Source organism: Aromatoleum sp., from assembly GCF_036675785.1.
Lineage (GTDB): Bacteria > Pseudomonadota > Gammaproteobacteria > Burkholderiales > Rhodocyclaceae > Aromatoleum.
Window position 1 is genome coordinate 1 of the sequence record NZ_JAKFEF010000005.1, and the last position, 56,047, is coordinate 56,047.

Consider the following 56,047-nt stretch of genomic DNA (forward strand, 5'->3'; position numbering starts at 1 on the left):
CGACGTGATTCTCGCGGGCCGCCGGATCAACGACGGGATGGGCAAGTTCGTGGCCGAACAGACCGTCAAGCAGATGATCCAGGCGGGGCACTCGATCCGCGGCTGCGACGTGATCGTGCTCGGCCTGACGTTCAAGGAAAACTGCCCGGACCTGCGTAACAGCAAGGTCATCGACGTCGTCCGCGAACTCGAGAGTTTCGGCTGCAAGGTGCACGTGCACGACCCGGTCGCGACGCCCGCGGAAGCGATGCACGAATACGGCGTTCGTCTGAAAACCTGGGACGAACTGCCCCAGGCCGCCGCGATGGTCGCCGCGGTCTCGCACCGCGCCTCCCTCGAAATGTCGCTCGCGCAAATCACCGGCAAGCTCCTGCCGGCGGGCATCTTCGCCGACGTGAAGTCCAGCTACGACGCGCCGGCCCTGCGCGAGGCGGGTGTAACAGTCTGGCGGCTGTAGGCGCCTCTGCTACAACACCTGCACGAGCCGTCGACGCACAAGACGACTGGGAGGGACCATGAAACCGCGTTCGCCGGTCAATTCACGTTGTCATCCCGTCCTGCCCTGGCTTGTCGCGGCGAGCTTCGCCGGTACGCCGGCGCTCGCCGCCGATCCGCCGCGGGGCAAGACCCCATCGCCCAGCGCGCAGCCCGGCGGGCAACTCGTCGCGCAGGGCCTCGCCTTCGAGCACGGCGAAGGCGTTCAGCGCGACACGGCACGGGCGGCGGCGCTGTACTGCGAAGCCGCCCGGCTCGGCAACGCCGACGGAATGCATGCGCTGGGCTGGATGTACGCGAACGGGCGCGGCATGCAGCGCAGCGACACGTATGCCGCCGCGCTTTTCGCAATGGCCGCCGCGAAGGGAAATGCGCATGCGCAGCAGATGCTGCGCTTTACCGGCAGCGGCAACGGCAAGCTGCCGGAGTGCATGCGGAGCCCGGGAAGCCAGGTCGCGAGCGCTGGCGGCGGTGACTGGAGCATCGAGTCGCATATCAGGGCGTTGTCCGCCGAGCGCCAGCGGGTCGCGCGGCTCGTCGTAGAAATGGCGCCGACCTATCAGATCAGCCCGCGCTTCGCGCTCGCGATCGCGGTTACCGAGTCGGCCCTCAATCCGATGGCGGTGTCGCCGAAGAACGCGATGGGCGTGATGCAGCTGATTCCCGACACCGCGGCACGGTTCAACGTTCGCAATCCCTTCGATCCGAAGGAAAACATCCGCGGCGGCCTGTCCTACCTGCGCTGGCTGCTCGCGTATTTCGCCGGCGATGTCGCGCTCGCCGCAGCCGCCTACAACGCGGGCGAGGGCAATGTCGATCGCTACCGCGGCGTACCGCCGTTTCCGGAGACGCGCGCCTATGTCACGCGGATCCTTAATTTCGTTCAGCAGCGCGAGCATCCGTTCGACAGCAGCGTCGCCGCGCCGAGCGCGATCTTTCGCCTCGTCCGCGCCGCGACGAAAAAAGAGGGCGACTTGTGATCGCTGTCGTCGGTGCGGCGAGAGCACGCGGCCTCGCCCGCTCGGCAGCGGTCGCGGTCTGCGCAGTGATGCCGCTTTCGGCCCTCGCGGATCTCGTCGACATGCTCCCCCGGATCAAGCCGGCGATCGTCGCTGTCGGTACCTACCAGCCCACCGGCAGCCCCGCCTTCCGCTTTCGCGGCACCGGTTTTGCGGTCGGAGATGGATCGCTGATCGCGACGAACGCCCACGTGCTGCCCGACGCGGTGGCCAATGAGCAGATGGAGTCGCTCGCGATCGCCGTGCCGGGCGAGAAGCGAAGCACGGTGCGGAAGGCAGCGAGGGTTGCGGTGGATAAGAACCATGATCTCGCGGTGCTGCGCATCGAGGGGCCGCCGCTGCCGCCGCTGGCGCTGAACAGCTCCGGGGCCGTTCGGGAGGGACAGAGTGTCGCGCTAACTGGGTTTCCGATCGGCAGCGTCCTCGGCCTCGCACCGGTCACGCACCGCGGCATCGTCGCCGCGATCACGCCGATCGGCATCCCCCAGGCACGCGCGCAGGCGCTCGACCCCGTGCTCGTCCGCCGCCTGGCGAACGACCCGTTCCGCGTCTACCAGCTCGATGCGACAACCTACCCGGGAAACAGCGGCAGCCCGGTTTTCGATCCCGACAGTGGACGTGTGATCGGCGTCGTCAACATGGTTTTCGTGAAGTCGACGAAGGAAAACGTCCTCAGCGATCCTTCCGGGATCAGCTATGCGATTCCGATCGAGTATCTGAAATCCCTGCTCGAGGGGCTGGATTAGGAGGCCGGCTCAGGGGATAGACGGTCGGCAGCGTGGTCCCCCCGACAGGAATCGAACCTGTATCTGGCGCTTAGGAGGCGCCCGTTCTATCCATTGAACTACGGGGAGAGCGCGCAATTCTAGCTGTTCAGGCGTCGGTGACCAAGCGCATCCTTCGACTCGTCGGCGATTTTCGAGCCGTTTTCGGCGTCGCCCCGCCGGTCGGCGCCTGGGCCGTCGGGTTTTTGCGCTGGCTCGCCGCCATTGGCCGGCGGGAGCAGGAAATCGCGCGGGTGCGAGAGGAACCGCTTGAGGATCATCACTGCGAGATGGCGGCCCTGGGCGAATGTGATCCGACGCGCGCGCAGTGCCACGTATAGGGTCAGCGTGAAGCTGACGGCGAGGTTCGTGAGTCCGATCAAGGCAACCCCCGCGGCGGACAGCAGCGCGAGTTGCAAGCTGAGATCGAACTCCATGCCGACGGTGGCGTATCCGACGTAGGCCGACGAAAACGCGATGTGCCGGATATCGAGCGGCAGGCCGAGCAGGACGCCGAGCGCCGTGACCCCGCCGAGCAGGAAGCCGAAGAAGAAATTGGCGGCGAGGGCTCCGAGATCTTTCTCGACGTAGGCGGCGACCCGCTCCATGCGCTGCTGGCCGAACAGCCGGCGCGCCCAGCGCAGCTGACGCAATCGTTGAGGGATGCGGGCATACGCCGACAGGTTGTCGTAGTAGCCCGCGATCAGGCCGGAAAGGAACAGGCAGAATCCGGCGATCGCCGCAAAGAAAACGGCGCCGCTCCATGGATCGACCTGTTCGAGGAGTTCCCGGGCCTTGTCGCCTTCGATGAACGGCGTCCCGACGATCGCGTGGATTCCGAGCGACAGCAGCATCGCGGTGGGAATGGCGACCCCGACGTTGCCGAGGATCGCGGCGAGCTGGCTGCGAATCGTGCGCGCGATGAGTTCGACGAGATTCTCCAGGTTGCGCGTCTTGCCTTGGGATTCGCCGATCGACGCGGCGATCGCGTTCGCCGTCATCGCAGGCTGCTTCGTCGCGACCGTGCCGCCGAGGATGTGGATGAGGACGAATCCGAGGCCGTAATTCAGGCAAAACGCCAGCGCGCCGGTCAGCGGCGCGAATCCCTGTGCGCCGAGTACGATCTTCAGCCCGGTCATCATCGCGATGATCAGCCCGCCGAGCGCGCCCGACCCGAGAATCCCGAAGTATTCGCGCCGGGTCGTGGTGATGTAGTGCTCGCCCGTCTTGCTCGCGCTTTCGGTCATCCGCAGCGACAGCAGCTCGACGTTCTGGCTCCAGTAGTCCGAGAGCTTGTTCTTGCGGCACTCGGCGCGCACGAGCTCCTTGAAAAGCCCGACGATCTGCGGTGCGACGGCATCCATGCGGCGCGCGGCGTGAAGCCGATGCAGCAGTTCGAGCAGGTCGGTGATCCGCGTCAGGTGCTGGCGCAGGCGCTCGAGCTTGAACGTGAGCGTCAGGCTCGTGCCGATCTTCGCCGCGCGCCGCCGGATGCGCAGGACGACCTCGCTGCACTGGTCGAGCATGACCTCGAGGTGTTTCTGCTCTTCGAGCATCGCGTCGTCGTCGGCCCACGCACGGCGATACCGCTCCAAGTAGGCGAGCAGTTCCGCGTTCTGCGCGAGAAACGGCGATTCGTGTTCCTCGAGCGACGGGTCAACGCGGATCAGCTCCGGCTCCAGGCCGATCGCGCAGACGTGGTACGACAGGACCCGCAGCGCTTCGACGATCTCCTCCGCGGGGTTCGGCAATTCGACTCCCGCTCCGCTGGTGTCGGCCTGAACCGCCGTCGAGCCGAGCACCGCCCGCAGAAAATCCTCCCAGTCCTCGTCCGGGATCGCGTTGACCCACTGTTCGTCGTCGACGCGGTGAAAGACAACACTCAGCACGTCCTTCATGTAGCCGATGTCGATGACGTCGGGCAGCAGGCGCTCCGAGATCCGGCGTGCCGTTTCGGAAAAAAAGCCGGTCGAAGGCAGCAATCCGGACGACACGTACAGTGAAACCTGCTTGCACTCGTCAAACAGGCGGCTCAGCGCATCGCACAGTCCTTCGGCGAGATCCCGACGCCGGACGAGCGTGTCCGTCAGCTCGTGAAGACTGGCGATCGCCGCTTCGGCGTCGTGTGCACGAGCGGGGCGCAGGTGGTCCACGAGCGCGACCCACAGGTCCAGCCCGTCTCCATCCGCTTCGCAGAAGCGCTCCAGCAATGCTTCCATTCGGCCTCGCTTTTCCGGTTGAAACAACAAATGCTGCGCCGCATTATCCGTCAACCCGGCCGGCGCCGACGGCGCGCCGGTAAAATCCTTCTCATTTTCCAACGAGCCCTCTCGCTATGCCCCTGCTTACCATCGACACTGCCTGTCTCGCCTACGGGCACGTCGATCTTCTCGATCACGCCGAGTTCCAGCTCGACGCTGGCGAGCGCGTCGTGCTGATCGGTCGCAACGGCTCGGGCAAATCCAGCCTGCTGAAGGTGTTGGCGGGGCAGGCCCTGCTCGACGACGGCACGGTCTGGCGCCAGTCGGGACTGAAGGTCGCCTATGTGCCGCAGGAGGCGGACTTCGCGTTGGAGCGCGATGTCTTCTCGACGATCGCCGACGGACTCGGCGACGCCGCGCAATTGCTCGTCGACTACCACGCGGCGATGCACGACGTCGCCGAGTCCGCGACGCGCGAATCGCTCGCCCGGCTCGCCGCCGTGCAGCACGAAATCGACGCGGCCGACGCGTGGCGCCTGAACCAGCGGGTCGACGAAATCCTCGTGCGACTCGGCTTGCCCGGCGACGCGCTCGTTTCGAGCCTGTCCGGCGGTGGCGTCAAGCGGGTCGCGCTCGCCCGCGCCCTCGTCGGCGAGCCGGACCTCCTGCTCCTCGACGAGCCGACGAATCATCTCGACCTCGACGGCATCCTGTGGCTCGAATCGCTGATCCGCGATTTCCGCGGCGCGGTCGTCGTCGTCACCCACGACCGCGTCTTTCTCGACAACGTTGCGACCCGCATCGTCGAACTCGACCGCGGCCGGCTCGGCAGTTATCCGGGGCGCTTCGGCGAGTACCAGCGCCGCAAGGTCGAGGAGCTCGACGCCGAAGCGAAGGCGCACGCGCGTTTCGACAAGGTGCTCGCGCAGGAAGAAGTGTGGATCCGCAAGGGAGTCGAAGCGCGCCGCACGCGCAACGAGGGCCGGGTGCGCCGGCTCGAAGCGTTGCGCCGCGACCGCGCCGCGCGGCGCGACCGTCTCGGCAACGTGAAGCTGGCGGTCGACAAGGGCGAACAGAGCGGCCAGATGGTCGCGGAGCTCACCGACGTCACGAAACGGTTCAGCGACCGCGTCGTCGTGCGCGATTTCTCGACCCGGATCCTGCGCGCCGACCGCATCGGCTTTATCGGGCCGAACGGCGCCGGGAAGACCACGCTGCTGAAGCTGATCCTTGGCGAAATCGCGCCCGATGCCGGGACGGTGCGGCGCGGTACGCGGCAGACGGTCGCGTATTTCGACCAGCTTCGTGCCCAGCTCGATCCCGAACTGCCGCTCACCGAAGTCATCAGCCCGGGCTCGGATTTCGTCGAGATCGGCGGCGAGCGCAAGCATGTGATCGGTTATCTGGGCGACTTCCTGTTCGCGCCGCAGCGCGCGCGCTCCCCGGTGAAGTCGCTGTCCGGCGGTGAGCGCAACCGCCTGCTCCTCGCGCGGCTGTTCGCGCGTCCGGCGAACGTGATGGTGCTCGACGAGCCGACGAACGACCTCGACATCGAGACGCTCGACCTGCTCGAAGAATTGCTCGCGTCGTACGAAGGCACGCTGTTCCTCGTCAGCCATGACCGCGCGTTCCTCGACAACGTCGTCACGCAGGTGATCGCGGCCGAGGGCGACGGCCGCTGGGGCGAGTATGCCGGCGGCTACGCGGACTGGCAGCGCGTGAAGCAGGCCGAAGCCGAACGCGAGGCCGAGCAGGCGCGCGCGGCAGTGACCGTGAAGAGCGCTGCGGCCCCGCCGGCGAAACCGACATCAACGCGCAGCGGCAAACTGACATTCAACGAGAAGCGCGAGCTCGAAGGTCTGCCCGACCGCATCGCGGCGCTCGAAGCCGAGCAGGCCGCACTGCAGGCGCGAATGGCTGACCCGGCTTTGTATCAGCAGGCCCCGCAGGAGGTCGTCCAGATCAAGACGCGCCTCGACGCCCTCGAATCGGAGATCGACGCCGCCATGGTCCGCTGGGAAGCCCTCGAGAGCCGCGCCGGCTGATCGGCGCGCTGCAACAAGATCGTCCCGCGATCCGGCTGGAAACCGGCGCTGAGCGATCAGGTCGCCGGCGGAAAGAAGCGGTACAGCTCCTCCCCCGGGACGCCGAGCCGGGCGAGCAGCGCCTCGCGCGGCAGATGAACGAGCTTTTCGATCTCCGCGATGTCGTCGGGCAGCGCGTCGTTGCTCCAGCGGTCGGCGACGTGGCGCGCGAAGTCGGCCGCGAGCAGCACGTTGCGCACGCGCGGGTTGGCCGCCGACGACTCGTCCATCAATGCGACCAGGAGGTCCGGCAGCTTCCACGCCCGGACCAATGCGACCTGGATTTCCTGCGCGATGAAACCGAACACCGCGCGCTGTGCCTGAGCGCTGCGCAGCCAGCGATTTGCCCGCTGCAGCGCATGAACCTGCAGCGTCAGTGTCGGCGCGAACGTCCAGCACAGGATGTCGGCCGCCTCGAGCAGCAGCGCGGCGACCGTGATTTCGTCGACGTCGAGGTCGTGACGCAGGATCGCCCAGTCCCGCGCGTAATGCGTAGCCTTGCGCGCGCGCCCGATCCCCTTCAGCACGCCGACGAGCGCGTCGTGGCGGTGGGCGAGCACGTCCTCGACGGTCGGCATCGCTGAAAACGTGTCGAAGAACGGACCGATGCCCATCATCATGATCGCGCGGTCGATCGTCGTGATGTCGTGATTCTGCGCCAGCGTCCGTCTCGCCTGCAGGGTTGTGAGCAGCTTCGCAGTCATCAGCGGATCCGCGAGCACGACCGCCGCGATGCGCTTGCCGCTGACCGAATCCTGCGACGCGCGCAGCGCTTCGAGCTCGCGGACGGTCTGGCGAAGCACCGGCACGTCCTGCGCGGAAAGGAAGCGGACGTAGGCATCGACCGAGTCGAGCGGGGCGTCGAGGAATGCCATCGGAAGGAGTTCGAATGGGAGGCGGTGGTCGTCCGGCGATTATCGGCTGCAGCCCGCGCGAAATGAAGCCCGGATTTCCGTTCGACCGGCGAAACCGCCCGGGGGGCGAAAAGCCCGGCAGCGGGATTTCGCTATAATCGGCCGAAAAAACCGCTGCGCCGGCTCCGTGCGCGGCAAACCGAGAGGAGCTGTTCCCGTGAATTCCCCCTTCAAGGCCTTCCTGATCGATCAGGGTGACAGCAAGAAAGTATCCGGGCGCATGACGGCGCTCGATCCCGGCCGGCTCGATGACGGCGAAGTGCTGATTCGGGTCCATTATTCCAGCATCAACTACAAGGATGCCCTCGCGGCAACCGGCGCCGGCAAGATCATCCGCCGCTTCCCGTGTGTCGGCGGCATCGACATGTCGGGCGAAGTCGTCGATAGCAGCGACGGCCGCTTCCGCCCGGGCGACAAGGTGATCGCGACGAGCTTCGACATCGGCGTCGCCCATCACGGCGGTTACGCCGAATATGCCCGCGTGCCGGCCGGCTGGGTCGTGCCGCTGCCCGCCGGACTCGACCTGTTCGAGGCGATGGCGCTCGGCACGGCGGGCTTCACCGCCGCGCTCGGCGTCGTCCGCATGGAAGACAACGGGCTGACGCCGGCAAACGGCCCGGTCGTCGTCACCGGCGCGACCGGCGGCGTCGGAGGACTTGCGATAGACATGCTCGCGCGTCTCGGCTATCACGTCGTCGCGCTGACCGGCAAGGAAGCCGAGAGCGACTATCTGAAGATGCTCGGCGCGGGCGAGGTGCGCCTGCGCAGCACGATCGACTTCGACAAGGTGCGTCCGCTCGAAGCCGGCGAGTGGGCCGGTGCCGTCGACAACGTCGGCGGGCAGATTCTGCACTGGGTGCTGGCGACGACGAAGCAGGCCGGGACGGTCGCTAGCATCGGCAACGCGGCGAGCTTCAACATCAGCACGACCGTGTTCCCGTTCATCCTGCGCGGCGTGAGCCTGCTCGGCATCGACTCGGGCTACATGGGCTTCCCGACGCGCCAGCGCGTCTGGGACCGACTCGCGGCCGACCTCAAGCCGAAGCACCTCGCGGCCGTTACCCGTACGATCGCGTTCGACGAGCTGCCCGGCGCGTTCGACGCCTTCATCAAGGGCGAAATCAAGGGGCGCACGGTCGTGAAGATCGGCGCCTGAGCCGTTATCGGAGACCTCCAAACATGAGCGAAGACCCGCATCAGCCATTGCCGAAAGTGCTGATCGTCGATGATTCCCGGATGGTGCGGGCGTCGCTCATCAAGCTCATCCGGGGCCGGTTCGAATTCCGGGAGGAGGCCGACGGCGAGGCCGGCTGGCAGGCGCTGCTGGTCGATCCGACGATCCACTTAGTCCTCACCGACATCGGCATGCCGCAGCTCGACGGTTACGGACTGCTCGAGCGGATCCGTGCGTCGAGGCTGTCGCGCATCCACGAACTGCCGGTGATTGTCATTTCGGGCGACGAGGACGATTCGGCGCGGGAGCGCGCGCGGCAGCTCGGCGCGAACGACTTCATCACGAAGGGGATCGGCGCCGCCGAACTGCTCGCCCGGCTCGATTCGCTGACGCGTCTCGCGCAGACGCGCCGGGCGCTGGAGGAGAGTCGCGAGGCGCTCGCGAAGCAAAGCCCGGTGGACCCGGTGTCGGGCCTCGCGACCGAGTCCTACATGAACTGGCGCGGCGAGCAGGAACTCGCACTCGCGCGCCGGAGGCAGGGCGACATCGGCGCGATGATCGTCGAGATCGACCGTTACGAGCAGCTGGTCGATCGGCATGGGGACCATGTCGCGCAACTGGTCACGCGCAAGCTGTCGAAGATCCTCGCGACGAAGGTGCGCAAGGAGGACACGGTCGCGCAACTCGGCAGCGCGCAGTTTGCGATCCTGTCGCCGAGTACCGAGCTGATCGGCTGTTGCGCGTTCGCGCTGCGCCTGCAGAAAGCGATGGAAAAGCTCGTGATGACCTATCGTGACGAGCGCATCCGCATCAGCGTCACGATAGGCGTGTCGAGTTCGACGACCGACTCGGTGAAGACCGTCAGTGACCTGATTGGGCTCGCCGTGCAGCGCGCCCGTAGCGGCAGGGATGCCGGGGGAAATCGCGTCGTCGGCAATGGCGGCGAAGTCCGGCAGGAATTCGTCGACCGCCACCTGAAGCAGACGGTCAGCATCGACCAGGTCCTCGCGCGCCTGCGTCTGGGCGAGACCGCGGAACTGCACGGGCAGCTGCCGGTGGTCGTTGCGACGCTGCTTCCACTGCTCGAGTTGGTAGAATCGCAGCTTCGTTGCGGAATCCCGATCGACACACTGAGAAGATTCGACCCCGACGCGGGGCGCGACAGTGGTTCGGCAGCGAAAGGTTGAACAGCAGAAGCAGCAATCAAAAAAATATAAGCAGCAACTGGTGGCGCCCCGGGTGCCTTCGAGCCTCCGCCGGGCGCCTGCAAGTCGTAAGCAATCAGGGAAATCTTTGGGAGAGGGTGAATATGACGACGTACAAGGAGTTCCACCGTCGCTCGATCGACAAGCGCGACGAGTTCTGGGCCGAGCAGGCGCAGCTCATCGAGTGGAACAAGCCGGCCGAACAGATCTGCGATTTCTCGAACCCGCCGTTCGTGAAGTGGTTCAAGGGCGGCGAGACGAACCTTTGCTACAACGCGGTCGACCGCCACGCCGCGCAGCGGCCGAACGACCGTGCGCTGGTCTACATTTCGACCGAGACCGACGAGGAGAAGGTCTACACGTTCGCCGAACTGCAGCGCGAAGTCGAGCGGATGGCAGCGATCTATCAGGACCTCGGCGTCGGGAAGGGCGATCGCGTGCTGATCTACATGCCGATGATCGCCGAAGCCGCGTTCGCGATGCTTGCCTGCGCCCGCATCGGCGCGATCCACTCGGTGGTGTTCGGCGGCTTCGCCGCGGGCTCGCTCGCGACCCGAATCGATGACGCCAAGCCGGTGCTGATGGTGAGCTCCGACGCCGGCATGCGCAACGGCAAGCCGGTGCCGTACAAGCACCTCGTCGATGAAGCGTGCAAGCTCGCCGAGTGTCCGCCGCAGAAGGTGCTGATCGTCGACCGCGGCCTCGACAAGGGCTTCGCGAAGGTCGAAGGCCGCGACGTCGGTTACGCCGAGTTGCGCGCGAAGCACCTGGACGCACAGGTGCCGGTGACGTGGCTCGAATCGTCCGAGCCGAGCTACATCCTCTACACGTCGGGTACGACGGGCAAACCGAAGGGCGTGCAGCGCGATACCGGCGGCTATGCGGTCGCGCTCGCGGCGTCGATGAAGCATATCTTCACCGGCGACGCCGGCGAAACGATGTTCTCGACGTCCGACATCGGTTGGGTCGTCGGCCACAGCTACATCATCTATGGCCCGCTTCTCGCGGGCATGGCGACCGTGATGTACGAAGGCACGCCGCTGCGCCCCGACGCGGGCATCTGGTGGCAGATCGTCGAAAAGTACAAGGTCAGCGTGATGTTCTCGGCGCCGACCGCGGTGCGCGTGCTGAAGAAGCAGGATCCGGCCTACCTGAAGAAGTACGATTTGTCGTCGCTGAAGCACCTCTTCCTCGCCGGCGAACCCCTCGACGAGACCACTCACAAGTGGATCATGGACGAACTGGGCATCCCGGTCATCGACAACTACTGGCAGACCGAGACTGGCTGGCCGATGCTCTCCGCGGTGCGGGGCGTCGAGCAGACCCCGATCAAGTACGGCTCGCCGAGCTTCCCGGTGTATGGCTACGACTTGCGCATCTTCCGCGAGGACGGCAGCGAATGCGGCCCGAACGAGAAGGGCATCGTTGGCGTCGTGCCGCCGCTGCCGCCGGGCTGCCTGTCGACGGTGTGGGGCCAGGACGACCGCTACGTCAGCACCTACTTCACGCTGTTCCAGGAGCCGGTCGTGTTCTCGTCGTCGGACTGGGGCATCAAGGACGGGGAGGGCTACCACACGATCCTCGGCCGCATGGACGACGTCATCAACGTCGCCGGCCACCGGCTCGGTACGCGCGAAATCGAGGAAGCGATCCAGGCGAACGCGGCGATCGCCGAGGTCGCCGTCGTCGGCGTCGCCGACCCGCTGAAGGGTCAGATGCCGATGGCGTTTGCGGTGGTCAAGGATGCGTCGCGCGTCGAGACCGCCGAAATGCGCGCCGCGCTCGAAAAGGACGTGATGAAGACCGTCGACAACCTGCTCGGCGCGATCGCGCGTCCGGCACGCGTGCATTTCATCTCCGGCCTGCCGAAGACGCGCTCGGGCAAGATGCTGCGCCGCTCGATCCAGGCACTCGCCGAAGGCCGCGACCCGGGCGACCTCACGACGATCGACGATCCGAGCACGCTCGAGCAGATCCGGGCTTCGCTCGCAAGCTGACGGGGAAGGCTCCGGCAGTCAGGAAAACCCGCGCCGCGCCGCGGGTTTTTTACGCGTCGAGCGCGCCGGACCTGCCGGCATTTCGGCATCGAAGAAAAACGAGTCGGACGAATCCGCGGCGATGGGGCCGGTTGTCCTCAGGCGGAAAGCTGCGAACTTCCCGCCGCACCCTTGTAACCGTTTTCGATTTCGTCGTGAATCACGCGCCAGATCGGTTTGACCAGGAAGCGCATGTTCCTGACGATGCTCTCGACGTCCATCATCGACGGAATCCGCATTCCGCGGTGTTCGACGGGGCCGCCGATCTGTTTGATCTCGACGCCGAGCTTCGCGAAATGCGACGCGAGCCGTGGTTCGGTCAGTACGAAGATGGTGTCGATGCCGCTTCGCTTCGCGAGCGCGATCGCGCCGAGGTAGAGGCCGATCGGAATGTACGGGAAGCGCGGATAGACGACGTTGCCGAAGTCCTCGTCGTGAATCGGCGCCGAGTCGTCCGTTTCGCCGCGCCGGCGCCGGAACGGCGAGCGGACGGCAAGTCGTGAGACTTCGGCGATGCGTTCCCGAGGCAGGCGCGCCGGATCGATGATCGAACGGTCGAGCGTTTTCGCGCAGGTCCGCTCGAACGGCAGCGGCGCTTGCGGGCTTTCGGGATTGGTGAGCACGAGCCGCGTGCAGCCGACGAGGCGTTGCGGATCATGACTCGTCCGCAGCAGGCAATGCAGGCTCTGCGCGTCGTATTCGTCGGTCTCGCGGGCATCCGGTCGGACCGGCTCGAACGCGAGCTCCTGGCAATAGACCTCGTGACGAACGCGAAAGACGTCGTCGCGCAACGTGTCGTTGAGTGCAGGGAGAATTTCGAAGTATTTCCGGAATCCATGCCCGAGGTTGAACCGGTCGAAAAGTTGCATGCTCGTGTCTCTCCGATTGCGCTAGGTACCCTGGCGCAAGGCATCGACGATCGAAGTGCCCGAGACACGCCGGGCGGGAAAGACCGCGGCGGCGGCCGTCGCAAGAAAGCCGATCAGCCATGCCGAGACGATTGTGAACGGCAGGAGGCGAATCACGGCTGTGTATCCCATGTTGGCATTCGGCGGCGGCGGCATCGGAATGCCAACGGCGGAAATGGCGAGCGCGAGGAGGGCACCGACGACAACGCCGAGCGTCGCCCCGATTAGCCCGAGCAGTAGGTTCTCGACGATCAGCAGGCGGAACACGTCGCGCTTCCGATTACCCAGCGCCCGCACAGTGCCGAATTCCGCGAGCCGCTCGAACGCCGTCATATTCACAGTGTTCGTTACCGAAAGCAGTACCATGAACAGGATTATCAACTGCAGCACGCCGAACTGGCGCTCGTAAAGGTCGACCGTCTTTTCGTAGAAATCCGCGAGCGTCTGCCAGCCTTGTGCCTCGAGCCTCTCGGGGTCGATCGCCGCGCGGACCTGTGCGAGTGCGCTCCTCGTGTCTTCGGTGCGGTGCAGCGTTGTCACGAGAACGTTTGCCCCAGCCGTGAGCATCAGTTCTTGTGCCGCGGCGAGCGGGATTCGCACGGCGCGCGCGTCGAAGTCCTTCGAAAAACTCTGAAAAACGCCGACGACCTCGAAATCGAGGGTGTTCAACGCGCCTTCGATGGTGTTCAGCACAAGCGTGACCGTATCGCCCGGTTTGAGACCGAGCGAGTGAGCCACCCCTTGCCCCACGGCCATCCCGAACGCGTCCGCATCCGTCAGGTGACGCCCGGCAGTGAGCGAAAGAAAGGTGCCAAGCCGCGTCTCTTTGTCGGGTTGGACGCCTTCGCCGATGATGGCCAGATCGCGTCGCCCGTTGTTGAGCAGGCCCGAGAAATTCAATCTCGCTGCGACGTCCTTCACCGCCGGAATTGCCTGAATCCGGTCTGCGACGACGTGCGGGTCCTCGATAAGGAAGTCCTGCGGCTGGCGCGTTCCGCGTTCGAGGAAACCCTTGCGGAACACCTGGAGATGGCCCGTCTGCGAATGGATGGTCGCCTCGCCGAGTTGCACGAAAATATCTTGCACGAAGCCACCCGAAAGGATCAGCCCGGTCACGCCGAAGACGATCGCGCCCAGCGTCATTGCCGTGCGGACTCGCTGGCGAAAGATGTTGCGCAGAGCAAGCGTGAAGGACATTCCGCTCATCGTTGATGTCGCAGTGCGTCGACGATATTCATGCGCGACGCCTTCCAAGCGGGAAAAACGCTCGCGATCAATGTTGCCATGAAGGCGAGCAGAAAGGCGTCAAGGGCCAGTGCCGGGGTGACGATGATTTCGCCAATGTAGCCTCTCCCCATTCCGGGAGGCGGGGGCATGGGGATTCCGATCGCCGACAGCACTGCCGCGAGCGTGATGCCGAGCACGAGTCCCAGAACCCCGCCGAAGAGGCCGAGCAGTATTCCTTCGCCGAGGAATAGCCCAAGGATTCCGCGCCGCCGAATACCCAGCGCCATCGCGGTGCCGATCTCGCCCGTGCGCTCTATCACCGCCATCGACAACGTGTTCGAGATGCTGAGGATCACGATCAGCGCGATCAGAAACCGAACGGCGCCCACTTGTCGGGAAAACAGCTCGACAGTCTTGTTGTAGAAATCGGCGAGATCCGACCACGGGAAGATCTCGAAATCGGCCGGAGAGAGGCGGGTGCGCAATCTTTCGACGAAATCGTCGGTCGCCTCGGTTCGCTCCAGCAATACTGCCCAACTGGTCGCGCCGTCGACCCGCATCAGGTTCCGTGCGACATCGATCGGCACGCGCAATGCACTGTCATCGAACGCCTTGCTCGCCGTGGCGAAGAGACCGGCCACCGTCAGTTCGACTGCATTCAGTCCGCCGTCGGCGGGCGTCGACAGCAGCACGACGGTGTCGCCGGGCGTGGCCCCCAGCTGCTCGGCCAGGCCCTCGCCGAGCATTACCGATTGCGGTCCGCCGGCCGTCAGATCCTGCCCGGCGGCCACGATGATCCCCTCGGTGATCGGAGCTTCGAGAACCGGGTCGATGCCTTCTCCCAAGAAGGAAACGGTGACATCGCCAAGGCTGATGAGTCCGCTGAAGGCGAGTCGCGGCGCCACTGTCCGTACCCCTTGCACGCCGTCTTTGGTAACGACGCCGGTGTCCCGCGGCAACAGATACTTGTAGGGATCACCCAGGCCCTCGCGGAAATAACCCGGGCGCGTGATCTGAACATGGCCGAGTTGGGAGTAGATCGCACCGTGGCGCATGCTCTGGAATACCCACTCGATGAAGCCCCCGGCCAATAGGTAGGCTATGACACCGCCGCAGACGATCCCTAAGGCGAGCGCGGCACGCCGCCGCTGCCGAAGCAGGTTGCGCGCCGCGAGCCGGACCGTCAGGGCAGACCTGCCGAAAGAAGTTCGAGGCATGAAGTTTCACGCGTAAGTGTCCGCTCTCTATGATAGCTTCAGAGGCGCTCAAATATAGGGAGCTTGCCGATGGCAGGCGAATTCGATTACGACAGTGCGTTCTCCCGGAACATCGGTTGGGTGACCGGCGCCGAGCAGGAGAGCCTGCGAAATAAGCGCGTGGGGATCGCGGGAATGGGCGGTGTCGGCGGCGTGCATCTACTCACGCTGGCACGCCTGGGAATCGGATCGTTCAACATTTCGGATTTCGACACCTTCGACATCGTCAATTTCAACCGTCAGGCGGGCGCCCTCGTATCTTCGCTCGGGCGCCCGAAAGTCGATGTGCTTGCCGAGATGGCGCTCGACATCAATCCCGGACTGAATATCCGCCGCTTTCCGCAAGGTGTCTCGACAGCGAATCTGGACGAATTCCTCGATGACGTCGATCTGTACGTCGATGGCCTCGATTTTTTTTCCTTCGAGACGCGCCGAGCGACGTTCGCCGCGTGTCATCGTCGCGGCGTTCCCGCCGTGACCGCCGCGCCGCTTGGCATGGGTACGGCGATACTCGTTTTCCTCCCCGGCGAGATGAGCTTCGAGGACTATTTCTGCATGGACGGATGCGACCAGGAGGAAATGAGCATCCGGTTCCTCCTCGGCCTGTCACCCGGAATGTTGCAGCGCGGGTATCTCGTCGACCCGTCTCGCGTTAATCTCGCGGACCAACGCGGCCCGTCGACCATCGCCGCATGCCAATTGTGTGCAGGAGTCACGGCGACGGAAGCCCTGAAGATCCTGCTCGGGCGCGGGGAGGTGCTTGCTGCGCCGCGGGGGTACCAGTTCGATGCCTATCGGAACCGTTTCATCAAAACCTGGCGGCCCGGCGGCAATCGCAATCCGTTGCAGCGGATCGGCTTATGGATCGCGCGCCGGCAATTACGTCGCATGAAGGGACAGGAGGCGGTCTGTGCCTGACCGGGAAACCCTGCTGAAAATACTCGATCTCGCGCGCTGGGCGCCGAGCGGCGACAACACTCAGCCGTGGCGTTTCGAGATCACGGGCGCTGACGAACTCGCCGTGCGAGGCTTCGATACGCGGGACCACATCCTGTACGATTTCGAGGGCCATGCCAGCCATCTCGCGCATGGCGCCCTGTTGGAAACGATCAGGGTTGCGGCGACGGGTTTTGGCCTTCAGGCGAGCTGGAATTTGCGGCCTGGATCGCCCGATACTGCGCCGGTGTATGACGTCCGGCTTCGTGAAACGCCCCGCCTTCCGGTCGATCCGTTGTTCCCGTACATCGAGAAGCGCGTCGTTCAGCGGCGCCCCATGCGTGCCACCGCGTTAACTGACGCTCAGCGGCAGGCCCTTGCCTCGGCGCCGGGACCCGATTACGAGGTCGATTTCTTCGAATCCGCTTCCGAGCGCCGCAAGGTCGCCCGACTCCTCTGGGATAACGCTTACATTCGCCTGACCTGTCCGGAAGCCTTCGAAGTCCACCGGGAGATCATCGAATGGGGGGCGCGCTTCAGCAAGGATCGAATCCCTGAACAGGCAGTAGGGGTCGATCCATTGACCGCGAGATTGATGAAATGGGCAATGCGCAGCTGGAGTCGCGTCGATTTCCTCAATCGTTATCTCTTCGGCACGATTCCGCCCCGCGTGCAGTTGGATCTGTTGCCGGCCCTGCGCTGTGCGGCCCATATCCTGCTGCGCCCCCGCGGGGCGCTCGTAAACCTTTCCGACTACGTCAACGCGGGTGTCGCGATGCAGCGCCTGTGGCTCACGGCAACGGCGTCCGGCCTGCATCTGCAGCCCCAGATGACCCCGGTGATCTTCCGTTGGTACGCCCAGGCCGGCAAGGCGATGTCCGCGACGCCGGAAATCGGCCGCCGTGTGCTCGACGTGGCGGCCCGGTTCGAGCGGTTGTCCGGGGCGCCTGGCGGGAGCCCCGTCGCGTTCTTCTGCCGAGTGGGTAATTCAAGCGCCCCTGTCTCGCGGTCGCTACGGCGGGATCTCGGCGATCTGCTCAGGGCACCCTCACACGATTGACGGGGGACTGCACCGTCAGTCAAGCTAGCGGCCGTGCGTGAGATCCGGTTAAGCCAAATTCTCGTTTTCTGCCTGCTCGCCGGTGGCGCAGTGGTGCTCGGGCTCGCCACCGCATGGCTGGTGCTGGGGCGCTTGGCGCTAGGCGATTTCCGGGGCATCGTGCTGAGCGTCGCCGCCGTGGTGTCGATCTATTTGTATGCGATCCTTACTTATAGGATCTTCCTGCGGCTTTTCCCGCTCGAACTGGGCGAGATCGCCGAGGCGTCGCCACAGGAGTTCATTTATCACATCCACTTGCTGTTCTTCCTGCTCCTGTTCTACCCGCTAACCCGCAGTGGCGTGGTGCCGGTGCCGCTCATGCGTCTGGTGTATCTCGGGCTCGGCGCGCGACTGGGCAAGAACACTTATAGCTCCGGGATCATCTTCGATCCGCTCTTTGTCGTCATCGGCGACAACACCATCGTCGGACAATCTGCGGTGCTCGTTCCTCACGCGATAGAGGGACGGCACCTGTCGCACGCGCCGATCCGGATCGGCAGCAACGTGACCATCGGCGTCAATGCGGTGCTTCTCGGCGGGGTCGTCGTCGGGGACGGCGCGATCGTGGCCACCGGGGCCGTGGTCAGCAAGGGGACGCAGATCGGCCCCGGGGAAATTTGGGCGGGAATGCCTGCGCGCCGGTTGAAGGCGGCGGCAGAGGAGCCTGCGCTGCCAGGAAACTAGAACGGTCGCTCGTGCTTCGCCGGCGCCGCCCCAAAGATTGGGGTGCAGTGATCGGACTTCATTTCCTGCTGCAGCGGCGATGTAGATGCGCGCCGTATGTCCGTGGCTCGGGCCGGTCCGAAAAAGAGCACGCTTTTTCGCCGCGACATGTGCGCCTTCGATCAATGTGTGGCATGAACCGAGAAAAAAAAGGGCGCCTTGCGGCGCCCTTCGTTGCGGCTCGGAGAAACTGCTTACGCTTTTTCCTCGCGGCGGCGCGAACGGACAAAGCCGAGGGCGCCGAGGCCGAGGCCGAGAAGGGCAAGCGACGCCGGTTCGGGAACCTCCTGCGACTGGAACGACGTGCTGCCGTCCTGCTGGAACAGGAAATCGCACGCCGACACCCCGGGAGCGCACGCGTAGCCGTTGCCTGCAGTCCCGTTAGGGGCTAGTCCGAACACAGGGGCGATGCCGGCGACCTGACGGGCAGGGTTCGTCTCGGTGAACGGCGTCTTCAGGTTCGCCGTGTGGTTCAGGTCGAAGATCAGGGAGCTGATATTCGACAGGAAGAAGGCGAAGTCCTGCATCTGCACGTCGGCATTAATGGTGTTGCTGCCGGTCGCGCTCACCGTCGTTGTCGTGCCCCACTGGTTCCCGTCAGCGCTCTGGTCCAGCAGGGTCGGGGTGGTGTTCGTAATGGCGAAGATACCGTTGCTCTCGACAACGACGCCGGACATGATCAGCGTCCCGTCGTTATAACCCGTGCCATTCAGGACGTCGGCGTTGACGACATCATCGTAGTAGACGCTGAAGAAATTCACCGAGGCGTTGGGGTCCAGCGCAAAGGTGCCGATGAGGCCGCCGTTAAAGGAGCTGCCGATCTCACCGAAGCCGGCTTCGAACGTGATTTCGAAATCGCTCCCGAGTCCGGTCCCGAGGATCGGGTCGCCATTGCTGTCGAGGAAGTTGCCAAGACTTGCCTGCGCGTAGAGATCAAAGCTGGTCGTGCCGGGAGCCGCAGCGAGCGGAATCGCATTGTCGGCGAGAGCATTGTCGACGGTCCAGTCGAAGCTGCCGACCGAGATCACCCCCCCAGCATCCCCGCCGTTGGTGTCGAACTGGACGACGTCGGCCGCTTGAGCGGCCCCGCCGAAGGCCAGTGCGAGCGCGGCCGCGAGCGTCTGTTTTTGCCATTCCATGTAAAGCTCTCCTTGTCAGATTCACCGGATCGGGTTTCGTCCGGAGCCTGGCGCTCTAAAAGCACTTGCTATGCCAATATTTACAATCATAAGAAAATCAATGGCATATGCGATTGATGCGGGACGGGACGCCCGCTTTGGCGTGGCGGTGTAAAGAAATCCGACATTGAAAGGCCGGTTCTGGCGTCCCGGCTTCGGTCGACCGGGCTCCTGTGTCGAGTGGCGGCGCACCGACCGTTGAACCGGCGCCGGGTGTCGGGAAACGGGAAAACGCGAGGCTCAGCGGCGGCGCTCGCGACTCGCGCGCGTGAGCAGTTGCGTCAGGTGCGTATGGAAGGCTTGGGCCGGGTTGACGTCGTCGAGCGTCTGCGCCAACGCTCGGGCGCGGGTGGCGAACCGCGTGTCGTGCAACAACTGCTCGAGTGCGCGGTGCAGGCGCGTTCCGCTGGCTCGGTCGGCGCGCACCAGGACCCCGGCCCCGAACTGTTCGACGGCACGCATGTTGAGGAACTGATCCATGTTGCGGACGACGCCGAGTACCGGCACGCCATTCGCGAGCGCCTGGTTCGTGGTGGGGCTGCCGCCATTGCACACGACCAGGCTTGCATGTTTGCAGACGAGATCGCCGGGCAGGAAGTCGAACACTCGCGTTCGTCGCATTTCGAGGTTTGGGGGCAGGGGGCGGCCGGCGGAGCTAAGGAGTATCGGGAGGCCGGTGTCCTCGAGGGCTGGGAGGAGGTTCCGCAGAACCCGCGTATCTCCGGAACTTCCCATCGTCACATAGATCGACCCGGATTCAAGCTGCGCGGGTTCCGCGACACGTGCGGGCGACCAGGCGACCGGGCCGACAAAGGCGGCTTGGCTGCTTGTGCGGATGTCCGGGAACAACGCCGGAAAATTCCCGAACAGGCGCAGGTCCGCGTCGGTGTAGCAGCGGCGCAGGTCGTAGCCGAGCGACGGCAGGCCGAAGCGGGCGCGCAGTCGCTTGATCGGGATGCTGTGAAGCCGTAATGCCAGCGGTGAAACGAGCTTGAACAAACCCTGCGCCAGCGGGAGAGGCGTATGACGGGTAAAGCTCATTACTGGCAACGGTGGCCGTAGCGCCGCCTCCGGGCTCCAGTAGGCGTCGCAGATCGTGGCGTACGGTACATGCCGGAGGCGGGCGCTCACCGACAGCGACAGGCGGAAATCGCCCACGATAAGGTCGGGGGTCTCGGCGTCGATCAGGGCAAGGTCATCCTCCACGTAACGCACAAGAGTAGGAAAGCCGTATAGGGGGAGTCCCCGGTCGAGCCGCCGCGAAAAGACCGACGCATCCTGGCAGGCGAGCGGCAAGAGTCGAAACGGAGAGTCTGCGGTCAGCCATGCGAAAGCGGCCGGACGCGCAAAGCAGATTTCGAAGCGGCCTGGATCCAGCGAGTTCGCCAGGACGAATGGCCGCGCGACATGCGCCAAGGTCGCCCCTTCGGCGAAGAACAGGATCTTGAGCTTTGCACCTAGCATATTCGATCGGGATTGGATTAGCTGCGCACAGCGGGGCCTCCGGAAATATGCCGCCCTCTGAGTGCCTGCCGAGACGGAGGGATTCGGGGGCTACACGTCGCAGTCAGGGCAGCCAGGGGGCTCCAAGCGGGGGATGTCGCTTCGTAAGGCGCGGGTCGGAAAATTTTTCGTAGTGAGTTAGGACCTTCGGTACGTAGCTGCCGCCCGCGGCACGGGCCGGTGTCGCCCCGAGCAAGCGGCGGTGCCGCGGGTCGCTCGGCGCGTCGCTGAAATGGAAGATGCCCCGCTCGTCGGGGAAGCCGTACAACTGATCGGCCCGAGACGGGGCGGCCACGCCCGATGCGAGCGCTGCGGAAAGGAGCAGCACGCCGTGAAGGCTGCGGCTCGATACGGGCTGGCATGTGCGTCGGGAGGGACGGAATCGTGCTCGGTCCGGCATCGTGGTCCGCTTGTTCACATCGGCACTCCAGGGCGGGCACGCGCGACGCGTTATCGCGGACGAGTGGGGCTGCCGCGGCGCCGCGTGCACGATTTCCGGCAATGTCTGCATGCTAATGTTAGCGCATGACTTCAACGGCGGAGCTTTCCATGCGGCGGCGAGGTGCGAATGCTCCTCGAACTGCTGGTCGTGATGGTCATCATCGGTTTGCTCGCCGGCTATGTCGGACCCCATTTCTCGCAGATCACCAAATCCGAGGTCAAGGCCGCCCGCGCGCAGATCGACGCGCTCGAAAAGGCGCTGGACCAGTGCCGTATCGATGTCGGGCATACCCGACGACCGAGCAGGGCTCGCCGGCGCTGATGGCGGCCCGTCGGCGGGCTCGTCGTGCTGTTACTGCTCGGCTACGTCGTGCCGCGCTTCTCGCATATCTACGAGGACGTCGGCAGTGATCTGTCGTTCATGTCGCGATTGTTGCTCGACTGGGGGCCGTTCGTCGAGGTGCAGGCGATCGTGCTCGGAGCCGTCGTGCTCGCGACGGGCGATCATCGCGACCCCGCTGTCGATCGCCGCACCGCGATATTTCGACCACCTCGACTGTGCGCGCGAAGCGACGCTGCGGCAGTCGCTCGAAGTCATGTGCGATCCCGACAGGCTGCAGCCGCTCGTCGAGGATCTGCGCAATGGGGCGCTCGCCCGCCACCTGCGGCGTATCCACCGGAGATCCGTTCGCCGGCGAGACGATATGGGGACGTGAAAAGGTGGCCGGGCAGATTACCGGCATTTACAGCCTCGCGCCCGCCACGCCGATTGCGGCTAGCCGTTTACCGCAGCAACGAGCGAACGCAGTTCCTCGCGCGACTCGTCGATGATCGCCGCGACCGCTTTATCAGCGGCGACGCGTGGCACCGCGCGCGTCGCGAACGGATTGACGTTCGCGGCGAGGTGGTTTGCCATGTAGAGGACGTTCGCCAGGGTTACGGGAACGTCCGTGTCGAACGGGATCTCGTGATCGGTCACCGCGTCGAGAATCCGGTCCGGCGTTTCGAGCGCGCCGAGCACCGCGTGGCCGATGCTCGCGTGCCACTCGAACAACAGGCGGCCGACGTCTTCGTCGTCGCGCAGCACTTCCGGATGGCGGGCGATCCGCGACAGCAGGTAGAAGTGGCCGATGTCGTGCACCAGGCCGGCGAACATCGCCTCGTGGGGGTTGATGTTCGTCATCCGGCGCGCGATGACGAACGACAAGGCGGCGACTTCGAGGCTGTGCTCCCACAGCTGCCGTCCGCTGGCGAGGTAGGGGCCCATCTGCTTCTCGAGCATCAACTGCTCGATCGCGACCGAGATCGCAACCGACCGGATCGACGAGAAACCGACCCGCATCACCGCACTGCGGACGTCGCCGACGTCCTTGCCGGACGGGTTCAGCGCGACCGAATTTGCGAGCCGAATGATTTTCGCCGACACGAGCGGTTCGGTGAGGATCAGCCGGCTCAGCGCCTCGACCGTGATGTCCGGATTGTTCATCGCGATCCGGATCTTCATCGCGGCGTCGAGGAAGGTCGGAAAGTTCACGTCGCCCGACGACAGGTCGTCGGCGATCTGCATCAGGAACCGGTGGGCCGGAGAGTTCTGTGTGGTCATCCTCGGGTCCGGGAGCGGATGACTGCGCGCGCGGCTATCGCAGGACCATGTTGTCGCGGTGGATCAGCTCGGGCTCGTCGATATAACCGAGCAGCTTTTCGATCTCGGCGCTCGCCTTGCGTGCGACGCGGCGGCATTCGTTGCCGCTGTAATTGACGAGTCCGCGCCCGATTTCCTCGCCGGCGCCGTTGCGAAGTACGACCGCCGCGCCGCGCTCGAAATCCCCGCGCACGTCGACGACGCCGACCGGCAGCAGGCTGCGGCCGCTGCGCAGCGCCGACACCGCGCCGTCGTCGAGGACCATGTCGCCGGCGAGCTGCAGGTGGTCGGCGAGCCATTGCTTGCGCGCCTGCAGCGGCGAGCTGGTCGCGAAGAGCAGGGTGCCGAGCGGCTCGCCGTTCGCGAGGCGGACGAGCCCTTCGGCCTCGTGGCCGCTCGCGATGCAGGTGTGCGCACCGCTTCGTGCGGCGCGCTGTGCGGCGCGGATCTTCGTGATCATCCCGCCCTTGCTGATGCCGCTGCCGGCGCCGCCGGCCATCGCCTCGTAGGCATGGTCCTCGGCGCGTCCTTCCGACACCAGCGTCGCGACGGGGTCGCGGCGCGGATCCGCGGTGTACAGGCCCTGCTGGTCGGTGAGGATGATCAGCGCGTGCGCTTCGATGAGGTTCGCGACCAGTGCGCCGAGCGTGTCGTTGTCGCCGAACTTAATCTCGTCGGTGACGATCGTGTCGTTCTCGTTGATGATCGGCACGACGCCCAGGTCGAGCAGCGTCGTCAGCGTTGAACGCGCGTTGAGGTAGCGCTTGCGGTCGGAGAGGTCGTCATGGGTCAGCAGGATCTGCGCGGTGTGGAGGTTGTGCCGCGAAAACGCGTCCTCGTAAGCTTCGACGAGGCCCATCTGGCCGACGGCGGCGGCGGCCTGCAGCTTGTGCATCTCGTGCGGGCGCTTCGTCCAGCCCAATCGCTGCATCCCGGCGGCGATCGCGCCCGACGACACCAGGACGACCTGCCGCCCGCTCTCGCGCAGCGCGGCGATCTGGCGCGCCCACTCCGCCATCGCAGCCTTGTCGAGTCCGGTGCCGTTGTTGGTGACGAGCGCGCTGCCGACCTTCACGACGAGGCGGCGCGCGGTGCGGATCTTGTTTCTCATGATGGCTGGACGGGCGTGCTAGCGGGTACGGGGCGAAGGTTTTTCGTCGGCGTCGGGCGCGGCGGCTTCGTTTTCGCGGTCCGGGTCGTCGCTGTCGTCCGCGAGGATCGCTTGAAGCCGTTCCTGGTAGGCCGCTTCCGCGCGCGCTTCAGCTTCGGCCGCCGCGAGCGCCTCCGCGTGGGCGCGCTCTGCGCGTTCGGCGTCCGCCTCGGCGCGGCCGGCGTCAAGGAAATCCTGGATCGCGAAGATCAGCTTACGGCAGCCGTCCCCGGTCAGCGCCGAGATTTCGAAATGCCGCTCTACTGGACCGTAGGCCTCAAGAAAGGCGGCCACGCGCGCCGCGCGCTCGTCTTCCGGGATCAGGTCCAGCTTGTTCAACGCGAGCCAGCGGGGTTTCTCGTACAGCGATTCGTCGTACTTGCGCAGTTCCTCGACGATCGCCTTCGCGTCCCGCACCGGGTCGACGTCGGGGTCGAACGGCGCAAGGTCGACGAGATGCAGCAGCACGCGCGTGCGCTGCAGGTGACGCAGGAACTGGTGGCCGAGGCCGGCGCCTTCGGCCGCGCCTTCGATAAGGCCCGGAATGTCGGCGATGACGAAGCTGCGGTTCTCGTCGGTCCGCACGACGCCGAGGTTCGGCGCGAGCGTTGTGAACGGGTAGTCGGCAACCTTCGGCTTCGCCGCGGAGACCGAGCGGATGAAGGTCGACTTGCCCGCATTGGGCATACCGAGGAGGCCGACGTCGGCGAGCACCTTGAGTTCGAGGCGCAGGCCGCGGCGTTCGCCTTCCTCGCCCATCGTGCGCTTCCTCGGCGCGCGGTTGACGCTCGACTTGAAGTGCAGGTTGCCCAGGCCACCCTTGCCGCCGCGCGCGATCAGCGCCCGCTTGCCGTCTTCGTCGAGGTCGGCGACCGGCTCGCCGGTTTCGAGGTCGCTGATCACCGTCCCGACCGGCATGCGCAGCACGATGTCTTCGCCGCTCTTGCCGTAGCAGTCCTTGTTGCCGCCGTTCTCGCCGCGCTGGGCGCGGTGCGTGCGGGTGAAGCGGTAATCGACGAGCGTGTTGAGGTTGCGGTCGGCGACCGCGAGGATGCTGCCGCCGCGCCCGCCGTCGCCGCCGTCGGGGCCGCCGCGCGGGATGAACTTCTCGCGCCGGAACGATGCCGAGCCGTTGCCGCCGTCGCCGGCGATGACTTCGATGCGCGCTTCGTCAATGAACTTCATGTGTGTTAAGCCTGTGCCAAAAACAAAAAAGCCCTACCGCAAGGATAGGGCTTTTCGAACCGGAACGCCGCCAGGATCAGGCAGCTTCGGGCACGATGACGACGGTGCGGCGGCGCTGCGCGCCCTTGATCGTGAACTGCACGGTGCCGTCCGTCAGCGCGAACAGCGTGTGGTCCTTGCCGATGCCGACGTTTTCGCCCGGGTGATATTCGGTGCCGCGCTGGCGAACGATGATGTTGCCGGCGAGCACGAACTGGCCGCCGTAGCGCTTGACGCCGAGTCGTTTCGATTCCGAGTCGCGGCCGTTACGGGAACTACCGCCAGCTTTTTTGTGTGCCATGACGAATTACCTCCTACTGGCGAATCAGGCCGAGATCGCTTCGATGCGAAGCTCGGTGTAGTTCTGACGATGCCCCTGGTGCTTCTGGTAGTGCTTGCGGCGGCGCATCTTGAAAATCTTGATCTTGTCGTGCCGGCCGTGGGAAACCACGGTGGCCTTGACTACGGCGCCGGAAACCACCGGGGTGCCGATCTTGACCGACTCGCCCTCGCCGACCATGAAAACCTGGTCGATGGTGATTTCGGAGCCCACGTCAGCCGGTATCTGTTCTACCTTGATCTTTTCGCCGGCCGCGACGCGATACTGCTTGCCGCCGGTTTTTATCACCGCGTACATGGTGTTGCTCCAGTTGATGGTTTTGCAAAAGAATCGGGCACTCTAATCGGGTGAGGCTCGTTCGTCAAGGAATTCAATGCCTTCCGCACTGCTTGACTAGAGCAGGCCGCGTTCGGCGAACGACAGGGGCTTCGCGTGCGCGGTGACGATGAAGTGGTCGAGCACGCGGATGTCCACGAGTTCGAGCGCCTGTTTGAGGCTGCGCGTCAGCAACTCGTCGGCCGAACTCGGCTCGGCGGCGCCGGAAGGGTGGTTGTGCGCGAGGATCACCGCGGCGGCGTTGCGGGCGAGCGCGAGCTTCACGACTTCGCGGGGATAGACGCTCGTCTGCGTCAACGTGCCGCGGAAGAGTTCGGCCGCTTCGATCAGGCGGTTGCGCGCGTCGAGCAGCAGCACATAGAACACCTCGTGCGGCAGCGAGCCGATGCGAAGGCGCAGCCAGTCGCGCACCGTCCCCGGCGACTCGAACACGTCGGCGTCGTTCATCTGCTCGGACAGCGCGCGCCGCGCCAGTTCCATGACCGCCTGCAGTTGGGCATACTTCGCGACGCCCATGCCCGGGATCGCGGCGAATTCGTTCGCGGACGCGGCGCACAGCCGGGTCAGCGAGCCGAAAGTGCCGAGCAGCTCGCGCGCAAGATCGACGGCGGTCTTGCCGCGGATGCCGACGCGCAGGAAGAGTGCGAGAAGTTCGGCGTCGGACAGCGCAGCCGCGCCGCGCCCGAGGAGTTTTTCGCGCGGCCGTTCGTCTGCCGGCCAGTCGGTGATTGCCATGAGTTTCGGGGGGGACGGTGGTGCGGCCAATTATACGGAATATGACATGAGCGAATTGAGCGGGCGCAGGATCGTGCTCGGCGTCACCGGCGGTGTCGCCGCCTACAAGGCGGCGGAACTCGTGCGGCTGCTCGGCAAGGCGGGCGCCGAAGTCCACGTGGTGCTGACCGAAGGCGGCGCGCGCTTCGTGACGCCGGTGACCTTCCAGGCGCTGTCGGGCAATCCGGTGTGGACCGACCTGTGGGACCCGCGCGTCGCGAACAACATGGCGCACATCGACCTGACCCGCGGTGCGGACGCGATCCTCGTCGCGCCGGCGACCGCCGACGTCATCGCGAAGTTGGTTCACGGCCTCGCCGATGATCTGCTGACGACGCTGTGCCTCGCGCGTGAGTGCCCGCTCGTCGTCGCGCCGGCGATGAACCGCCAGATGTGGGAGCACCCCGCGACGCGCCGCAACGTCGCCCAGCTTGCGGCGGATGGTGCGAGCGTCCTCGGCCCGGGCGCCGGCGACCAGGCCTGCGGCGAGGTCGGCATGGGGCGGATGCTCGAACCGGACGAACTGCTCGAACACCTGATCGCATTCTTCGAGCCGAAGCGGCTCGCGGGGCGCCGGGTCGTGATGACGGCCGGGCCGACCTTCGAGGCGATCGACCCGGTGCGCGGCATCACGAACACGAGTTCCGGCAAGATGGGTTATGCGATCGCGCAGGCGTGCCGGCGCGCCGGGGCGGACGTGCTGCTCGTCAGCGGTCCGACCGGGCTTGCGCCGCCGCTCGGCGTCGAGCGCGTCGAGGTGCGCAGCGCGCTCGAGATGCGCGACGCGGTGCTGGGCGGGCTGGCGGGTGCGGACGTTTTCATCGGCGTCGCCGCGGTCGCCGACTACCGGCCGGTCGAGGCGGCCGAACACAAGGTCAAGAAGTCGGCGGCGGAGTTGAGCCTGACGCTGACGCCGAATCCGGACATCCTCGCCGAAGTCGCGGCGCGGCCCGACGCGCCGTTCTGCGTCGGCTTCGCCGCCGAGAGCCGCGACCTCGACGCCTACGCGGAAGGCAAGCGGCGCGCGAAGCGGCTGCCGATGCTGGTCGGCAACCTCGTGCAGGATGGCCTCGGCGGCGACGACAACGAGGTGATCCTGTACGACGACGTCGGCCGCCATCCGCAGCCGCGCGCCGCGAAGACCGTCGTCGCACAGAAGATCGTCGAGCATCTCGCCGGGTTGCTCGCGACGACGGCGGATCCACCGCCCGCGCGCTGAGCCGGCGGCCGGCAGGTGCCGCAACGGTCGCGAGTCGTGTACATTCCGCAGCGGCTGCGCGGCCCGTCCGGCGCGCGCGATGAATTCTTCAGTTGCGGGGGAACCATGCACCGAATAGACGTCAAGATTCTCGACGACCGCCTGCGCACGCATACGCCCGGCTACGCGACGCCGGGCGCCGCCGGCCTCGATCTGCGCGCGTGCCTCAACGCGCCGGTCAGCCTTCATCCCGGTGAAACCTCGCTGATCCCGAGCGGCCTCGCGATCCATCTCGCCGACCCGGGACTCGCGGCGATGGTCTTGCCACGGTCCGGGCTCGGCCACAAGCACGGCATCGTGCTCGGCAACCTCGTCGGCCTGATCGATTCCGATTACCAGGGGCAGATCTTCGTCTCGGTGTGGAACCGCGGGCGCGAGACTTTCACCGTGCAGCCGATGGAGCGCATCGCGCAGCTCGTCGTCGTGCCCGTCCTGCAGGTCGGCTTCAACATCGTCGAGGAGTTCGCGGAAAGCGACCGCGGCACGGGCGGTTTCGGCAGCACCGGCAAGCACTGACGATGCGCGCCGGGATTCCCGTCGGCGTGCATGTCATCGTCGAGCGGGACGGGCGCGTCCTGCTGATGCGCCGCGCCGGCACCGGTTTTTTCGACGGCCTGTTCAGCCTGCCGGGCGGGCACGTCGAGCCCGGCGAATCGCTGCGCGCGGCGGCGGCGCGCGAGATGCGCGAGGAGACGGGGCTGTGCTTCGACGCGGATTCGCTCGCATACGTCGGCGTCGTGCACCGGCTGTCGGACACGAACCGCGTCGACTTCTTCTGTCGGGCGGGGGGCTGTCCGGGCGAGCCGCAGATCCGCGAGCCCGAAAAGTGCGACGAGCTTCGGTGGTTCGACCGCGACCGGCTGCCGCCGGACGTCGTGCCCTACGTTCGCGCGGCGCTCGAAGCGGGTGCGGGGCCGTGGGTGATCGAGCTCGGCTGGTGAGTTCGCCGACGGAGCACCGGCCGAACCGCGATGCGGGACGTCACGCGGCGCTGCTTTCGCCCGTCGCCGCCGCGTCCGGCTCGTAACGGAAGCGCAATTCGAGCGGATACGGGAAGAAGTCCTCGAGGTAGCCCCGCCGGATCGAGGACTGGACGTCCTGCCAGAACTTCGCGTCGAGCAGGTCGCGGTGATATTTCAGGAAGGCTTTGCGCACGCGCGGCGACCCGAGCAGGAAGGTCGCGAATTCCTCGGGAAACACGTCCATCGGTCCCCCCGCGTACCACGGCTCGCTCGCCATCTCCATCTCCGGGAACGGCGCCGGCGGAATCCGGCGGAAGTTCATGTCGGTCATGAATTCGATTTCGTCGTAGTCGTAGAACACGACGCGGCCGTAGCGCGTGACGCCGAAGTTCTTCCACAGCATGTCGCCGGGGAAGATGTTCGCGGTCGCGAGCTCGCGGATCGCGTTGCCGTACTCCTTCACAACGTAGTCGACCTGCTCGTCGTCGGCGCGCTCGAGATAGATGTTCAACGGCATCATCCGCCGCTCGATATACAGGTGCTTGATGATCACCGAGTCGCCTTCGATCTCGAACGCGGACGGCGCGAGCGTGCACAGCTCGTCGAGGAGTTCCGGGTGGAAGCGTGACAGCGGCAGCGCGGCGTACGAGAACTCCAAGGTGTCCGCCATCCGGCCGACGCGGTCGACCTGCTTGACCATCAGGTACTTGCGCTTGACCGTGGCACGGTCCATGTTTTTCGACGGCCCGAAAACGTCCTTGATGATCTTGAACACGTAGGGATAGGACGGCAGCGTGAACACGAGCATCACGAGGCCGCGGATGCCGGGGGCGACCGTGAATTGGTCGTTCGAATGGCGCAGGTGGGCGATCAGGTCGCGGAAGAACATCGTCTTGCCCTGCTTGCCGAGCCCGAGCATCGTGTACAGCTCGGAGCGGTGCTTGTTCGGCATGATCGAGCGCAGGAACTGCACGTACCCCGAGGGCACTTCCATGTCGACGAGAAAGTATGCGCGCGACAGCGAGAACAGCACCGAGATGCGCCACGGATCGAGCAGGATCGTGTCGATTTCGAGGAGGCCCGCCTTGTTGTGGCGGACGGCGATCGCGAACGGGTACTCCTGGTAGCCATTGACGGCCTTGCCGATGATGTACGCGGTCTTGTTGCGGTAGAACGCCGAATACAGCACCTGGATCTGGCAGTTGACCTCCATGTCCGGCCATTCGCCGAGATGGGCGCGCATCGCCTTCAGGATGTTGTCGACGTCGCGGTCGAGGTCCTCGAACGGCCGCTGCCAGTCGAAGTCCTCGATGATGCGCCGCACCGTCGTGCGTAGGCCCTCGTCCTGCGGGTAATAGCTGCTGTAGACGGGCGGGTAGGACTCGATGTATTCGATCGAGACCGCGGGGCGCGCGAAGAGATAGTCGTTGTTGAAGTAGGTCCGGTGCAGGATCTTGCAGCACACCGAATTGAAGAAGGTCTCGGCGAGCTCCGGCTGCTTGTGCCGCATCAGGATGCCGATGTACTGGAGCTTCAGTTGCTGCCAGGTGTTGTCGTCGAGCGAGTCGGCGTCGAATTCGTCGCGCAGCCGCCGCACCGCTTCGTCCACGCGGTCGTCGTAGAACTGCACGCGGACGCGCACCGCCTCGAGCTGTGCCTGCCAGTCGGCGGCCTCGAAGCTCACCTTCGCGCGGCGCGAGGTCTCGCGGAAGATGCGGTAGTGCTTGTTGAAGCCTTCGATCATCGCCTGTGCGATCGAATGGGCGACGGGGTTTTCCCCCAGCGGTGCGTCCATGCGTCCCTCGTGCCGATGCGGCGGGCCGGGCCCGCCTGACGTCGCTGCGGGCGCTATCTTAACCCGGAAGCGGCACGTCTCCCGTGCGCGGGCCGACCGCGGTTGCGGCGTCGAGGAAGTCTTTGCCCCACGCGTGGATGTCGTTGTGCTCGACGATCGCGAACAGCTCGCGCAGCCGCGATTCGGCCTCGGCGGCGTTCATCGCGATCGCCTGGTACAGGCGCGCGGCAAGGTCGGCGGCGTCGTGCGGGTTCGTCAGCACCGCGCCATGCAGCTCCGCGGCGGCACCGGCGAACTCGGACAGCACGAGCACGCCGCGCCCGCCGGCCACGCCCTGCGTCGCGACGTATTCCTTCGCGACGAGGTTGAGTCCGTCGCGCAGCGGCGTGATCCACATCACGTCGGCCATCGCGTACCACGCGACGACTTCTTCGAACGGCAGCGCACGGAAGAAGAACTGCACCGGGGTCCAGCCGATCTGCGAGAAGCGGCCGTTGATGCGGCCGACCGCCTGTTCGATCTGCGTCTGCAGCGCGTCGTAGATCGTCATCTCCTTCGCCGCCGGCACGCAGACGGTCATCAGCGCCACCTAGCCCTGCAGTTCCGGGTGGTCGTCGAGAAGGTGCTCGAACGCGAGGAGCTTTTCGAGCGTGCCCTTCGTGTAGTCGAGCCGTTCGACCGACAGGATCACGCGCGTCGCGGCGAGCTCATCCCGCAGCTTCGCCATCCGGGCGTGCGTCGCGTCGCTCGCGAGGATCGCGCGCACGCGCCCGACGTCGAGGCCGACCGGGTGCGCGCCGAGGCCGATGCGCCGCCCGGGCACTTCGATCGCGGTCGTCACTTCGTCGAGACCGACCGCGCAGCCGTACGTGGGCGCAGCCGCTGTTCCGGGTGGCCGGCGAGAAAGGTGCCGTCGAGATCGGTCGCAAGTAACATGAAAGTCCTCCAGTTTCTGGTTGAACGCCGACATCGTTGCCGACTGGATGGAAAGATCGGGGGCTCAATCCCGGGGGGAGCCGTGTGGGGCGCTCGACGCGTCGTCGTTCGGATTCATCATCTCGAGGACGGTCGGTGACGTGCGCAGCATCGGCACGCAGTGCGCCGGCCCCTCGACGATCTCGTCGGCGCGGTGGCGCGCCTGCCACAGCCCGAACACCGCGAGCGGCGCGAACGCGACGACGAAATGCAGCGGCAGCGCGGCGGGGCCGATGACGCCCATCAACGCGCCGGCGAGTGCCGGGCCGAACGCGGCGGCGAGCCCATGCAGCAGCAGGATTCCGGCATTGCCGGCGAGGATCTCCCCGTGCGGGAGGTGGTCGATCAGGTGCGCGATGACGAGCGGATAGACCGCGAAGCCGGCCGCGCCGAACAGGAACGCGCCGACGAGCACCATCGGGCCGAACTGGCCGAGCACGATCATCAGCGCCGCCGAGGCCGCCGCCGCCGCGGCGACCCAGCCCAGCGTGCGGCGGCGGTCGTGCCGGTCCGAAAAATGCCCGACCGGCCACTGCGTCACCGCGCCGCCGAGAATCGCGAACGTCATCAGCAGGCCGATGTCGCCCTGCTCGAGGCCGATCTGTTGCCCGTAGACCGGCGCCATCGTCCAGAAGGCGCCCATGCCGAGCCCCGACGCGCAGGCGCCGACGAACGCGAGCGGCGCGACCCGCCACAATTTGCGCACGTCCAGGTGCGGCGCGTCGTGAAGCTCCGGCGGTGCGAACCGTGTCAGCGCGACCGGCATCACCGACAGGCACGCGAAGATCGCAGCGATGGCGAAGAGCGCGAAGCCGGCGGGCGAGGCGATCCGCAGCAGCTGTTGCGCGGCGCCGAGCGCACCGAGGTTCACGACCATGTAGATCGCGAAGATTTTCGCACGCCGGCCGCCGTGGGTTTCGCTGTTGAGCCAGCTCTCGATGACCGTGTAGAAGCCGACGAGCGCGATGCCGGTCAGCAGCCGCAGCACGAACCAGAACGTCGGGTCGACGATCAGCGCGTGCACCAGCACGGTCGCCGCGATGCCGACGCCGAAGAACGCGAACGCGCGGATGTGACCCGTGCGGCGGATCAGGCGCGGCGCGACGAACGTGCCGAGGAAGAAGCCGGCGAAATACGCCGAACCGATGAGGCCGAGCGCTTCCGGGGAAAACCCTTCGAGCGCGCCGCGCAACGCGATCAGCGTGGTCAGCAGGCCCGAGCCGAGCAGCAACAGGGCGATGCCGGAGAGCAGTGCGACGATCGGAAGGAGGAGGTTCGCCATCGCGAGGGCGCGCGCGGACCGGCCGAGCCGAAAAGCGTTCTCAATCCGAGCGCAGGGCCAGGGTCACCACGGTGCGCGGTTCTATATTTGGGCAAACATTGTAACGTGTCGTGCGCCCCGACGCATTCGCGCATTTGGAGGCCCCCGCACGCCATGCGGCGGGGCCGGAAATGCCGGACCGGACCGGCGGCGATATTCCTGATCTTCAGTCTTATATAAGAGTATGATCGCAAGGCTCACTTGCGAGCGCGCCCAGAGGTCTATAATCACGCGCCGTCAAGAGACGACCAGGTGCGATCGAGCCGGGAAGGGAGGTTCGGTCGCCGGTCCTTGCGTCCGTTCGGCTTCGCGCCATACGAAGATAATCCGGGAGAAATGCATGACAACCAAGAGTCCGAAGATCATCTATACGCTCACCGATGAGGCGCCGCTGCTGGCGACCTACTCGCTGCTGCCGATCATCGAAACGTTTACTGCGCCGGTCGGCATCGACATCGTGAAGAGCGACATCTCGGTCGCCGCCCGCGTGCTCGCCGAATTTTCGGACTACCTGTCGGACGCGCAGAAGGTCCCCGACACCCTCGCCGAACTCGGTCGGCTGACGCAGGACCCGGATACGAACATCATCAAGCTGCCGAACGTCAGCGCATCGGTCGCCCAGCTCATTGCGTGCGTCAAGGAGTTGCAGTCGAAGGGCTACGCGATCCCCGACTACCCGGAAGACCCGAAGACCGACGAAGAAAAGGCGCTCAAGACGCGCTACGGCAAGTGCCTCGGCTCCGCGGTGAATCCGGTGCTGCGCGAGGGCAACTCCGACCGCCGCGCGCCGGCCGCGGTCAAGAACTACGCGAAGAAGCACCCGCATTCGATGGGCGAGTGGAAGCAGTGGTCGCAGACCCACGTCTCGCACATGGAGCACGGCGACTTTTATCACGGCGAGAAGTCGATGACCCTCGACCGCGCGCGCAACGTGAAGATGGAGCTCGTCACGAAGGGCGGCAAGAACATCGTGCTGAAGCCGAAAGTCGCGCTGCTCGACGGCGAGATCATCGACTCGATGTTCATGAGCAAGAAGGCGCTGTACGAGTTCTACGAGAAGCAGCTCGACGACTGCCGCGAAGCCGGCATCCTGTTCTCGCTGCACGTGAAGGCGACGATGATGAAGGTCTCGCACCCGATCGTCTTCGGCCACTGCGTGAAGATCTACTACAAGGAAGCCTTCGAGAAGCACGGCAAGCTGTTCGACGAGCTCGGCATCAACGTCAATAACGGCATGGCGACGCTGTACGAGAAGATCGAGACGCTGCCCGAATCGCAGCGCGACGAGATCATCCGCGACCTGCACGCGTGCCAGGAGCACCGCCCGCGCCTCGCGATGGTGGACTCGGCCAAGGGCATCACGAACTTCCATTCGCCCAACGACATCATCGTCGACGCATCGATGCCGGCGATGATCCGCGCCGGCGGCAAGATGTGGGGCGCCGACGGCAAGCAGTACGACGCCAAGGCCGTAATGCCGGAGTCGACCTTCGCGCGCATCTACCAGGAGATGATCAACTTCTGCAAATGGCACGGCAACTTCGACCCGGCGACGATGGGCACGGTGCCGAACGTCGGCCTGATGGCGCAGAAGGCCGAGGAATACGGTTCGCACGACAAGACTTTCGAGATCGCGGAAGACGGCGTCGCGAACATCACCGACCTCGATACCGGTGAAGTCCTGATGTCGCAGGACGTCGAGGCGGGCGACATCTGGCGCATGTGCCAGGTGAAGGACGAGCCGATCCGCGACTGGGTCAAGCTCGCCGTCACGCGCGCCCGCAACTCGGGCACGCCGGCGGTGTTCTGGCTCGACCCCTACCGTCCGCACGAGAGCGAGCTGATCAAGAAGGTGCAGAAGTACCTGAAGGATCACGACACCGCCGGGCTTGACATCCAGATCATGTCGCAGGTCCGCGCGATGCGTTTCACGCTCGAGCGCGTCAAGCGCGGTCTCGACACGATCTCGGTGACCGGCAACATCCTGCGCGACTACCTCACCGACCTCTTCCCGATCATGGAACTCGGCACGAGCGCGAAGATGCTGTCGATCGTCCCGCTGATGGCCGGCGGTGGCATGTACGAAACCGGCGCCGGCGGCTCGGCGCCGAAGCACGTGCAGCAGCTCCTCGAAGAGAACCATCTGCGCTGGGATTCGCTCGGCGAGTTCCTCGCGCTGGCGGTGTCGCTCGAGGAAACGGGCATCAAGACGGGCAACGCGAAGGCGAAAGTGCTCGCCAAGACCCTCGACGAAGCGACCGGCAAGCTGCTCGACAACGACAAGTCGCCGTCGCGCCGCACCGGGCAGATCGACAACCGCGGCAGCCACTTCTACCTCGCGCTGTATTGGGCCGAGGCGCTCGCCGCGCAGAACGAGGACGCGCAGCTGAAGACGCACTTCGCGCCGCTCGCCAAGGTGCTCGCCGACAACGAGCAGAAGATCGTGGAGGAACTGAACTCGGCGCAGGGGAAACCGGCGGACATCGGCGGTTATTACGCCGCCGACCCGGCAAAGGTCGAAGCCGTGATGCGCCCGAGCGCGACGCTGAACGCGCTGCTGGCCACCGCCGCCGCCTGACGGGCGCGAAGTCGTGGGGCCGCTGCTTGCGTTGCGGCCCCCTCCCGAAAAGCCGGCGCTTGCGCCGGCTTTTCTTTTCGTGCGCGGAGTGTGCGCACGGGAGGAACCGGCCCTCGTCCTCGCGCAGCGGCCCGGGGTGGGGCCGATTCGGCCGGTCCGACCCGCTGACACGAAACGGCCGGGTTTTTGGGCCATAATTATTGGCCTGGATTGGAGGGACGCATCGTCGCGTGACACGGCTTCGGCTTTCTCGGGGGACGGCGCGCGCGGTGCCCAGGCTGCAAGCGAAGGTTTTCAGCGACAAGCTGAGTCGATCGAAACGCCCACACGAAGAGGGAGTAGGAATGAACGCGTCCAAGATCAAGGTGCCCGCAGGCGGCGAGAAGATCATCCCCGGCCAGGCTGTTCCCGACCAACCGATCATCCCGTTCATCGAGGGCGACGGCATCGGCGTCGACATCACGCCCGTGATGATCAAGGTCATCGACGCGGCGGTCCAGAAAGCCTACGGCGGCAAGAAGAAGATCCACTGGATGGAAGTCTACGCCGGCGAGAAGTCGACGCAGCTCTACGGCCCGGACGAGTGGCTGCCGACGGAAACCTCCGATGCGCTCAAGGAGTTCTCGGTTTCGATCAAGGGACCGATGACGACGCCGGTCGGCGGCGGCATCCGCTCGCTCAACGTCGCGCTGCGCCAGGAGCTCGACCTGTACCAGTGCGTGCGCCCGGTGCGTTACTTCAAGGGCGTGCCGTCGCCGCTGAAGCAGCCCGAGCTGACCGACATGGTGATCTTCCGCGAGAACACCGAGGACATCTACGCCGGCATCGAGTGGGCGTCGGGGTCGGAGCAGGTCCGGAAAGTCATCGCGTTCCTGCAGAACGAGATGGGCGTCAAGAAGATCCGCTTCCCCGAGACCTCGGGCATCGGCATCAAGCCGGTGTCGGTCGAGGGCACGCAGCGTCTCGTGCGCGCCGCGCTGAACTACGTCATCGCGAACGACCGCAAGTCGCTGACGATCGTGCACAAGGGCAACATCATGAAGTTCACGGAAGGCCTGTTCCGTGACACCGCCTACAAGCTCGCGCAGGAGGAGTTCGGCGCGCAGCCGATCGATGGCGGCCCCTGGTGCAAGTTCAAGAACCCGAAGACCGGCCGCGAGATCGTCGTCAAGGACGCGATCGCCGACGCGTTCCTGCAGCAGATCCTGCTGCGTCCGGCTGAATACGACGTCATCGCGACGACGAACCTCAACGGCGACTACATCTCCGACGCGCTCGCCGCGCAGGTCGGCGGCATCGGCATCGCGCCGGGCGCGAACATCTCCGACCAGTACGCCTGCTTCGAAGCGACGCACGGCACGGCGCCGAAGTACGCCGGCCAGGACAAGGTCAATCCCGGTTCGCTGATCCTGTCCGCCGAGATGATGCTGCGTTACATGGGATGGACCGAAGCGGCGGACCTCGTGATCAAGGGCATGGAAGCGGCGATCGGCGACAAGCAGGTCACGTACGATTTCGCGCGCCTGATGGACGGCGCAACCGAAGTGAGCTGCTCCGCGTTCGGCGACGCGATGATCGCGCGCATGTAAGCGCCGCGTGTCGGCATGCGCCCGTTCCCGGGCGCCTTCGGAAGCCCCCGCGAGGGGGCTTCCCCGTTTCCGGAGCTTGGCGCGCGAAGCCGGTCAGCGGCGCTCCGCGACGCCGTACTTGCGGTCGAGCCGGTTCATCACGAGGACGTAGATGCCGATGATCACGAGGTAGGTGATCAGCGAGCCCTGGGCGAGGATGTAGAAGCCGAGCGGAAAGCCGAGGAAGGTGATCGCGTTGAGTTCGTCGGCGAAGAAACCCGACGCGAACGTGACGAAAAACCACGCCGACAGCAGCGCGAGCGTCAGCCACAGGTTGCGGCGCCAGTAGGCGCGATGCTGCTCGGTCAGCTTCATCGGAACAACACCGCGACGGGCGAGCATGCTTCCGTCATCCGAGCGCTGCTCGTGTTCGCGCAGGGGCAGATGATCGGCGTATTCACGTTCCGACGCGGCGCGACGCGGCCGCACCGGTTCCGCTGCGACGCGGCATTTCCCCGAGTGTCCCGTTCCGTCCCTGCCGTCCGCGTCGCCCCCCGATGCGAGGACCGCCGGGGGCGTACGTCACTGTCCGGCATTGCGGCTCGAATAGGCCTTCGCCAGCCGCTGCTGGACGTCCTGCGGCGCCGGCTCGTGTCCGTACGCGGTCAGCACGAACTCGCTTTCGCCGGCGCAGATCGCCTTCAGCCGCGCTTCGAAGCCGTCCATTTCAGCGAGCGGAACAGTCGCGGTGATCAGCGTCCAGCCGCTCGCCGGGCTCTCCGTCGTCGTCAGCCGGCCGCGGCGCGCCGAGAACTCCGCGGTGATGTCGCCGAAATGGCTGTCCTCGACTTTCACCGTGACATTCACCAGCGGTTCCAGCACGATAGGCCGCGCCGCGAGCAGGGCTTCGAGCGTCGCGTGGCGGCCGGCGGTGACGAATGACACTTCGTTCGAGTCGACCGCATGATGCTTGCCGTCGGTCAGCACGACGCGCACGTCCTGCAACGGGAAGCCGGCGAGCGCGCCGTCGGCGAGCGCCTGGCGCACGCCTTTCTCGACGGCCGGCAGGAAGTTCGTCGGGATCGCGCCGCCCTTAACCTCGTTGCCGAGTTCGACGCCCGCGCCGCGGGGCAGCGATTCGACGCGCAACGCGACTTCACCGAACTGGCCGGCGCCCCCGCTCTGCTTCTTGTGCCGGTAGCGCGCTTCGGCGGTGCCGCCGATCGTCTCGCGGTACGGCACGCTCGGCGTCGCGGTGTCGAGCTGCAGGTTCCAGCGCGCACGCAGCTGTTCAAGGACGATCTTCAGGTGCAGCTCGCCGAGTCCGCGCACGACGGTCTGGCGCGCCTGATTGTCGAAGCCGACTTCGAGGCACGGGTCCTCGTCCATCAGCCGCGCGAGCGCTTCGGCGAGCTTCTGTTCGTCGCCGTGCTTCTTCGCGATCAGCGCGAGGCCGAACACCGGCTGCGGGTATCGCGGCGCTTCGAGGTGGTACAGGTCCTCATCGTGCGAGTCGTGCAGCACCGCGTCCGGATGGAGCTCGTCGACGCGCGCGACGGCGCAGATGTCGCCGGGCACGCCGAGTGGGGTTTCGACCTGGTTCTTGCCCTGCAGCCGCAACAGATGCGCGACCTTGAAGCTCTTGCGGCTGTCGCCGATGTAGAGCTGCGTGTTCGGCCCGATGCTGCCCTGGTGGATGCGGAACAGGCCGAGCTTGCCGCGATAGGGATCGTTCGCGATCTGGAAGACGTGTGCGATCACGTGGCGCGACGGGTCGGGCGCGACCTCGACCGGCTGCGCGCTCGCGCCTTCGCCTTTGAGGAAGCGCGGCGGGTTGCCTTCGGTCGGGTCCGGCATCAGGCGGCCGAGGATGTCGAGCAGCTCCTTCACGCCGGCGCCCGAGCGCGACGAGACGAAACACACCGGAATCAAGTGCCCTTCGCGCAGCGCCTGCTCGAACGGCACGTGAAGCTGTTCGGGATCGAGCGTCTCGCCCTGCTCGAGGTAGCTCGCCATCAACGCCTCGTCGAGTTCGACGACCTGGTCGATGATCGCGTCATGCGCGGCGCGCACCGTCGAGAACGCGGATTCCGCGTCGTAGTCGGGCGTGAAGAAGCAGTCGAGGACGCGTTCCCCATTGGCCGCGGGCAGGTTGATCGGCAGGCATTCGCGGCCGAAGGTCGCAGCGAGCCGTTCGACCAGCGCCGAAAGTTCGGCCGGGCTCGCGGCGTCGATCTTCGAGACGACGATCAGCCGGCACTTGCCGGTCGCCGCTTCCATCATCCGGCGCGTCCCGCTTTCGATGCCGGCTTGGGCGCTGACCACAACGGTGGCGGTTTCGACCGCGGGCAGCGCCGATAGCGCCCGGCCGGCGAGGTCCGGCATCCCCGGCGTGTCGAGCATGTTCACCCAGTGCTGCGCCCACTCGAGATGCGCGACCGCGGTCGCGAGAGAATGGCCCATGGCCTTTTCCTGCGCGTCGAAGTCGCCGACCGTGTCGCCGCGCTCGATGCTGCCGGCCGCGCCGATCGTCCCGGAGGCGACGAGCAGGGCTTCGAGGAGACTGGTCTTGCCGCTGCCGGCGTGGCCGAGCAGGGCGACGTTCCGGATGTCGTTTACCGAGGTCGGTGTCATGCGCTGTCCTCCCGTGGTCGTTGGACGAGAGTTTCCGCCTGTCGCGCCGCCGGCGCAACGGCCGACGCGCTCAGACGCTGCGCAGGCCGAACAGCCGGGTCATCGCGATTGCCAGTAGCGGCAGCGAAAAGCCGATCACCGTGACGGCGATCAGCAGCGTGCCGAGCTGCGAATAATCGGCGGCCACGGTGACGACGCCGGTCGCAGCATCCCGCACTTCGCGCGTGACGATGTAGAACTGGTTCAGATACTTCGTCCCGAGCTGGGCGGCCGACAGCGCGAGGTTCGTGAAGGACGCCATTACCGCGAAGAAGGTCGCCTTCAGATGCGCGGGTGCCGAGTTCGCGATCCACGCGAGCATCGGCACCATCGACACCTGGCCGAGCGGCGACTCCAGCGCGGTGTTCGCGATCGCGATGAAGCGCGCATCGACGACGCCGCCGGTGAGCCGCGCCGTCCATTCGTGCAGTCCGTAATACATGCCGACGATCGGCGCCGACAGGAGCGTCGCGGCGATCGTCAGGAAGATCACGATCTGCACGATCGACTTTTCCGCCATGAAGCGGCGGAACAGGAACAGGCCGGCGAGCGTCAGCGTGCTCGTGATCAGGTCGAGCCGCGACAGGAAGCTCTGGTCGAAGCCGAGTTCGTCGATCATCCACCAGCTCGCGCCCGCGCCGGGCGTCGGCATCGCGCGGAACACGAAGATCACGATGACCGTGCCGAGCAGGGTGCGCGCGGCGTCCGGGGAAAGCTCGCGCAGCAGTTTCGCGATCATGAAGCCGATGATGCCGAACGACGCGGCGAAGATCAGTTCCTGGCCGTAGTCGACCCCGGACAGGCCGACCGAGAGCGTCAGCGCGACGAACGCCGCGCTGCCGCCGAGAATCCACCAGTTCGGCGGCGGCGTCTCCTCGGGCGCGTGGACGAGCCGGTCGATCTCGTCGCGTCCGTGGCCGAGCGCCGCGAGCCGTCGGGCTTCGCGCCGCTTGAGCACGGCGGCGAGCAGCACGCCGCTGACCGACAGCAGCGGGATCACGAGCGCGAGCTCGTAGATGCGCACGTAGATCGCGACCTTCGCCGCTTCGGGCAAGGTTTCGGCGCCCTGGAACATCACGACGTTCGCGAGCGACACGAGCACGGTGCCGCCGATGATCGCGACGCGGCCGAGCATCTGCATCGTCGTGTGCATCAGCCGCAGCGCCTCGGGCGACTGCGGGCGGCCTTCGGCGTCGATCCGCGGCACCGCCTCGACCGTCATCGCGTCGGCGACCGCGTCCTGCATCACGTAGCCGAGCGGCGCGAGCAGCGTCGACAGCACGAACCACGCTTCGGCGCTCATCACCGCGCGCATCTCGTCCGGGCGCGAGATTAGCCCGATCATGATCGCGAGGCTCGTCGCGATGAGACTCGCGCCCAGATACACGAGACCGGCCTTGTGGCGCCACATCAGGTCGACGAGATGGCCGATCGGCATCTTCAGCGCCCACGGGATGCCGGCCCAGAAGCCCAGCGCGGCGAGAAAGGCCGCCGACAGGCCAAGGTAGTCCTTGACGAAGAACGTGCCGACGATGCCGGTCAGGCCCGAGACGCCGGCCGCGACGTACACCATCAGCGGCGGCAGGTAGGACAACCGCATCTCGCGGCCGAGTTCGAGGATGTTGCGGTCGAACCAGCGGAAAAGGGCGTAGGTCAAGGGCGCGATCCGGTAAGAGATTTCGGAAGTCGTCACCGGATGTCGCGCGGCGCCCCGCGGGCGCTTTGCACCGGGTGGTTCACCGGCCGACCCCTTCGAACCACGCAAGGATCGGCGGCACGATCCACGGCAGCGACGCGGCCGTCACGAGCCCGTTGAGGCCCATGCCGAGCGCGGCGAACGCACCCGCCTGCTCGCTCACCTGGAACGCGCGCGCGGTGCCGATGCCGTGCGACGCGATGCCGAGCGCGAAACCACGCACCGCGGGGTCGTCGATGCGCAGGACGCGATACAGGTAGCGCGCGCCGACGGCGCCGAGGACGCCGGTCATGATGACGAGCACCGCGGTCAGCGACGGCAGGCCGCCGAGCCGTTCCGCGACGCCCATCGCGATTGGCGTCGTTACGCTTTTCGGCGCCAACGACATCGTCGATTCGCCGCTCGCACCGAGCAGCGCCGCGATGCCGACCGCGGACAGCGCGGCGGTCAGCGAACCGGCGACGAGCGTCACGAGCAGCGGCCCGAGCATCGCGCGCAGCCGGGCCCATTGTGCGTAGAGCGGAATCGCGAGCGCGACCGTCGCCGGGCCGAGCAGGAAATGCACGAATTGCGCGCCGTCGAAATATGTCTGGTACGGCGTGCCGGTCAGCGTCAGCACCGTGACGAGCATGATCACCGCGAGCATCACGGGGTTGAGCAGCGGATGGTGGCCGGCGCGCCGGTACAGCCAGGACGCGGCTTGGTAGGCGAGCAGCGTCAGCGTCAGGCCGAGCAGCGGCGTCGCCGACAGGTAGACCCAGATCTCGCCGAGCGCCGGATTCATGTCCGCTCCCCGCTGTTGCGCGAGCGCCGCGTCAGCGCCTGCAGCAGCAGCGCAGAGACCGCGATTGCCAGCAGCGTGCTGGCGACGAGCGCGACCGTCAGCGGCAGCCATTCGTCGCCGAGGCGCCGGAAATGCAGCATGATGCCGGTGCCCGCCGGCACGAACAGCAGCGACAGGTGCTGCAGCAGGCCGTTCGCGGTGCCGCGCAACGATTCGCCGGGGCCGCCATGGAGGATCAGCGCGACGAACATCAGCCCCATGCCGATCACCGGTCCCGGAACCGGCAGGTTCAGCGCGCGCGCGAGTACTTCGCCGACGAGCTGGAACACAAGGAGGAGGGTGAGGGCGCCGATCATCGGTGTCTCCATGATTGCCTTTCGGGAAACGCCCCGGCGGGGCGCCATCGCGGGGCGGCGGCGACGGGGCGGCACGTCGCGCCATTCTAGCGGCGCGTTGGTGAATGCGTGCCAGCTCAGGCGAATAGCACATGGCCGACGGTGAGCATCGCGATCCCCCGAGGATGTATTTCGTCAGCTTCGGCAGGATCAGCGCCGGCTCGAAAGAACCGGGAATGTTGCGGTGCGGCGATTGAGGGGTGCAGCGACGCGCTGCGGTTCCGAGGTATTGCCGTCTTCCGGCCCGCCGGCCTATCGTTCCCGCACGACGGATAAAGCGCATATGAGGAGACGCGGATGGCAATGGTCGAGACGGCACGGGGCACCGTTCACGAATGGCAACGGGACCACATGGGCCACATCAACGTGCGGGCCTACATGGAGTTCCACGAGGAGGCGTGCTGGCAGTTCTACTCGATGCTCGGCTTGACCGCGTCGCTGCTGCGCGCCGGGGTCGTGCATCTGGCGGCGGTGCAGCAGAACATCAGTTACCAGAAGGAGCTGTATCCCGGCGATACGATCCTCGTGCGGACCGGCGTTGTCGAAATGCGCGAGAAGGTGCTGCGCTTTCGCCACGAACTCGTGAATACCGAAAGCGGTGACGTCTGCTCGGTGTGCGAATTCACCGTCGTCTGCCTCAACCCGGTCACGCGCAAGTCGCAGCCGTTTCCGCCTGACATCGTGCTGCGGGCAGAGGAATTCAAGCTGCCGATGGTGCAGTAGGACCGCGCCGGCCGTCGGCGTCTGCCACCGCGGCGGGGCGCAGCAGTTCGTCGACGAGGGTGCGCATCCGTTGCCAGTGTGAGCCTTCCCAGAACACGCGTTCGCACACGTCGCAGGTGCTGAAGCGCGTGCGGCTCGCGCGCACGCCGGGCGGAATACGGTTCTCGACGAGCGCCTTGTCGATCGCGCGCAGCGGCGCGTTACAGTCGAGGCAGAGCGTGAATGGCCGGGCGCTGCGGGCGAGATCGAGCCGGTCGAAGATTTCGCGCACCTGCTGCGCGGGCTTCAGCGCTCGAACGTAGCAGCCGTGCGTCACCGTGCGGCGCTTCAGCAGTTCGCGGTCGCGCGTCAACACGATGCGGCCGTCCCGCGCGGCGATCGCCTCGACTTCGGCGTCGTGGAAGTTGTTGTCGTACAGCGTGTCGAACCCGGTCATCCGCAGCAGGTGCGCGAGGCCGCCGAGATGTGCGTCGGCGAGAAAGCGCGTCGTCCGCAGCGGCGCGTCGCGCACGCGCAGCAGCGGCGTGACGTCGAGTGCCTCGAACGTCGGATAGACCGAGACGCGGTCGCCGTCGCGCAGCAGCCGTCCGAAATCCACCGATTCGCCGTTGACGAGAACGAGTTCGACCTCGGTGTGCGGCACGCCGAGTGCCTCGATCATGTGCTTCACGGTCGCCGCCTGTGCGCACGGCGCGTCGAACTCGCGCCGGCGCCGCGGCGGGGCGAGGAAATCGTTGAGTTCCTCGTAAAAGCGGAAAGTCGCGGTGACCATCGCGAAGATTCAGGGCGAGGGGTTGGGGTCGAAGCCGAAATGGGCCGGAACCTCGTCGCGGCCGATCGGCTGCACGCGTCGGCCGCGCCAGAAGAGTCCGAGAAACGCGCCGCTCATCACGTCGAAGAAATCGACGTCGTTCGCCGGCGTGCGGTCGTCGCGGCAGCAACTCGCGATGAAGTTCGCGAGATCGCGGTCGTCGAGCAGCCCGACCCCCTGCGCGGTCTTCAACAGCACGCTGCCCTCGTCGTCGAGGTGAACGCTCTCGACCGCGCCGGCGTCGGTGCCGGTATGGACCGTGACGCTCCCGTCCACTTCGAGCCGCAGGACGAACGGTGTGTAGTCAAGCGTCGTGAAAACCCGCTGCGGTCCGTTCTGGACGAACCACCTGCCCGAGCTGTCGGAGCCGTAATTGCGGTTCAGGAACGCGACGAGGCCCGCGTGCGTCACCGGCTTGCCCTGCAGGCGCCAGTTTCCGCGCCGATCGAGGGAAAGCCAGCCGTAGCTCGCCGGCACGCCGGGCCATTTCGCTGCCGTGGAAAGATCGGGAGGCTGCATCCGGTCCAGATTGTCGAAAAAAAAACCAAGGATAACGCTTTCGAGGTGGGGATTTCCCGAAGCAGCACTTCGGTGCGGGGACGGCCGGAGACGCTTTGTGCGTCGACTCGACGGGCCGTCGCTCGTTCGCCCCGCGCCACGGAATGAGCCGAGGGGCGCGTGTTCCGTGACCAGCGTCGCGCTTCTCCGCTGCCGGAAATGCATGAATCTGTCGTCCGGCGACGACAGACATGACAGCCAGAAACGTAAGCGACGGAGCGGAAACGAGAATTATTGTCGTCGGGCTGCGACACATCCTTCGCCAAACGGCTCCTGGTTGGCGCGTTTCGCCCCCGGTGGCGCCGGAACCCGCGGTCTGCCTGTGAATCGGGGGGTGCAGGAATGTCGCCTCAGGGCGACGATCGCACGGCGGGACGGTCGGACGGAATCCCGATTTCTTGCCGAGTGCTCTCTGCCGAGTCAGAAAACGTCATGTAAATCAAGGTGGTAGTGTTGATGCTAGGTCGTGCCGAGCCTCGGTCGACTTCGTCGCGCCGTACGAGCCCGCCGCCGGGCGAAGCCACGGCACTACGCGGAACCCTCCCCGCCCCGGGCAACAAATCATTTACTGATCAACGAGTTGGCAGCACTTTTCGGTGGATGGGCGGAAACTTGGACACTGGCTCGCTTCTTGCGCCGGATTAAGTGGACAACCGGATGCCGTTCGCCACGTGCGAAAGCGGACCGGTCCTCGATGACCAAGACGGCACAGGAGGGTGACATGAACGCTATGTTTCGTAAGTCCTTGCTCGCAGGCGCGGTAGCTGCGCTTGCCGCGACGCCGATGTTGGCGGGTGCGGATGCGGGCAAGACGTCGCACGAGGGGGGCGCAACGGGACACCCCACGAGCCAGTACGGGGCCCCGACGGCTGCCTCGGCGAGCGTGCAGGGCCTGACGCCCAGCCAACTCCGCGGAACCGAGGTGATTGGGCCCAGCGGTGAGGAAGTCGGAACCGTGAAGGCTGTCGTGCGCAGCCGCGACGAAAAGAACATCCAGGCGGTGATCTCCGCCGGAGGCATGATGGGCATGGGGGACAGGAAAGTCGCCGTGCCGCTGAACAGCCTGCGTTACGACGGCGACAAGCTGCGTATCAGCGCTACCGAGGAGCAACTGAAGGCCCGGCCGGAGTACCAGTCCGAGAAATTCGTCGAACTGGAACCGTCAGATCAGCCGATCAGCGAGTTCTCGGCGTTCGAGACGGTGCCGGACTCGGGGGCTACGTGGGACCGGTCCGGGACGCACGACATGATGCCTGGCGACCGTGACCCCAGGATGCGCGACCAACCGTATCCGGAAGGCAATCAGGTCACCCCGTAACTCACGGCTCGCGGACGGGCGGTCGATAAGCCGCTCGACGGCGGGAGGATGCACCGGGACGCCCGAAAGGGCCACCCGGTGCATCTACGTTCACCGCGCGTCGAACGCCGCGAGGTCCGCCGTGTGGGAGGAACTGGGCGCTTCCGCCGTGGTCGTGCAATTGCTTAGTACGAGGCGCGGCGGCTCGAACGAAAAGATGAACGGCGCTGTCCGTTGCAGCGCGTTCAGCCCGAGAATGGCGCGCGTCTTGCCGGGGAAAACCGCTGCTTCGATGTTGTTCAGCCAGCAGCCGTTGCCGATGCTGAGCGCTTCGATCGCATAGACCGGCACACTCATCTCATTGCCGTTCGCGAGCCTGCCGCGCAGCTCCTTCACGTAGCGCGCACGCCCCGCGTTCTGCAGTTCGGCGAGCATTTCCTCGTTGATCGTCATGTACCCCGAACCGGTGTCGACCATCAACTCGACTTCACCCAGTCCCGCGATCTGACCTTGTACATAGAAGGTGGTCGCGCTGTTCGCGCGCATGTCGACCGTGGTGTCGAACTCGCCGGCGACCGCCAGGCGAGTGGTGCCCGCCAGAAGAACAGCAAGCAGGCACAGAACTTTCCGCATCGATCATCCTCTTGAATGGGCGGTAAAAAAACCCGTCCCGCGAGGACGAGGGCTCCATGAAAGCAACGAATCCGGAGAAAGTCAAACATTCGGAATGTAACAGTTCGATGCGAACGACGTCCGCATCCTCCGGGTCTCGGGGCGGTCGCCGGGGCTATGGCTTTCGGCGTAGTGGCATGCTTCGGCCAAGCCTGTCGTGATTGAAGCCGATGGTCCGGCTCGAACGATATCCCCGCGCCTAAATCGAGGGTATCGGGTCGCCGCGGCACCTATCCTCGTCGCTTCCCCGCGTCGGCGAGCGCCCGCCTTGCCAGCGCCAGGGCGCCGTCGCGCGTCGCATGCCCGGCGATGAAGCGGCCCCGGTGGCAGAAGGTGCCGCCCGGCACGCCGGTGACCGCGTCGAGCGCCTGCCATTCGAGCCCCGCCCACGCCTCGGGCAGGTCGCGGCGCGATGCGTAGGAGTCCACGCGCTTGCGGACCGCGCGCAGGCGCCATCCGCCCCCCATGTCCGGAAAGACGACGAACTGCACTTTCGGACACTCCCGCGTGACGACCGAACTCCAGGGTACGTAGCTATCGAGCACGAGGATCGCCTTGTCGGCGGTCGGCGTCGCCGCATAGATCTCGCGGACGATCTTCGCGCCGAGAATGCCGTCGGCGACGTCGCGGATCAGGTTGCGCAGCGCCTGCTCGGCGAAGCGCGTCGCACGCTCGAAGGCCGCGAGATAGGCGTCGTCCGAGCGGTCGTCGCGCCAGCCCGGGTTGAAGCCGCCGACCAGGTTCGAATAGCCGAAGCGGAACGGGCCGGGGACATCGACGCCGCAGTCGACGGCGTCGATGTTCGCGATGAAGGTCGCGTCGATGCTGAAGTACATGTTCGAGACCTGATCCGGGTCGAGGTCGGGCTCGAGCGCGCGAATCGCGCGCGCGCCGAAGTGCCGCCACGAAAGGCCGGCGGACGCGTAGGGAATCCCGGTGGGACGCGCGCCGGCCCCCTCGATCTGGTGGTGGTCGAAACGCCCGGTGTCCGGGTCGTACTTCCCGCCGACATCGAAGACGACGTCGGCGGCGTCGATGACTTCGGGGCGGCGTGACCGCGCGTAAGTCAGGTCGGGCGTCGACAGACGAAGAATCGCGACGGCGGTGACTTCGTCGGAGTGGAAAGCGCCATCGTGGATGACGACGTGCATGGACGGTCCTGGAGTTGGGCAAGCGGGTCGAAAGAAGCCGCCATCCTATCGGCAATTCACGAGCCGGGAGAGTTCCGCGCGAGGTCGACCGTCGCGCCGGCGTGACGCCGCGGCAGCGCGACGCCGACGTCGAGGCCGCCGAGGCGCGCGTCGTCGAGCGTGATCGTCCCGCCGTGCAGTTCGACGACCCGCTGCACGATCGACAGCCCGAGGCCGGCGCCGGTGCCCGCTTCGCCGCGCACGAAGCGGCCGAAGAGCTTCGCCTTCATCGCGTCGGGCACCCCCGCTCCGCTGTCCTGCACGTGCAGGGTCACGCGGTCGGGCAGGCCGTGCAGCACGACGCGCACCCGTCCGCCGTCGGGGGTGTACTGGATCGCGTTCGCGACGAGGTTCTGCACCAGCGCGCCGATGCTGGTGCGATCGGCGTCGATCCGGTAATCGCCCGTTTCGTCCGCGAGCAGCGTCAAGGTCTGCCCGCGTTCGAGCGCCAGCGGGATGATCTCCGCAAGCTCGTTGCGGACGAAGACGTGCAGGTCGAGCGGTTCGATGCTGAACTGCGCCGCGTTCGGTTCGAGCCGCGCGAGGGTCAGAAGCTGGGCGGCGAGACGCGTCGAGCGATCGACGCCATGCACGAGCTGGCGCAGCGATTCGGCGCGGTCGGCTGAGTTCGACGCGTCGATCGCGTTCTGCGCGTGGATGCGCAGCACCGCGAGCGGCGTGCGCAGTTCGTGCGCTGCGTCCGCGAGGAAGCGCTTTTCCCGCTCGAGCAGCGCCTTGAGCTGCTGCAGCAGGCGGTTCAGCGCGGCGGCCATCGGCTCGAGTTCCTGAGGCAGGCGGGCGAAGGCGAGCGGGGAGAGGTTGCCGGGGCTGCGCGACTTGATCAGCCCGGCCATCTGCTTGAGCGGCCGTAGGCTCCAGCCGATCGCGAGCCAGACGAGCAGCGCGAGCAGCGGCAGGCCGACGAGGTCCGGCAGCAGGCTGCGCAACGCGATCTTGCCGACCAGTTCGCCGCGCACGTCCTCGCGCTCGCCGACGACGATCCACAGCGCGTCGCGGACGTCCTGCAGCACGAACATGCGCCAGCGATGGTCGCCGACCGCAACGTTGTGGTAGCCGACGAGCGGGCGCACCGCCGCGTGCGCCGTGGCGGCCGGCGGCGGGGCCGCCGCCCCGGGAAGGGCGGAGACCGGTGCCGGCGGGAGTCCGGCGACGAGGTCCGCCGGCGCGCTCGCCGACCGCAGGACGACGCTGCCGTCGTCGTCCCATACTTGGAAGGCGAGCTTGCCTTCGTAGCGATGCCCCGGGCGCGTCGCATCGCCGGCGCCCGTCGCCTGGTCGAGCGCGCGCTGCAGCGACTCGCGCGCCGAACGCGGCATCTCGCGCGCGACCATGCCTTCGAGCAGGCGCGCGGTCTGCGCGAGTTGGGCGTCGAACAACTCCTCGATCTCGTGCTCGGCGTCCTTGTAGCTCTTCCACGAGATCGTCGCCAGCGAGACCGCGAGCAGCCCGAGCACGAGCGCGAGCGTGCGCGTGCGGATCGAACGCATTAGGCTTTATCGACGAGGTAGCCGACGCCGCGCACGGTGCGGATCAGCTCCGGAAAGAACTTCTTCCTCAGGTGATGGATGTGCACTTCGAGGGCGTTGCTCTCGGCTTCCTCGCCCCAGCCGTAGAGAACCTGCTGCAGCTTGTCACGTGTCAGCACGCGCCCGGGTTGCGCGATCAGTTCGTGGAGCAGGATCAGCTCCTTGCGTTGCAGGCTGACCGGCTGGCCGTTCCAGGTCACCGACTGGCTGCCGGGGTCGAGCGTGATGCCGCGGTATTCGAGGGCCGGCTGCGCGCGGTTGAAACTGCGCCGCAGCAGCGCGCGCAGCCGGGCCTTGAGTTCGGCGACGTCGAACGGCTTGACGAGATAGTCGTCGGCGCCGGCGTCGAGCCCCGCGATGCGGTCCGCGGTCGCATCGCGGGCGGTCAGGACCAGCACCGGCACCGGGTTCGCGGCGGCGCGCAGCTTGTGCAGCACTTCGAGCCCGTCGATGCGCGGCAGGCCGAGATCGAGCACTGCGAGCTCGAAACTCTCGTGCGTCAGCGCATGCAGCGCGCTCGCACCGTCGCGCACCCAATCGACGGTGTAACCCTCGGGTTTCAATGACGTAAGGATGCCGTTGCCGAGCCCTTCGTCGTCCTCCACCAGCAGTATTCGCATCCAGCGATTTCCTTCGCGTCTTTATTCTCGGGTGCCGCCGATCAGGTCAATGCAGTTCGGCTTCGACCTTGCCCAGCAGCGCGCGGATTTCGCCGCGGCGCCCTTCGTCGGCGAGCGCCCGGTCGGGTCGGTCCGGCGCCGCCTGCGCGCGCAGCAGCGCCGCGCGGGCCTGAGCATAGCGCTTCTGCCGGAACAGGTAATCCCCGTAGAAATAGTTCGGATCGATGCCGGATGGATTGATCTCGAGGGCCTTCTGCAGCATCGCTTCGGCCTGCTTGTCATCGCCGAAACCGATCGGCCAGCCCGGGACCTGGTAGTACAGCGAGCCGAGGCTCGTATAGGCGGAGCCGTCGAGCGCACGCGGGTCGATCGCGAGGGCGGCTTCGAAACTCGACCGCGCCTCTTTGACGAGACTGAGCGCGCCGAGCCCGCCTTTCGCGCCGGCCCAGGTGCTCAGGATGATGCCGCGCCAGATCAGCAGTTCGGGCGCGTCCGGCTCCGCCTTGACGGCCTGTTCGGCCGTTTCGCCGAGCGTCGCGAACGCCGCTTCGCGCGCGTCCTTCGGCACGCGGTAGTTGATTTCGGCCCAGCGCGACTGCAAGCCGGCGAGCGTCTGCCGGCCTTCGTCGCTGAGCGCGAAAGCGGGCAGGCTGCACAGGCAGGCGGCGGCGACAACGAGATTGCGCAGGATCTGCATCGAGGGTTCCTCCTTTCAGGTTCGGGTGCCGGCAAAACGCTTGACGACCGGCAATTGCTTGCGCAGCGCCTGATCCACCCGCCGCGGCAGCAACTGGTTCAGGCGCACGAAGAGCCGCTCGGGCCAGCCGAGGTAGACCTCCTCGCGCTCGTCCCGCAGCGCCTTCACGACGGCCGCCGCGACGACCGCGGGGTCGTCCATCGCGACGCCGAGGTCGGCGTTCATCGCGACGACCGCGTCGCCGTTCATCGCCGTGCGCGTCGCGCGCGGCGCCACGTACAGCACGCGGACATGGGTGTCGGCGAGTTCGCGGCGCAGCGCTTCGGAGAAGCCGCGCAGCGCGAATTTGCTCGCGCAGTACGCGCTGAAGCCGGGATAGCCGATCGACCCGAACGTCGATCCGAGATTGAGCACGACTGCGTTCTCCCGCCGCCGCAGCTCGGGCAGCAGGCGATGCGTGAGTTGCAGCGTCGCGGTGACGTTGAGCCCAATCAGCTCCGCGATCGCGTCTTCGTCGTGGTTTTCGAGCAGGCAGAAGCGGTTGACTCCCGCCGCGTTGATCACGCAATTCAGACCGCCGAAGCGCTCTGCTGCGGCCTGCACCGCGTGCCGCCCTGCGGCCGTCCGAATGTCGGCCTGGACGATGTCCACGCGGCCCGGGAAGCGGCGCGACAAGGCTTCCAGTGGCTCGGTGCGCCGGCCCGCGAGCAGCACGCAGGCGCGCTCGCGGCACAGCGCCTCGGCGATCGCCTGGCCGATGCCGCCGCTCGCGCCGGTGATCAAAACCCGGCAATCATCGATCTTCATCGCCATCGCCTCACGCTGCCTGCGGCAGGCTGCGGAACATGTCGGCGTACAGCCGGTAGACGACGCGCGCCGTATGCACGACGGCCGCCTGGTCGCCAGCGTCGTCGAGGCGGTCCATCAGCGAGCGGAAGAATTCGATGTGTTCCCGGTCGAGGCTGCCGTGCGAGGTCAGGTAGCCGAAGGCCGTCGCGGGCAGGCCGAGGCGGTCCTGGATGATGCCGGCGGCGCGACTCGCGAGCGCGACGCTCGTTCCTTCGAGGACGAGGACCATGCCGAAGAAGCTCACCGGGTTGTCACGCGCGATGCGATCGTGGACGTACGCGACCATCAGCTCGGTCGGCAGGTTCGGCGGCGCGTCGGGGACCGCGTCGGCGTCCGCGCCGCAGGCGCGGATGTCGTCGAGGATCCACTTCTCGTGGCCGTTCTCCTCGCGCAGGTAGTCGATGACGGCCGAGCGCAGCCAGTCCAGCCGCGGCGGCAGGCGGGCGCCGCAGGCCATCAGCAGCGGCACGGTGTGCCGGACGTGGTGGTAGGCCTGGCCGAGAAACGCGACGTAGCGCTGCCGCGTCACCGCGCCGGCCATCGCGTCGCGGATGATCGGCGCGCTCAGCAGGTAGTCGCGCTCGGCGGTGGTCTGTTCGACCAGGGATTCGTAGAACGACATCAATTCTCTCCTGAAAGGGTGGCGGCGGCGCGTTTTTCGACGGCGTCCCGGTAGGTCTCGAGCAGCGCCGCGCGACGCAGCCGCCCGTTCGCGGTCGCGAGTCCGTTTGCCGGGGTGAAGGGCGCATCGGCGCGCAGCCAGTGGTGCACCCGCGCGTAGTCCGGCAACTCGCGGTTGACGGCGGCGACCGCGCGGGCGAGTTCGGCGTCCGTCGCGTCCGGGTGCCGCGGCACGACGACGGCGACGTTGGCGGGCAGGGCCTCGCCGTGCAGCCACGCCTGGGCGATCGGCATTTGCTGGACGAGCTCGGCCTCGACCCATTCCGGGTTCACGTTGCGCCCGTACGCGGTGACGAACTGGTGCTTGCTGCGCCCGTGCAGCACGAGGAAGCCGTCGTCGAAATGCCCGAGATCGCCGGTGGGCAGCCACTCGTCGGTGCATCCGGCCTCCCCAAGGTAGCCGAGCATGCGAGGGCCGCGGACAAGGACTTCGCCATCGTGCGCGACGCGCACCTCGGCATGCGGCAGCGGCCGGCCGACGGTGCCGATGCGACGCTCGGCCGGCGTGTTGAGACAGACGACCGAGCCGCATTCGGACAGACCGTAGCCTTCGAACACCGGCAGCCCCAGCGCGTCGGCACGGCGCAGCAGCGCCGGCGACACGTGGCCGCCGCCGACCGCGATGAAGCGCAGCGAGGCCGGTAGCGGCGCCCTGCGCTCGGCCGCGGCGACCAGCATCAGCAGCAGTTGCGGCAACAGGATGAGGCTGTGCGGCTCGGCGCGGTGCAGCGTGGCGAGAAAGCGCTCGACGTCGAAGCGGGTCGCGCCGCCGAGGCCGATGTCGGCCAGCGGCAGCAGGTCGACGCGGGCGCCCGCTAGCAGCGGGGCGTAGAGGCCGGCGATGTTTTCGAGCAGCGTCGCGAGCGGCAGCACGCACAGGTGCCGCGCGACGAAGGTGGTCAGGCTCGCCTGCCACAGGCTGCGGGCCACCGCGAACTGCGTGCCGCCGTCGAGGCACACACCTTTCGGCTGGCCCGTGCTGCCGGAGGTGTAGGTGATCTTCACGGTGCCGGCCGGCAGCGCTGGCGGGTGCTTGACGCAACGCTTCGCGAGCTGGCCGCAGGCGGGGCCGAAACCGGCGCCGCGGGACGCGCTGCTGTCGTCGGCGATCAGCGTGTCGACGCCCGCGCTGTCGAGCACGTGCGCGAGCTGCGCGGCCGAGAAGAATGCCGGCAGCGGCACGCAGACGATTCCCGCCTGCAGCGCGGCGAGATCCCACAGCGCCCAGTCGATGCCGTTGTCGAGCGCGATCGCGAGGCGGCGGCAGCCGGCGCTGCGCAGGCGTTCGGCGCGCACCACGATTTCCTGCAGCGTTTCGCGGTAGTTCAGTCCGCGGCCGTCCTGCTGCAGCGCGGGCCGTTCGCCGTGCGCGCGCATCGCTGAGAAAAGGCTGTCAGGCGACAGCGACATCGCAGCCTCCGACTTCGCGAAGAAACCCCCGGTAACCGAGCCGCGGGTAGGCGCCCTGACTTACGAGGCGCTCGTGTCCGGCGCGGATGTCGCCGGCCATCACCTGCGGATGGCTGTCGTAGTAGCTGCCCCAGTCGCGCAGTTCGTCGCCCATGCGGGCCGGGTCCGCTTCGCCCAGCGGCAGCGGACGCAGGTGGAGGCGGCGGAAGCTGTTCAGCACCTCGGGCGTGCCGGTGAAGACCACCCAATCGAAGCCGTGCGCGACCAGGAGACCGGTGAGCGCAACGATCAGCAGCCGGGCGTGCCCGGGGCCGCGCGCGGCGAGGTTGCCGACTTCGACGATCCGCGCCCGCTCCACGGCGCTGCCCAGGCGGCGGGCGAGCTCCGCCTCGACCGGCTGGTCGAGATAGCGCTCGAGAAACAGCGCCTCGTCGGCCGCGCCGCGTACCCCGACCGCCCCGTGGATCCGCGCCGCGTCGTCCTCCAGTTGCAGAAGCGTCGGCATGAACTGTCGCACCGAGGCGCCGTATCGCGCGGCGAAGCGTTCGCGGATGAAGGCCTCCGCGGCTTCACGCAGGCCGCCCGGGTCGCGCCGTTCGAGCGTGCGCAAGGTCAGCGCAGGATCGCGCCCGATGCGCGCGAGCGCATCGTGACTACAGCCGTTTCGAGGGTCCATGGGAGCATCGCAGTAGAAGACAGGATGCGATTCTTGCGGACCCGGCTTAAGCGAGGCTTAAGCGAGGCTTAAGCGCGAAGCGGACGAGGGCGTCGGAAAGCATTCAGCCCGGCGCGCGGGCCGGGCTGAATTCGGGTGTCACTGGTGCCGACAATCTGACTCGAACAGATGACCTACCGCTTACAAGGCGGTTGCTCTACCAACTGAGCTATGCCGGCGCGGGCGGGATTATAGCTGAAAGCGGGCGGAGGGCAGGCGCGGGAGGCGGCGCGCGGCGAGCCGGGAATTAGTGGGGCGGGAGCCGCGTTTCCTGATAGCGGTTGTAGATCGTTTCTACTTCCGGGCGGCAATCGAGGAGCGCGGCGACAGCCGGCGGGTACAGATGGTCTCCCGACATGCGGGCAATTTCCTCGTATGCCAGGTCGAGAGTCCAGGCTGGTTTGTAGCTGCGCGAACAGACGATCGCGTCGAAGACGTCGGCGGTTGCGACGATGCGGGCTTCGAGCGGGATGTCATCGCCGGCGAGGCCGTGCGGATAGCCGCTGCCGTTCATGCGTTCGTGGTGCGCGCTGACGATGTTGCGCAGCATGCCGATGTTCGCAAAGTTTGCGAGGCCGAATTCGTCGATCAGGCGCTCGGCCATCTGCATGCCGACCGCGACGTGTTCGCGCATCAGCTCGCGCTCCTTGTCGTCGAGCCGGCCGGGTTTGAGCAGGATGCGGTCGGGGACGCCGACCTTGCCGATGTCGTGAAGGGCTGCGAACAGGAAGACACGTTCGACGTACTCGTCGGACAGCCGATGCGTCGGTGCGAGTTCGCGTGCGATCAGCCGCGCGTAGCGAGCCATGCGGTCGAGATGGGCGCCGGTCTCGAGGTCGCGGACGTGGGCGAATTCGCTCGCGAGCCGCAGGCCGGCGACGAGCATCTGGATCGTCGACAGTTCCTGCATTACGATCATGCCGATCAGCTGTCCGGAGGGGAGCAGGTCCGCGACGACCTGTTCGGAGAAGGCGCCGCGCTCGCGGGAGTCGAAGAACAGGAAGCCGAGCAGCCGATCGTCCTGGCGCAGCGGCAGGGTCAGCGTCGACCCGTACCGTTCGTCGCGCGGCCAGCCTGCGCGACCCGAAGCGGGTGCGATTTTCGTGTCCAGATCGTCGAGCACCTGGGCCTGGCCGCGCTCGGCGATCGCGACGAGGCAGGGCGCATCCTGCAGGCGGCAAGTGAAGCCGTTGGGCCCGGTGCCGCTGTCAGCGCTGTCGGCGAAGGTCTTGAGCAGTCCCGATTCGGAATCGTAGAGCGCGAGGGCGATCCGCTGGACGGCCGGGTGACGTTCGCGGATGTAGCGATGCACGCCGCGCATCTTTCCGGCGACCGACGACAGATGGAGCCTGCTCGCGTGGCGCGCGGCGGCCGAAGCGAATTCCTGCCAGGTTTCCTGTGCGGGCATGATAATTATTTTCGTTTGGTCTCCTGCCGATTATTCCCCAGTCTGCCTCGGACGACTAGTACTTTCGGAATAGACGGGCGGCTCGGGAACGGCGGCCTGAATGCATGGCGCCGCGTCAGAAACGGGCCTGCGTCGTCCGCAGTTTCTCGATGTCGAGGATGTGGATGACGCGGCCTTCGACGCTGATCAGACCGGCCTCCGTCAGTTCGTGGAGGATCCTCGAGAAGTGTTCCTG

General features: G+C 66.5%; 51 protein-coding genes, 2 tRNA genes and 1 pseudogene (1 of these 54 cut by a window edge). 18 read left to right on the top strand and 36 right to left on the bottom strand.

What is annotated here, in order from left to right:
- The 3 genes from V6M37_RS00960 to V6M37_RS00970 form a co-directional block, all read left to right on the top strand.
- Positions 1 to 457 (top strand): UDP binding domain-containing protein (locus V6M37_RS00960; protein ID WP_332670163.1); only part of this gene is annotated, 457 nt, incomplete at its 5' end.
- Between the two features lie 58 nt (positions 458 to 515).
- Positions 516 to 1,475, top strand: a complete 960-nt coding sequence (locus tag V6M37_RS00965) for a transglycosylase SLT domain-containing protein (RefSeq protein WP_332670166.1) — start codon at positions 516 to 518, stop codon at positions 1,473 to 1,475.
- Positions 1,475 to 2,260 (top strand): S1 family peptidase, encoded by a 786-nt coding sequence (locus V6M37_RS00970; protein WP_442880969.1) that lies wholly within the window; start codon positions 1,475 to 1,477, stop codon positions 2,258 to 2,260. Before V6M37_RS00965 ends, V6M37_RS00970 begins: the two co-directional genes overlap by 1 nt.
- 33 nt (positions 2,261 to 2,293) lie before the next feature.
- Here V6M37_RS00970 and V6M37_RS00975 read toward each other — a convergent pair.
- Positions 2,294 to 2,368 (bottom strand) — tRNA-Arg (locus V6M37_RS00975).
- 11 nt (positions 2,369 to 2,379) lie between these two features.
- Positions 2,380 to 4,497 (bottom strand): site-specific recombinase, encoded by a 2,118-nt coding sequence (locus tag V6M37_RS00980; protein WP_332670169.1) that lies wholly within the window; start codon positions 4,495 to 4,497, stop codon positions 2,380 to 2,382.
- Positions 4,498 to 4,613: 116 nt separating this feature from the next.
- Here V6M37_RS00980 and V6M37_RS00985 point away from each other — a divergent pair, with 116 nt between their 5' ends.
- The gene (locus V6M37_RS00985; RefSeq protein WP_332670171.1) at positions 4,614 to 6,524 is read left to right on the top strand and encodes an ATP-binding cassette domain-containing protein; all 1,911 of its coding nucleotides are present in this window, start codon (positions 4,614 to 4,616) and stop codon (positions 6,522 to 6,524) included.
- A 56-nt stretch (positions 6,525 to 6,580) separates the two neighbouring features.
- On the opposite strand, the gene V6M37_RS00990 is transcribed toward V6M37_RS00985, so the two are convergent.
- Positions 6,581 to 7,438 carry an HDOD domain-containing protein gene (locus V6M37_RS00990; protein WP_332670173.1) on the bottom strand — a complete coding sequence of 286 codons (858 nt, stop codon included), beginning with the start codon at positions 7,436 to 7,438 and terminating at the stop codon, positions 6,581 to 6,583.
- 196 nt (positions 7,439 to 7,634) lie between these two features.
- Here V6M37_RS00990 and V6M37_RS00995 point away from each other — a divergent pair, with 196 nt between their 5' ends.
- From V6M37_RS00995 to V6M37_RS01005, 3 genes are all read left to right on the top strand, one after another.
- Positions 7,635 to 8,633 (top strand): oxidoreductase, encoded by a 999-nt coding sequence (locus V6M37_RS00995; RefSeq protein WP_332670175.1) that lies wholly within the window; start codon positions 7,635 to 7,637, stop codon positions 8,631 to 8,633.
- Between the two features lie 23 nt (positions 8,634 to 8,656).
- Entirely contained in the window at positions 8,657 to 9,838 is a 1,182-nt protein-coding gene (locus tag V6M37_RS01000; protein WP_332670177.1) for a GGDEF domain-containing response regulator, read from the top strand.
- Positions 9,839 to 9,960: 122 nt separating this feature from the next.
- Positions 9,961 to 11,853, top strand: a complete 1,893-nt coding sequence (locus V6M37_RS01005; RefSeq protein WP_332670179.1) for a propionate--CoA ligase — start codon at positions 9,961 to 9,963, stop codon at positions 11,851 to 11,853.
- Between the two features lie 137 nt (positions 11,854 to 11,990).
- Here the strand turns inward: V6M37_RS01005 and V6M37_RS01010 are convergent, their stop codons facing one another.
- Genes V6M37_RS01010 through V6M37_RS01020 form a run of 3 tightly spaced genes read right to left on the bottom strand, consistent with a single transcriptional unit; the run spans position 11,991 to position 15,244 of the window.
- Entirely contained in the window at positions 11,991 to 12,761 is a 771-nt protein-coding gene (locus tag V6M37_RS01010) for a PEP-CTERM/exosortase system-associated acyltransferase (protein ID WP_332670182.1), read from the bottom strand.
- 21 nt (positions 12,762 to 12,782) lie between these two features.
- Complete coding sequence (locus tag V6M37_RS01015; RefSeq protein ID WP_332670184.1) at positions 12,783 to 13,997, bottom strand: ABC transporter permease; 1,215 nt, start codon at positions 13,995 to 13,997, stop codon at positions 12,783 to 12,785.
- Positions 13,998 to 14,002: 5 nt separating this feature from the next.
- Positions 14,003 to 15,244 carry an ABC transporter permease gene (locus V6M37_RS01020; protein WP_332670186.1) on the bottom strand — a complete coding sequence of 414 codons (1,242 nt, stop codon included), beginning with the start codon at positions 15,242 to 15,244 and terminating at the stop codon, positions 14,003 to 14,005.
- Positions 15,245 to 15,313: 69 nt separating this feature from the next.
- Here V6M37_RS01020 and V6M37_RS01025 point away from each other — a divergent pair, with 69 nt between their 5' ends.
- The 3 genes from V6M37_RS01025 to V6M37_RS01035 are packed head-to-tail and all read left to right on the top strand — an operon-like array spanning position 15,314 to position 18,002.
- A complete protein-coding gene (locus tag V6M37_RS01025; RefSeq protein WP_332670188.1) occupies positions 15,314 to 16,201 on the top strand; it encodes a ThiF family adenylyltransferase in 888 nt (295 codons plus the stop codon).
- On the top strand, positions 16,194 to 17,279 hold the full coding sequence (locus V6M37_RS01030) for a nitroreductase family protein (protein ID WP_332670190.1): 1,086 nt from the start codon (positions 16,194 to 16,196) through the stop codon (positions 17,277 to 17,279). The genes V6M37_RS01025 and V6M37_RS01030 overlap by 8 nt, the downstream gene beginning before the upstream one ends.
- A 33-nt stretch (positions 17,280 to 17,312) precedes the next feature.
- A complete protein-coding gene (locus tag V6M37_RS01035) occupies positions 17,313 to 18,002 on the top strand; it encodes a DapH/DapD/GlmU-related protein (RefSeq protein WP_332670192.1) in 690 nt (229 codons plus the stop codon).
- 233 nt (positions 18,003 to 18,235) lie between these two features.
- Here the strand turns inward: V6M37_RS01035 and V6M37_RS01040 are convergent, their stop codons facing one another.
- Both V6M37_RS01040 and V6M37_RS01045 read right to left on the bottom strand, forming a co-directional pair.
- Positions 18,236 to 19,180, bottom strand: coding sequence for a PEP-CTERM sorting domain-containing protein (locus tag V6M37_RS01040; RefSeq protein ID WP_332670193.1), 945 nt, complete (start codon positions 19,178 to 19,180; stop codon positions 18,236 to 18,238).
- A gap of 279 nt (positions 19,181 to 19,459) precedes the next feature.
- Positions 19,460 to 20,683: a glycosyltransferase gene (locus tag V6M37_RS01045; protein WP_332670194.1), complete on the bottom strand. Its 1,224-nt coding sequence runs from the start codon at positions 20,681 to 20,683 to the stop codon at positions 19,460 to 19,462.
- A gap of 607 nt (positions 20,684 to 21,290) precedes the next feature.
- On the opposite strand from V6M37_RS01045, the gene V6M37_RS01050 reads away from it, so the two are divergent.
- Complete coding sequence (locus V6M37_RS01050) at positions 21,291 to 21,485, top strand: type II secretion system protein GspG (protein WP_332670196.1); 195 nt, start codon at positions 21,291 to 21,293, stop codon at positions 21,483 to 21,485.
- Between the two features lie 453 nt (positions 21,486 to 21,938).
- Here V6M37_RS01050 and V6M37_RS01055 read toward each other — a convergent pair whose 3' ends face one another.
- From V6M37_RS01055 to radC, 6 genes are all read right to left on the bottom strand, one after another.
- Positions 21,939 to 22,766 (bottom strand): HDOD domain-containing protein, encoded by an 828-nt coding sequence (locus V6M37_RS01055; RefSeq protein WP_332670198.1) that lies wholly within the window; start codon positions 22,764 to 22,766, stop codon positions 21,939 to 21,941.
- A gap of 34 nt (positions 22,767 to 22,800) precedes the next feature.
- Positions 22,801 to 23,916 (bottom strand): glutamate 5-kinase, encoded by a 1,116-nt coding sequence (gene proB, locus V6M37_RS01060; RefSeq protein ID WP_332670200.1) that lies wholly within the window; start codon positions 23,914 to 23,916, stop codon positions 22,801 to 22,803.
- 18 nt (positions 23,917 to 23,934) lie between these two features.
- Positions 23,935 to 25,140: an Obg family GTPase CgtA gene (gene cgtA, locus V6M37_RS01065; protein ID WP_332670202.1), complete on the bottom strand. Its 1,206-nt coding sequence runs from the start codon at positions 25,138 to 25,140 to the stop codon at positions 23,935 to 23,937.
- A 76-nt stretch (positions 25,141 to 25,216) separates the two neighbouring features.
- The gene (rpmA, locus tag V6M37_RS01070; RefSeq protein ID WP_312661450.1) at positions 25,217 to 25,480 is read right to left on the bottom strand and encodes a 50S ribosomal protein L27; all 264 of its coding nucleotides are present in this window, start codon (positions 25,478 to 25,480) and stop codon (positions 25,217 to 25,219) included.
- Between the two features lie 24 nt (positions 25,481 to 25,504).
- Positions 25,505 to 25,816, bottom strand: coding sequence for a 50S ribosomal protein L21 (gene rplU, locus V6M37_RS01075; protein ID WP_312661449.1), 312 nt, complete (start codon positions 25,814 to 25,816; stop codon positions 25,505 to 25,507).
- Between the two features lie 96 nt (positions 25,817 to 25,912).
- On the bottom strand, positions 25,913 to 26,590 hold the full coding sequence (gene radC / locus V6M37_RS01080) for a RadC family protein (RefSeq protein ID WP_332670210.1): 678 nt from the start codon (positions 26,588 to 26,590) through the stop codon (positions 25,913 to 25,915).
- Between the two features lie 46 nt (positions 26,591 to 26,636).
- Between radC and coaBC the strand changes: the two genes are divergently transcribed.
- The 3 genes from coaBC (at position 26,637) to V6M37_RS01095 (ending at position 28,828) form a co-directional block, all read left to right on the top strand.
- Positions 26,637 to 27,848: a bifunctional phosphopantothenoylcysteine decarboxylase/phosphopantothenate--cysteine ligase CoaBC gene (gene coaBC / locus V6M37_RS01085; protein WP_332670212.1), complete on the top strand. Its 1,212-nt coding sequence runs from the start codon at positions 26,637 to 26,639 to the stop codon at positions 27,846 to 27,848.
- A gap of 105 nt (positions 27,849 to 27,953) precedes the next feature.
- Positions 27,954 to 28,403, top strand: coding sequence for a dUTP diphosphatase (gene dut, locus V6M37_RS01090; RefSeq protein ID WP_332670215.1), 450 nt, complete (start codon positions 27,954 to 27,956; stop codon positions 28,401 to 28,403).
- A gap of 2 nt (positions 28,404 to 28,405) precedes the next feature.
- Entirely contained in the window at positions 28,406 to 28,828 is a 423-nt protein-coding gene (locus V6M37_RS01095; protein WP_332670216.1) for an NUDIX hydrolase, read from the top strand.
- Positions 28,829 to 28,868: 40 nt separating this feature from the next.
- On the opposite strand, the gene aceK is transcribed toward V6M37_RS01095, so the two are convergent.
- From aceK to V6M37_RS01110, 3 genes and pseudogenes are all read right to left on the bottom strand, one after another.
- Positions 28,869 to 30,644, bottom strand: a complete 1,776-nt coding sequence (aceK, locus tag V6M37_RS01100) for a bifunctional isocitrate dehydrogenase kinase/phosphatase (RefSeq protein WP_332670219.1) — start codon at positions 30,642 to 30,644, stop codon at positions 28,869 to 28,871.
- A 58-nt stretch (positions 30,645 to 30,702) separates the two neighbouring features.
- Positions 30,703 to 31,485, bottom strand: a pseudogene (locus tag V6M37_RS01105) (alpha,alpha-trehalose-phosphate synthase (UDP-forming)).
- 159 nt (positions 31,486 to 31,644) lie between these two features.
- On the bottom strand, positions 31,645 to 32,901 hold the full coding sequence (locus V6M37_RS01110; RefSeq protein WP_332670221.1) for an MFS transporter: 1,257 nt from the start codon (positions 32,899 to 32,901) through the stop codon (positions 31,645 to 31,647).
- 379 nt (positions 32,902 to 33,280) lie between these two features.
- Between V6M37_RS01110 and V6M37_RS01115 the strand changes: the two genes are divergently transcribed.
- Complete coding sequence (locus tag V6M37_RS01115) at positions 33,281 to 35,518, top strand: NADP-dependent isocitrate dehydrogenase (RefSeq protein ID WP_332670223.1); 2,238 nt, start codon at positions 33,281 to 33,283, stop codon at positions 35,516 to 35,518.
- A 344-nt stretch (positions 35,519 to 35,862) separates the two neighbouring features.
- The gene (gene icd / locus V6M37_RS01120) at positions 35,863 to 37,107 is read left to right on the top strand and encodes an NADP-dependent isocitrate dehydrogenase (RefSeq protein ID WP_332670225.1); all 1,245 of its coding nucleotides are present in this window, start codon (positions 35,863 to 35,865) and stop codon (positions 37,105 to 37,107) included.
- 93 nt (positions 37,108 to 37,200) lie between these two features.
- Here the strand turns inward: icd and V6M37_RS01125 are convergent, their stop codons facing one another.
- The 5 genes from V6M37_RS01125 to V6M37_RS01145 form a co-directional block, all read right to left on the bottom strand.
- On the bottom strand, positions 37,201 to 37,461 hold the full coding sequence (locus tag V6M37_RS01125; RefSeq protein WP_332670228.1) for a DUF4212 domain-containing protein: 261 nt from the start codon (positions 37,459 to 37,461) through the stop codon (positions 37,201 to 37,203).
- Between the two features lie 207 nt (positions 37,462 to 37,668).
- Positions 37,669 to 39,720: an elongation factor G gene (gene fusA, locus V6M37_RS01130; RefSeq protein WP_332670230.1), complete on the bottom strand. Its 2,052-nt coding sequence runs from the start codon at positions 39,718 to 39,720 to the stop codon at positions 37,669 to 37,671.
- A gap of 70 nt (positions 39,721 to 39,790) precedes the next feature.
- Positions 39,791 to 41,416, bottom strand: coding sequence for a hypothetical protein (locus tag V6M37_RS01135; RefSeq protein WP_332670232.1), 1,626 nt, complete (start codon positions 41,414 to 41,416; stop codon positions 39,791 to 39,793).
- 79 nt (positions 41,417 to 41,495) lie between these two features.
- Positions 41,496 to 42,239: an LrgB family protein gene (locus V6M37_RS01140; protein WP_332670235.1), complete on the bottom strand. Its 744-nt coding sequence runs from the start codon at positions 42,237 to 42,239 to the stop codon at positions 41,496 to 41,498.
- Positions 42,236 to 42,595: a CidA/LrgA family protein gene (locus V6M37_RS01145; RefSeq protein WP_332670238.1), complete on the bottom strand. Its 360-nt coding sequence runs from the start codon at positions 42,593 to 42,595 to the stop codon at positions 42,236 to 42,238. The genes V6M37_RS01140 and V6M37_RS01145 overlap by 4 nt, the downstream gene beginning before the upstream one ends.
- Positions 42,596 to 42,931: 336 nt before the next feature.
- On the opposite strand from V6M37_RS01145, the gene V6M37_RS01150 reads away from it, so the two are divergent.
- Entirely contained in the window at positions 42,932 to 43,357 is a 426-nt protein-coding gene (locus V6M37_RS01150) for an acyl-CoA thioesterase (protein WP_332670240.1), read from the top strand.
- On the opposite strand, the gene V6M37_RS01155 is transcribed toward V6M37_RS01150, so the two are convergent.
- The gene (locus V6M37_RS01155) at positions 43,335 to 44,129 is read right to left on the bottom strand and encodes a Mut7-C RNAse domain-containing protein (RefSeq protein WP_332670242.1); all 795 of its coding nucleotides are present in this window, start codon (positions 44,127 to 44,129) and stop codon (positions 43,335 to 43,337) included. The genes V6M37_RS01150 and V6M37_RS01155 overlap by 23 nt on opposite strands.
- A gap of 9 nt (positions 44,130 to 44,138) precedes the next feature.
- Positions 44,139 to 44,687 carry a DUF2946 family protein gene (locus V6M37_RS01160; RefSeq protein ID WP_332670244.1) on the bottom strand — a complete coding sequence of 183 codons (549 nt, stop codon included), beginning with the start codon at positions 44,685 to 44,687 and terminating at the stop codon, positions 44,139 to 44,141.
- Positions 44,688 to 45,420: 733 nt separating this feature from the next.
- Between V6M37_RS01160 and V6M37_RS01165 the strand changes: the two genes are divergently transcribed.
- Positions 45,421 to 46,044, top strand: coding sequence for a PRC-barrel domain-containing protein (locus V6M37_RS01165; RefSeq protein ID WP_332670246.1), 624 nt, complete (start codon positions 45,421 to 45,423; stop codon positions 46,042 to 46,044).
- A 90-nt stretch (positions 46,045 to 46,134) separates the two neighbouring features.
- On the opposite strand, the gene V6M37_RS01170 is transcribed toward V6M37_RS01165, so the two are convergent.
- The 12 genes from V6M37_RS01170 to V6M37_RS01225 form a co-directional block, all read right to left on the bottom strand.
- Positions 46,135 to 46,656 (bottom strand): retropepsin-like aspartic protease family protein, encoded by a 522-nt coding sequence (locus V6M37_RS01170; protein ID WP_332670248.1) that lies wholly within the window; start codon positions 46,654 to 46,656, stop codon positions 46,135 to 46,137.
- 269 nt (positions 46,657 to 46,925) lie between these two features.
- Complete coding sequence (locus V6M37_RS01175) at positions 46,926 to 47,846, bottom strand: MYG1 family protein (protein ID WP_332670250.1); 921 nt, start codon at positions 47,844 to 47,846, stop codon at positions 46,926 to 46,928.
- Positions 47,847 to 47,902: 56 nt separating this feature from the next.
- Positions 47,903 to 49,393 carry a sensor histidine kinase gene (locus V6M37_RS01180; protein WP_332670252.1) on the bottom strand — a complete coding sequence of 497 codons (1,491 nt, stop codon included), beginning with the start codon at positions 49,391 to 49,393 and terminating at the stop codon, positions 47,903 to 47,905.
- Positions 49,393 to 50,052: a response regulator gene (locus V6M37_RS01185; RefSeq protein ID WP_332670254.1), complete on the bottom strand. Its 660-nt coding sequence runs from the start codon at positions 50,050 to 50,052 to the stop codon at positions 49,393 to 49,395. The genes V6M37_RS01180 and V6M37_RS01185 overlap by 1 nt, the downstream gene beginning before the upstream one ends.
- A gap of 46 nt (positions 50,053 to 50,098) precedes the next feature.
- Entirely contained in the window at positions 50,099 to 50,749 is a 651-nt protein-coding gene (locus V6M37_RS01190; RefSeq protein WP_332670256.1) for a tetratricopeptide repeat protein, read from the bottom strand.
- A 15-nt stretch (positions 50,750 to 50,764) separates the two neighbouring features.
- The gene (locus tag V6M37_RS01195) at positions 50,765 to 51,556 is read right to left on the bottom strand and encodes an SDR family oxidoreductase (protein WP_332670258.1); all 792 of its coding nucleotides are present in this window, start codon (positions 51,554 to 51,556) and stop codon (positions 50,765 to 50,767) included.
- Between the two features lie 10 nt (positions 51,557 to 51,566).
- Positions 51,567 to 52,220, bottom strand: coding sequence for a TenA family transcriptional regulator (locus V6M37_RS01200; protein ID WP_332670260.1), 654 nt, complete (start codon positions 52,218 to 52,220; stop codon positions 51,567 to 51,569).
- Entirely contained in the window at positions 52,220 to 53,689 is a 1,470-nt protein-coding gene (locus V6M37_RS01205; RefSeq protein WP_332670262.1) for an AMP-binding protein, read from the bottom strand. The genes V6M37_RS01200 and V6M37_RS01205 overlap by 1 nt, the downstream gene beginning before the upstream one ends.
- Positions 53,673 to 54,365, bottom strand: coding sequence for a thermostable hemolysin (locus V6M37_RS01210; protein ID WP_332670264.1), 693 nt, complete (start codon positions 54,363 to 54,365; stop codon positions 53,673 to 53,675). The genes V6M37_RS01205 and V6M37_RS01210 overlap by 17 nt, the downstream gene beginning before the upstream one ends.
- Positions 54,366 to 54,507: 142 nt before the next feature.
- A tRNA-Thr gene (locus V6M37_RS01215) sits at positions 54,508 to 54,583 on the bottom strand.
- 68 nt (positions 54,584 to 54,651) lie between these two features.
- The gene (locus V6M37_RS01220) at positions 54,652 to 55,812 is read right to left on the bottom strand and encodes an HD-GYP domain-containing protein (protein WP_332670266.1); all 1,161 of its coding nucleotides are present in this window, start codon (positions 55,810 to 55,812) and stop codon (positions 54,652 to 54,654) included.
- Positions 55,813 to 55,927: 115 nt separating this feature from the next.
- A protein-coding gene (locus V6M37_RS01225) for a Crp/Fnr family transcriptional regulator (RefSeq protein ID WP_332670268.1) crosses the window boundary here: on the bottom strand, positions 55,928 to 56,047 show its 3' end. 651 nt of this gene lie beyond the right edge of the window; 120 of the gene's 771 nt are visible here — the last part of the coding sequence; its start codon lies beyond the right edge, outside the window; it ends in the stop codon at positions 55,928 to 55,930.

Excerpts from the sequence above, each read along its gene's own strand:
- coaBC (WP_332670212.1), top strand. The coding sequence starts at position 26,637 with ATGAGCGAATTGAGCGGGCGCAGGATCGTGCTCGGCGTCACCGGCGGT.
- V6M37_RS01165 (WP_332670246.1), top strand. The coding sequence starts at position 45,421 with ATGACCAAGACGGCACAGGAGGGTGACATGAACGCTATGTTTCGTAAG.
- cgtA (WP_332670202.1), bottom strand. The coding sequence starts at position 25,140 with ATGAAGTTCATTGACGAAGCGCGCATCGAAGTCATCGCCGGCGACGGC.
- V6M37_RS01190 (WP_332670256.1), bottom strand. The coding sequence starts at position 50,749 with ATGCAGATCCTGCGCAATCTCGTTGTCGCCGCCGCCTGCCTGTGCAGC.
- V6M37_RS01050 (WP_332670196.1), top strand. The coding sequence starts at position 21,291 with ATGCTCCTCGAACTGCTGGTCGTGATGGTCATCATCGGTTTGCTCGCC.
- fusA (WP_332670230.1), bottom strand. The coding sequence starts at position 39,720 with ATGACACCGACCTCGGTAAACGACATCCGGAACGTCGCCCTGCTCGGC.
- V6M37_RS01055 (WP_332670198.1), bottom strand. The coding sequence starts at position 22,766 with ATGACCACACAGAACTCTCCGGCCCACCGGTTCCTGATGCAGATCGCC.
- V6M37_RS01150 (WP_332670240.1), top strand. The coding sequence starts at position 42,932 with ATGGCAATGGTCGAGACGGCACGGGGCACCGTTCACGAATGGCAACGG.
- dut (WP_332670215.1), top strand. The coding sequence starts at position 27,954 with ATGCACCGAATAGACGTCAAGATTCTCGACGACCGCCTGCGCACGCAT.
- V6M37_RS01180 (WP_332670252.1), bottom strand. The coding sequence starts at position 49,393 with ATGCGTTCGATCCGCACGCGCACGCTCGCGCTCGTGCTCGGGCTGCTC.
- V6M37_RS00990 (WP_332670173.1), bottom strand. The coding sequence starts at position 7,438 with ATGGCATTCCTCGACGCCCCGCTCGACTCGGTCGATGCCTACGTCCGC.
- V6M37_RS01160 (WP_332670244.1), bottom strand. The coding sequence starts at position 44,687 with ATGCAGCCTCCCGATCTTTCCACGGCAGCGAAATGGCCCGGCGTGCCG.
- V6M37_RS01000 (WP_332670177.1), top strand. The coding sequence starts at position 8,657 with ATGAGCGAAGACCCGCATCAGCCATTGCCGAAAGTGCTGATCGTCGAT.
- V6M37_RS01015 (WP_332670184.1), bottom strand. The coding sequence starts at position 13,997 with ATGTCCTTCACGCTTGCTCTGCGCAACATCTTTCGCCAGCGAGTCCGC.
- V6M37_RS01045 (WP_332670194.1), bottom strand. The coding sequence starts at position 20,683 with ATGCTAGGTGCAAAGCTCAAGATCCTGTTCTTCGCCGAAGGGGCGACC.
- V6M37_RS01010 (WP_332670182.1), bottom strand. The coding sequence starts at position 12,761 with ATGCAACTTTTCGACCGGTTCAACCTCGGGCATGGATTCCGGAAATAC.
- V6M37_RS01185 (WP_332670254.1), bottom strand. The coding sequence starts at position 50,052 with ATGCGAATACTGCTGGTGGAGGACGACGAAGGGCTCGGCAACGGCATC.
- V6M37_RS01145 (WP_332670238.1), bottom strand. The coding sequence starts at position 42,595 with ATGATCGGCGCCCTCACCCTCCTCCTTGTGTTCCAGCTCGTCGGCGAA.
- V6M37_RS01220 (WP_332670266.1), bottom strand. The coding sequence starts at position 55,812 with ATGCCCGCACAGGAAACCTGGCAGGAATTCGCTTCGGCCGCCGCGCGC.
- icd (WP_332670225.1), top strand. The coding sequence starts at position 35,863 with ATGAACGCGTCCAAGATCAAGGTGCCCGCAGGCGGCGAGAAGATCATC.
- proB (WP_332670200.1), bottom strand. The coding sequence starts at position 23,916 with ATGAGAAACAAGATCCGCACCGCGCGCCGCCTCGTCGTGAAGGTCGGC.
- V6M37_RS01115 (WP_332670223.1), top strand. The coding sequence starts at position 33,281 with ATGACAACCAAGAGTCCGAAGATCATCTATACGCTCACCGATGAGGCG.
- aceK (WP_332670219.1), bottom strand. The coding sequence starts at position 30,644 with ATGGACGCACCGCTGGGGGAAAACCCCGTCGCCCATTCGATCGCACAG.
- V6M37_RS01140 (WP_332670235.1), bottom strand. The coding sequence starts at position 42,239 with ATGAATCCGGCGCTCGGCGAGATCTGGGTCTACCTGTCGGCGACGCCG.
- V6M37_RS01205 (WP_332670262.1), bottom strand. The coding sequence starts at position 53,689 with ATGTCGCTGTCGCCTGACAGCCTTTTCTCAGCGATGCGCGCGCACGGC.
- V6M37_RS01125 (WP_332670228.1), bottom strand. The coding sequence starts at position 37,461 with ATGAAGCTGACCGAGCAGCATCGCGCCTACTGGCGCCGCAACCTGTGG.
- V6M37_RS01110 (WP_332670221.1), bottom strand. The coding sequence starts at position 32,901 with ATGGCGAACCTCCTCCTTCCGATCGTCGCACTGCTCTCCGGCATCGCC.
- V6M37_RS01095 (WP_332670216.1), top strand. The coding sequence starts at position 28,406 with ATGCGCGCCGGGATTCCCGTCGGCGTGCATGTCATCGTCGAGCGGGAC.
- V6M37_RS01040 (WP_332670193.1), bottom strand. The coding sequence starts at position 19,180 with ATGGAATGGCAAAAACAGACGCTCGCGGCCGCGCTCGCACTGGCCTTC.
- V6M37_RS01025 (WP_332670188.1), top strand. The coding sequence starts at position 15,314 with ATGGCAGGCGAATTCGATTACGACAGTGCGTTCTCCCGGAACATCGGT.
- V6M37_RS01155 (WP_332670242.1), bottom strand. The coding sequence starts at position 44,129 with ATGGTCACCGCGACTTTCCGCTTTTACGAGGAACTCAACGATTTCCTC.
- V6M37_RS01005 (WP_332670179.1), top strand. The coding sequence starts at position 9,961 with ATGACGACGTACAAGGAGTTCCACCGTCGCTCGATCGACAAGCGCGAC.
- V6M37_RS00985 (WP_332670171.1), top strand. The coding sequence starts at position 4,614 with ATGCCCCTGCTTACCATCGACACTGCCTGTCTCGCCTACGGGCACGTC.
- V6M37_RS01200 (WP_332670260.1), bottom strand. The coding sequence starts at position 52,220 with ATGTCGTTCTACGAATCCCTGGTCGAACAGACCACCGCCGAGCGCGAC.
- V6M37_RS01175 (WP_332670250.1), bottom strand. The coding sequence starts at position 47,846 with ATGCACGTCGTCATCCACGATGGCGCTTTCCACTCCGACGAAGTCACC.
- V6M37_RS00980 (WP_332670169.1), bottom strand. The coding sequence starts at position 4,497 with ATGGAAGCATTGCTGGAGCGCTTCTGCGAAGCGGATGGAGACGGGCTG.
- V6M37_RS01210 (WP_332670264.1), bottom strand. The coding sequence starts at position 54,365 with ATGGACCCTCGAAACGGCTGTAGTCACGATGCGCTCGCGCGCATCGGG.
- V6M37_RS01170 (WP_332670248.1), bottom strand. The coding sequence starts at position 46,656 with ATGCGGAAAGTTCTGTGCCTGCTTGCTGTTCTTCTGGCGGGCACCACT.
- V6M37_RS00965 (WP_332670166.1), top strand. The coding sequence starts at position 516 with ATGAAACCGCGTTCGCCGGTCAATTCACGTTGTCATCCCGTCCTGCCC.
- V6M37_RS01020 (WP_332670186.1), bottom strand. The coding sequence starts at position 15,244 with ATGCCTCGAACTTCTTTCGGCAGGTCTGCCCTGACGGTCCGGCTCGCG.
- rplU (WP_312661449.1), bottom strand. The coding sequence starts at position 25,816 with ATGTACGCGGTGATAAAAACCGGCGGCAAGCAGTATCGCGTCGCGGCC.
- V6M37_RS01195 (WP_332670258.1), bottom strand. The coding sequence starts at position 51,556 with ATGAAGATCGATGATTGCCGGGTTTTGATCACCGGCGCGAGCGGCGGC.
- rpmA (WP_312661450.1), bottom strand. The coding sequence starts at position 25,480 with ATGGCACACAAAAAAGCTGGCGGTAGTTCCCGTAACGGCCGCGACTCG.
- radC (WP_332670210.1), bottom strand. The coding sequence starts at position 26,590 with ATGGCAATCACCGACTGGCCGGCAGACGAACGGCCGCGCGAAAAACTC.